A 57,389-nucleotide genomic window follows, 5' to 3' on the forward strand; every position below is an offset into this window, starting at 1 on the left:
GCGGGGAGGTGGGGTGGGCTTCGGCGCTCACGCGGGCATCAGACGGCGCGAGCGACGGCGAACAGGCTCATGCCCACGGGCAGCCGCACCTGTTGCTCGGCCTGGGCGAGCAGGGGCGCCAGCGTGTCGTAGAGCTTGAGCTGGAGCTTGGGCACCGCGCGGCGGCGCAGGAGGCGGCTGTTGACGAACCAGCCCGGCAGGCCGATGAGGTTCATCCACTCCAGCGTGTCCACGCGGAAGCCGTTCTCCTGCAGCACCGCGCGCAGCGTCTCCGGCGTGTAGCGGCGGTAGTGGCCCACGGCCTCGTCGATGGCGCCGAACAGCTGCGGCAGCGCCGGCACGAGGATGAGCACGCGGCCGTCCGGCTGGAGAATCTGGCGGAAGCGGCGCACCGCGGACGCGTCGTCCGGGATGTGCTCCAGCACGTTGGACAGCACGATGGTGTCCAGGTTCTCCGCCTTCAGCGCCTCCCAGTCCGCGAGCGCCACGTCGGACAGGTAGGGGCGCACGTGGGGCTTGCCGCGGAAGAGGTTCTTCAGGCGGTCCACGTAGAAGCGCTCCACCTCCAGCGCGACCAGGTGCTCCGCGCCGGCCTCCAGCTCGCGGGTGATGGTGCCGATGCCGGCGCCAATCTCCAGCACGCGCCGGCCCATGTGTTCGCGGAAGCGGCGGCCCAGCCACTGGTTGTAGTGGGTGGCGCCGTCCATGCGCTCCAGGGTGGAGTAGCCCTCGTGCTGGTTGTCCGCGTCGTCGCGCACGGTGGCGTAGCGCACCAGCGTGCGCAGACGGGCCAGGTGCGCGGAGGCCGGGCGGCGCGGCACGGCCTGCAGCGGCGGCAGGGACACTTCGGTGAGGCGGAAGAGCTGCGCGGCCAGCTTCACCACCAGCTCCGCGTCCACCGCGTCGTCGTCGCTGGTGAGCTGGATGGAGCGCAGCGCCTCCGTGCGGAAGGCGCGCAGGCCGGTGAGCGGATCCGTCAGCGCCACGTCGGTGACGAAGCGGGTGATGCCGCCCAGCGCGCGCTCGGCCACCATCTCCGGCGACATGCCGGGGCGCCGGCCGAAGACGCCGTCCGCGGTGTCGTCACGCAGGGGCTGCACCAGGGCGTCGTAGGTGTCAGGCGAGTAGGCGGCGTCCGGATCCTGGAGCACCGTGTGGGCGCCGGTGACGTGGGGCAGCGCGGCGCGGATGGCCGCTCCCTTGCCGCCCTGGGCCGCGAGGACGTGGACGTAGGGACCGGGCGTGACGTCCACCGGCCCTTCACCCGCGAGCACGACCTGGGCCTGTCCGGCCAGCGCGTGGGCGAACCGGGCGGCGGCGGCGGCGGTGGCGGGGTTGAAGGGCAGGACGACGGAAAGCGCAGGAACCATTGCGCCGCTCACTACCACAGGACCCTCCGGGGCGCGCGTTCGCGGACCGGGGCGGATGGATGGGGGGCATCCAGGCGACGTCGGTTGGATGGACAACCTGCCCCGCCCGTTGCACGCTCCGGACGTTATTCCCCCAGCGCGATGTGGGTGCAGGTCGGGTCCGGACGAATTCGGGCCGGTGGAGACCGCCCGCGGCAGCCACTTCCGGAGAGACGCGACGTGGAAGGAACGGTGTTGGACCCGGCCGGTGGGGCGCCCGGCGCGACGTCCGCGAGCGTGATGCACCGGGTGCGGGGCGTGTGGCGCCGGCGGTGGGTGATGCTCGGGGTGGCGTTGGGGGTCACCGCGCTCACCGCGGCGTGGACGCTGCGGCAGCCGCGCATCTACGCGGCCAGCACCTCGCTCATCATCGACGTCACCGCGCCGCGCATCCTCGACGGCGAGGTGAAGGAGGTGATGGGGGAGGAGCGCAGCAACTACTGGTTCAACAAGGAGTACTACGCCACGCAGAGCGAGATCATCACCTCGCGCGCGGTGGCCAGCCGCGTGGTGGACCGGTTGGGGCTGTCGAAGGACACGTCCTTCCTGGGCCTGCCGGCGAACCAGGATCCGGCGGAGCGCGCGAAGGCGCTGGAGGACGCGGACGCGGTGGGGCTGTTGCGCTCGCGCATCCTGGTGGTGCCCGGCAAGGACTCGCGGGTGATGAACATCGGCGTGGAGGACGTGGACCCCGCGCGCGCGGCGCTGCTCTCCAACGAGGTGGCCGCCGCGTACATGGCGGAGAACCTGGCGCTGAAGCTGCGCACCACGGAGGAGGCGCGCACGTGGCTGGAGGGGCGCCTGGATGAACTGGGCCGCCAGTCCAAGGCCGGCGAGATGGCCGTCTACGACCTGAAGAAGGACGCGGACATGCTGTCCACGTCGCTGGAGTCGCGGCTGTCCATCGTCAGCGAGCGGATCAACTCCTACAACCTGAAGCTCACCGAGGTGCGCACGCGCATCGCGGCGCAGCAGGCGCGCGTGGACGCCATCCACCGGCTGCGCAAGGACGCGGGCAACGACGAGACGTGGGCGGAGGCCGTGCCCGGCGCGAAGGACGGTCCCATCCAGGATCTCAAGTCGCGCTACGGCGAACAGAAGGCCGCGTGCGCGGAGCTGACCGAGCGCTACCTGCCGGAGCACCCGAAGCTGCTGGAGTGCAACCGCAAGCTGGACGTCGTGCGCGCGGACCTGCTCAAGAGCCTGACCAACGTGGTGCGCTCGGCGGAGACGCAGCTGGCGGAGGCGCAGGGCGAGGAGAAGAACCTCAACAAGCTCCTGGACGAGACCAAGGCCGAGGCCTTCCAGGTGAACAAGAAGGCCATCGATTACGGGCGGCTGCAGCGCGAGTCGGACAACAACCAGCGGCTCTATGAGCTGGTGCTCAAGCGGCTGAAGGACATCGAGCTGTCGGGCTTGCTGCGCACGAGCAACGTGCGCGTGCTGGACTCCGCGCGGCCGGAGCTGCTGCCGGTGCGGCCGCACACGCGGCGCAACCTGATGGTCGGCTGGGTGATGGGGCTGCTCCTGGGGCTGGGCGTGGCGCTGTTCCTGGAGATGCTGGAGAACAGCGTCACGTCGCAGGCGGACGTGGAGGACGTGCTGGGCCTGGCGTTCCTGGGCGTGGTGCCGCGCATGGAGGCCACGAAGGCGCCGGGCGACCGCGACCTGTACGTGCACCGCGCGCCGCGCTCCGCGGTGGCGGAGTGCTGCCGCGCGGTGCGCACCAATCTCCTGTTCATGTCGCCGGATCATCCCTGCAAGACGCTGGTGGTGACGTCCAGCGGCCCGCAGGAGGGCAAGTCCACCACGTGCATCAACCTGGGCGTGGCCATGGCCCAGAGCGGCAACCGCGTGCTCCTGTTGGACACGGACATGCGCCGGCCCCGGCTGCACCGCGCGTTCGGCGTGCCCAACGACCTGGGTATCAGCTCACTGGTGGTGGGCGAGGGTTCGCTGGACAAGGCGGTGAAGAGCACGGAGGTGCCCAACCTCTTCGTGCTGCCGTGTGGCCCGTTGCCGCCGAACCCCGCGGAGCTTCTGCACACGCGTGCGTTCAAGGAACTGCTGCGCACAGCGGGGGAGAAGTTCGACCGCATCATCCTGGACAGCCCGCCGCTCAATGCGGTGGTGGACGCGGCGGTGCTGGCCACGCAGGCGGACGGCGTGGTGATGGTGCTCAAGGCGGGCCGGACGGACCGGGGCGCCGCGAAGCGCGCGCTGCGCTCGTTGGCGGACGTGCAGGCGCGGATGTTCGGCGCCATCCTCAACGACGTGGACCTGCGGCAGCCGCGCTACGGCGACACGTACCTGGGCTACCAGGGCTATGGCCCGACGCAGGACGAGCCCAAGGGCGGGGTGGCGCCGTCGTGAGGGGCGCGGGCCTGCGGGTGCTGCACCTGGGGAAGTTCTACCCTCCGGCCTCCGGCGGCATGGAGGCGCACGTGCGAACGCTGGCGCGCGCGCAGGCGTCGCTGGGCGCGCAGGTGGAGGTGCTGTGCGCGAACCATTCCGTGGATGGCTCCGGGACGAGCCACGAGTTCCACGGGCGCAGCCCCACGCGTGAGGAGTGGGATGGACCGGTGCGCGTGATTCGCCTGGGGCGGCTCACATCCGTGGCGCGCATGGACGTGATGCCGTCGCTGCCGTTCGTGCTCAGGCGGGCGCTGGCGCGGGGCGTGGACGTGGTGCACCTGCACGTGCCCAACCCGAGCATGGTGCTGGCGCTGGACGCGGTGCCGCGCTTGCCCGCGGTGGTGGTGACGCACCAGAGCGACATCATCCGGCAGAAGGTCGCGGGCGCGCTGTTCCGTCCCTTCGAGTGGATGCTGTACGCGCGCGCGGCGCGGCTGCTGGCCACGAGCGACGCGTACGTGCGCGGCTCGTCGCTGTTGTCGACGTTCAAGTCGAAGGTGCGGGTGCTGCCGCTGGGCATCGAGCTGGAGTCGTACCTGCGGCCTCCTTCCGCGGAAGCGCGCGAGGCCCAGGCGCGGTGGACGGCGGAGGCGGCGGGCGGGCCGCTGTGGCTGATGGTGGGGCGGCTCGTCTACTACAAGGGGCTGTTCACGGCGCTGGAGGCGCTGGTGCACGCGCCGGGGCGGCTGGTCATCGTGGGCGAGGGGCCGCTGGCGGAAGAAGGCCGCGCGCGGGCGAAGGCGCTGGGCATCGAAGACCGGGTGACGTGGGCGGGCTACCTGTCGCCGGAGGCGCTGACGGGCGCGTACCGGGCCGCGACGGCGCTGTGGTTTCCGAGCAACGCGCGCAGCGAGGCGTATGGCCTGTCGCAGGTGGAGGCGCTGGCGAGTGGATTGCCCGTGCTCAACACCGCCGTGCCGGACTCCGGTGTGGCGTGGGTGAGCCCGCACGAGCGCACTGGCCTTACTGTGCCCGTGGGTGATGCACGAGCGCTGGCGGCGGCGGCGCGCCGGTTGGTGGAGGAGCCGGGTCTGCGCGAGCGGCTGTCGCGTGGGGCGCAGGAGCGTGCGCGGGCGGAGTTCGCCCATGACGTGATGGCGTCGCGCAGCCTGGAGCTGTACGCGGAGGCGCTCGGACGACAGCCGGTGGAGGAGGAGAAGAGCGATGCCTCCGTCCGGCACGTCGCGGGCGGGCGCTGAAGGTCCGCGCATGCACGGAACGCGCGCGTCTCATCGTGACGGTCCCGCGGAGGGCGGAGGTCGCTCCTCGCATGCGTCAGGTGGTGCGCCGCTTCGCGTGCTGCACGTGTCCAGCGGCAACCTCTACGGCGGCGTCGAGACGTTGCTGCGCACTCTGGCGCTCGCGAGCGCGGACCGGGCGGGCGGCGCGGTGCATGCGTTCGCGCTCTGCTTCGAGGGACGCATCTCGGAGGAGCTTCGCGCGGCGGGCGCGCCTCTGACGTTGCTGGGACCGGCGAAGGTGAGCCGACCCTGGCGGGTCTGGGAGGCTCGACGCGCGCTGATGGCGCTGCTCCAGCAGGAGGCGTTCGACGCGGTGGTGTGTCACGCGGCGTGGCCTCAAGCCATCTTCGGGCCGGTGGTGCGCACGGCCGGTGTTCCGCTGCTCTTCTTCCAGCACGACGCCCTGTCGGGTTCGCACTGGGTGGAGCGTTGGGCGCGGGTCACCTCGCCGGACCTGGCGCTGTGCAACAGCCGCTACACCGCGAGCACGCTTCCGAGCGTGTATCCGCGCACGCCGTGGCGCGTGCTCCATCCTCCCGTCCGCGACGGTGGCCCGGACCTCATGGCTTCCGAGCGCACGTCGCTCCGCGGTGAGCTGGGCGCGGATCCGACGGATGTCGTCATCGTCCATGCCAGCCGCATGCAGGAGTGGAAGGGGCAGCGGCTGCTGCTCGAAGCGCTGGGCCGGCTGCGCCAGGTGCCTCGCTGGAAGGCGTGGTTCGCTGGCGGTGCGCAGCGTCCGGAAGAAATTGCCTACGAAGCGGGCTTGAAGGCCCAGGCCTTGGCCCTGGGCCTTGGGGACCGCGTGCGGTTCCTGGGACAGCGCTTGGATGTGCCTCGCTTGCTGCGCGCGGCGGAGGTGCATTGTCAGCCCAACACCGGGCCGGAGCCGTTTGGCCTGGCGTTCGTGGAGGCGCTCTACGCAGGGCTTCCCGTGGTCACCACCGCGTTGGGTGGACCGCTGGAGATCGTCGATGCGTCTTGCGGCGTGCTCGTGCCTCCGAAGCCGGAGGCCCTGGCCCAGGCGCTGCGCGGACTCATCGAAGATGAAGCGGCTCGACGGAAGCTGGGCAGTGGTGGCCCCTCTCGCGCGAAGGCGCTGAGCGCACCGGATGCCTTCCTGACGGCGCTGGAGGATGCAGCGCGCTCCGTGGCCCGGGAGCGTGTTTCGTGAAGGAGGCTCGCTCCGCATCCACTTCGCGCCCCCAGCTCCAGGGCCCCGGTGTGCTGCATCGGCGTTATGTGCGCCGCGCGCCCCAACCCGCGACAACGCAGGCTGTGACGGCTCCGGCGGCGGCGTCTCCGGGGCTGCTCGGTTCGGGTCACGTGGTAGTGGCGTTCATCGTGCTGCTCTTCGTCTGCCAGCTCGCGCTGCTGATGGAGGCGCTGGCGCCGGCGCGCGTGGTGTTCCGCATCCTGTCGTTCGGCACGAGCCTGGCGCTGCTGGTGCTGGTGAAGGGTCCGCGCCTCAAGCACCCGGCGATGCCCTTCCTGCTCGCCTCGGCGGGGCTCAACGCGCTGAACTTCTTCCACCCCGGCACCAACACCCCGCTGGCGGCGGCCGCGCAGCTGGGCATCCAGATCTCCGTGTTCGCGCCGCTCTTCTGGGCGAGCCGCCTGCGCATCGACGCGAAGATGTTCGGACGCGTCGTCCTGCTGCTCTTCCTGTTCAACATGGCGAGCGCCTCGTTGGGCATCCTGCAGGTGACCTTCCCCGGCCGCTTCCAGCCGGCCCTGTCCGCCATGGTCGAAAGCCAGGGCGAGGGCTACGTGCGCAGCCTCCAGTTCGAGACCGCGAGCGGCGCGCGCGTGTTCCGACCCATGGGGCTGACGGACGTCCCGGGCGGAGCCGCCACTGGCGCCTTCTATTCAGTGCTGCTGGGCGGCGCGTTCCTGCTCAGCCGTCAGGGCATGTCCCGGAAGGTGCTGGGCGCAGCGGGTATCGGCATCGGGCTCATCTGCCTCTACCTGGGGCAGGTGCGCGTCGCGGCGGTGACACTGATTGTCTGTATGGCGGCCATGGCGCTGGTGCTCACCGTGAGCGGCCGGTGGGTGCGGCTCGTGGCATTGGCCGCGGTCGTGGGTGGCTTCGCGGTGGTGGCCTTCGGCTGGGCCGTCGCGGTTGGCGGCGACGCGGTGCTCTCACGCTGGAGCACGCTCACGGCCTCCGACCCGTCGCAGGTGTATCAATCCAACCGCGGCCGCTTCCTCGACGAGACCTTCGACCAGGTGCTCCCGGAGTTCCCCCTGGGCGCGGGCCTGGGGCGCTACGGCATGGCCAATGCCTACTTCGGCGACAACCTCGACCGCGAGAGTCCTCCGCTGTGGGCTGAAATCCAGTGGACGGCGTGGGCGTACGACGGAGGATGGCTGGGGCTCGTCTGCTATCCGCTCGCGCTGCTGGTGACGTTGGCGTGGGGCTTCCAGGTGGCGCGGCGCCGCGATGACTCGGCGGGCGAGTTCTGGCTCTGGGGCAGCCTGCTCTTCGCGTATGACCTGGGCGCGCTCGCGCAGACCTTCAGCTATCAGTTCTTCATGAGCCAGATGGGCATGGAGTTCTGGCTGCTCAACGCGGCCTTCTTCAGCGCGTACTGGAACCGGAATGCGGCCCTACACCCTCATCGCAGGTGACTTCGTCTCCACTGGTGGCATGGACCGCGCGAACCTCGCGCTGGCGGACTGGCTCGCGCGCCAGGGCGGGCCCGTGCGGCTGGTGGCGCACCGGGTGGGGGATTCGCTCCTGCGCTACCCCAACGTGCACTTCGTCCGCGTGCCCAAGCCCGCGAACGCGTACCTGCTGGGCGAGCCGTTGCTCGACGCCGTGGGGCGCTACTGGGCCGCGCGCACGCTGGCGCAGGGTGGCCAGGTGGTGGCCAACGGCGGCAACTGCGAGGTGCCCGCCGCCAACTGGGTCCACTACGTCCACGCCGCGCACGCGCCCGAGCCCGTCGGCAGTCCGCTGCGCAGGCTGAAGGGCCACGTAAGCCACCGGATGCACCTGCGCAGCGAGCAACGCGCGTTGCGCCGGGCGCGGATCATCCTGGCGAACTCGGAGCGCACGCGGCAGGACCTGCTGGCCGCCACGGGCGTGGAGGAGTCCCGCGTCCACGTCGTGTACCTGGGCGGTGACCCGACGCGCTTTCCGTCCACGACTCCCGTGCTTCGTCGCAAGGCGCGTGCGTCCCTGGGCTGGCCTAACGAACGGCGGGTGGCGCTGTTCGTGGGCGCGCTGGGGGACCGGCGCAAGGGCTTCGACACGCTCTTCCATGCGTGGGCGCGGCTGTGCGCGCGACGCGGGTGGGACGTGGACCTGTGCGTGGTGGGAGCGGGCGCGCAGCGCGAATCATGGGAGCGCGCGGCGCGTGAGCAGGGTCTGGGCGAGCGGATCCGCTTCCTGGGCTTCCGCGACGACGTGCCCCGCCTGATGGCCGCTGCCGACCTGCTGGTGTCCCCCACGCGCTACGAGTCCTATGGCCTGGGCGTGCACGAAGCGCTGTGCGTGGGCATCCCCTCGCTGGTGAGTCGCTCGGCGGGCGTGGCGGAGCGCTACCCGTCGTCGCTCCAGGGGCTGCTGTTGGATGACCCGGAGGATTCGGGCGAGCTGGTGCGGCGCCTGGAGGAGTGGCGGGCCCGGGGTGGGGACTGGATGCCCGCCGTGGCCGCGCTGTCGTCGGAGCTGCGGGCCTGGACGTGGGACGCGATGGCGGCGGCGGTGGTGGCTCGGCTGGAGGCGTGAGCCTCAGGCTCCGCGCTCGAGCACCTGCTCGAAGAAGTCGAGGTGCGCCTTCGCGACCACCGGCCAGGCGAAGCGGGACACGGCTCGCTCGCGGCCTCGCGCGGACAGCTCCTGGCGTTGAGCGGGGCTCTCCAGCAGTTCCTCTAGCGCGGTGATCCAGGCACCGCCGTACGACTCCGGCAGGATGCGCCCGGCATCGCCCACGGTGTGCGGAATCTCTCCGGAGTCGCTGGCGAACACGGGCACGCCACACGCGAAGGCCTCCGCGAGCATGCGGCCAAACTGCTCCTTCCACGCGGGCGTCGTCTGGCTGGGCGCGCAGAGCACGTCCATGGCGTTGAGCGCGCGGGGCACCTCCGCGTGCTTCACGCCGGTGACGATGCGCACGCGGTCTCCGTGGCGCGCGGCCCATGCGCGCAGGTCCGCCTCCATGGGGCCTCCTCCGACGAAGAGGGCTCGCCAGGGCGTGGTCGTCCGGTTGAGTGCATCCATCAAGAGGCGCAGGCCCTTCTCCGGCACGAAGCGGCCCAGGTAGCCCACCACGGGCGGCCCTTCGGACGTCCAGCCCAGACGCTCGCGGAAGGCGCGGCCCGCCTCCGGATCCGGACGGAAGTGCTCCACGTCCACGCCCACGGGGATGAAGCGCGACGGGCGCTGCTCATAGCCGGGCCGGGCGAGGAGGTTGTCGTGCACCGTCTGGCCCCAGGCGATCCACCCCGCGGCCCGGCGCAGGACGAAGCGCTCGGCCTGCGCGAAGGGTGGGGGATAGCGCTTGGCCAGGTTCTGGAACGTGCAGAAGACGAGCGGCACGTGGGCTGGCGTCATCAGCGCCACCTCCAGGCCGGAGAGCACGTAGGGCTCCTCCCACAAGTGCACCAGGTCCGCGCCTCGCGACAGGTGCGCGTGCACCTCCGGCCCGTAGACGAAGCCGTGCAGCGAGCGGCTGAAGTACGCGGGCACGCCCTCCAGGTTCACGGCCTCGTGAGGGTCGCGCTGGAGCACCAGCGGGCTCAGGTCCCCGTGGAAGGATTTCGGCGCCACGGCGGTGACGTCCCAGCGACCGGCGCCCACGCGGGCCATCTCGTTGGCCAGCCGCCGGTTGAGGGTGACGACGTAGGAGTGGGAGACGGTGACGAGCTTCCGGGGACGCATCATGAATGCCCTCGCGCGGGGACGAGGCTCCGGTACACGGCGAGGATGTCCCGGGCGTAGCGCTCACGGGAGAAGCGGCGCACGGCGGTGTGGCGGGCCGTGCGGGCCAGGGTGTCTCGCAAGGCTTCATCCTCCAGCAGCCGGCGCAGGGCCGCCGTGAGCGTGTTCGCGTCACCGGGTTCGATGGCCAGCACGTCCTCGCCATCCCGCAGCGCTTCGGCCGCGCCGCTCGACTTCGAGATGATGGCGGCCCGGCCACAGGCGAGCGCCTCCGCGATGGTGAGGCCGAAAGGTTCGCGGCGGGTGCTCGCGTGCACGAAGACGTCCAGGGCCCGGTAGACGCGGGCGGGCTCGGGCTGGAAGGGCACGAAGCCCACGCGGCCCGTGAGGCCGTGGCGCTCCACCTGTTCACGCAGCTCCGCGTCGGTGAACTGCGAGCCGGCCGTGCGGTAGAGCGGCGCGCCCACGAGGTAGAAGCGCACGGGCAGGGCCGGTGCCTGACGCGTCAGCAGGGCCGCGGCCTCCAGGAAGACGTCGTGTCCCTTCCATCGCGCGTACGTGGCCACGAGCCCCACGCGCAGCGTGCCCGGAGGCGCGGGCGGCAGACCGGCCAGTGCATCCAGGTGCGCACCGTCACCGGTGGCCGGAGAGAACCGCTCCACGTCCACTCCGTTGGGCACGACGTGCACGGGGACCTTCCCGAGCACCGTGCGCGCGTCGTCGCCGACGGCCTGCGAGTTCGCGATGGCGGCTGAGGCCAGCGGATGCAGTCCGGAGAGCGCGCGGCGCACGAGCGGTCGTTCACCGAGGAAGTCGTGCACGTGCCACACGCGCGGAACTGGCAGTCCGGTGGTGGCCGCGCTCAGCAGGTGGGTCTTGATGCCATTGGAGTGCAGCAGGTCCGGCGCTGCGTCAAGCACCGCGCGCCGCAGGTCGAGTCCGTAGCGGGTCAGCAGCAGGGGCGTAGGGGCGATCTCACGCGCGAAGCGAAAGAGACCCGCGCGACCCTGCTCCCGCAGACCACTGTCCCCGAGCGCGGACAAGCGGTCGGGCAGGGCGAGCACCTGGGTCTCCACGCCGAGCCCTCGGGCTGTCTCCACCAGCGGCCCGTCCGTGCCCGCGATGAGGTGCAGCGACAGGCCAGGCTCCAGCGTGCGCAGGCACGCGAGGAGATCCACGAGCGCGCGCTCGGCACCGCCCAGGATTCCCACGGGGTTGAGGAACAGGATCCGCACGCGGACGCGACCGAATCAGACCCGCCCGGGGCGGTCAAGGCGATGCAGATACGCGTCCAACACGGTGCGCGCATGGGCGCTCCACGTGAAGCGTGCGGCCCGTGCACGCCGCGTCTCCGCGGATGGCGCGGGCACGCGGCCCGTGAGCAGGGCATCCACCGTCTCCGACCATGCGGCCACGTCGCCCACCGGGCAGTACGTGCAGGCGTCGGCGCCCACTTCGCGCAGCACCGGCAGGTCGCTGGCCACCACGGGGACACCACACGCCAGCGCTTCGATGACGGGCAGGCCGAAGCCCTCCGCGTCACTGGGCACCAGCACCCCGCGGGCACCTCGGTACAGGCCCGCGAGCGCGGCCCGCTCCTGCCGGGGCGGTTGCAGCAGCGCGTCCTTCAAGCCGAGCCGCGTAACCTGCTCCTGTTGAGCCGCGTCCAGCTCGCCGCCCTGCTGCACCAGCATGAGGTCCGGATGCCGGGCGCGCAGTGCGGCGAAGACGTCGAAGAGAACGTCCAGCCGCTTTCGGCGGATGGCGCTGCCCACGTGCAGCAGATACGGCCGGCCCTTCAGCGGTGCAAGCACGGCCTTGCTGGCGTCTCCGGGAACGGGGTCGAGCCGGTACTCCGGCGAGACTCCGTAGGGCGCCCACACCAATCGCTCGGGAGGCACCACGCCGTGCGCGAGCAGTTCGTCGCGGACCTGCTGCGTGCTGTGGAAGACGATGGCCGCACGCTCCAGTCCCTTGAGCGTGGCTCTCGCCATCAAGCGGAACCACGTGGGGCGCGGTTCGCGGAGGGGCTCCAGGACGGAGCGGAAGGCATCCAGGTCATGGCAGAAGACGCCAGTGCGCTCCGCGGGCAGCGCGTGGACGAGCTGCGCGTAGGTGTGGTCCACGACGTGGAACGCATCGTGGCCGACTCGCTCACGCAGCAGCCGCGCGGGATAGAGGCCGAAGCGGGTGAGCAGCCGGTCCGCGTTGAAGGCGGCCTTGCGGCTGCCCACGCGGGGCAGGGCGCGCACGGCGTGGGGAATGGATGGGCGCACGCGGGTGACGTCGACCTCGGCGGGAAACGCCGCCAGTCCCTCGACGAGCGCTTCGCCCACCAGGTCCATACTGGGCCAACCCTCCTCGAGCGGATCCATCAGGACCTTCAACTTCAAGGTGCTCACGGGGTGACTCCGCGGCGCAGCAGGTGCGCCACCGTGTGCTCCAGCGCGAAGTGCTCACGGTACACGCGCGCCGCGCGCTCACCCAGGGCCCGGCGCTCTTCCTCGTGCTCCAACAGGTGCTCCGCGAGCGCCAGCAGCGCGGCGGGTGACGCATCATCCGCGAGCGCCACCGGCCGCAGGTCGCGCCACAGCGGTTCGCTCAGGTGCCCGGTGTTGGTGACGATGGGCAGGCCCAGTCCCAATCCTCCCATCGCGCTGCTGCGTCGGGCGCTGACGCCGTCGGGATACGGCTGCACCAGCAGCTCCGCCGCGCGCAGGTGCACGGCCACGGCCTCCGGTGCCAGTCCGTCCCTCGCATGGAGCCTGCGGGCCAGCGCGGGATGCTTTCGTCCCAGGGCCTCACACCAGCCCCGACTGCCCCGGCCCAGCAGCAGCGCCTGCCGTCGCTCATCCCGCTGCAACAACGGCACGAGCACGGCCTCCAGCGGGCCCGAGATGGCTCCGCCATACGTCCCGAAGTGCGCCACCGTGGGGCCGCCAAGCGCATCCCGCACCGCGCGCACTTCGTCCGCCGACACGTCCAGGGGCAGGGGGCTGGGAATGGGACACCACCGGGCCTGGGACCGCAGTGGCTCCGGCAGGTGCTCCGCCCAGGTGGGGATGGACACGTAGGCGCGCTCCACGCCGAGCGCCAGCGTGCGCAGCATCACCCGCGTGACTCCCGCGAGCACCTGATGCTTCCACGGCGCGCCCGGACTCCACGGGTACACCGCCTCATGGAGGAACAGCTCGCGTTCGTCCCGCCGCCTCGCCGCGAACCAGGCGCAGAACGGCACGTTCATCGCCTTCAATCCGAACGCGTGCGGCACGTACTGGAGGAACAGCCGCCGGGGACCTGGCAGCGCATCCAGCTCGCGCGTCAGGCGCACCAGGCCCGGTGGCGTGAAGAGGCCGGGCCACCGGTGCACGGTCACGCCTTGATCATCCGTGACGCTCTCTGCCCCAGGGGTCCAGACGTGCACCGTCTCCCCCGCCTTCAAGAGCGCGTGGGCGATGCTCCGCGAATGGTCGGAGACGCCACCGGGGGCCGGCGGATACTCCCCCGTCAACAGATGCCACGCGCGGCTCACGGAGGCGCCCGCCTCGCGCGCAGGTGCTGGACCAGGGCGCGCAGCTCTCCCAGCAACGACAGGCCTCGCCGCGTGGCCTCACGCGCGAGCACCAGCGCGGTCAGCAGCCCCGCCGCCACCAGCGCCTGTACCAGCAGCCCGTCCTGCCCCATCGCGAGCCGCGAACAGCCCACCGCGAGCGCGAGCAGCGCGCCCACCGTGAGGAACGGCTCCATGACCTCGAACTCAAGCCGCGACAGGTGCGGGTTGCGGCGGGACACCAGCCGCGCCGTGAACCACAGCTCCGTGAGCGTCACGGCCGTCGCGCTCACCCCGACGCCCACGATGCCCCAGTGCATCACCGCCAGCACTCCCAGGCCGAAGCGCAGCAGGCTCCCGGTAATGGCCACGTACATCCGCTCCCGCGCGTGACCGCTGGCGTTCTGCTGCGAGGCCAGCAGGCCCTGCACCGCCAGCATCGACGCCTCGATGGTGAACCACTGCACCAGCGTGGACGCGAGGCTCCAGCGCTCACCGAAGACCACCGGGATGAAGGGCGGCAGCGCGATGACGCCGAACGGGATGGCCAGACACAGGACCGCGCTCACTCGCCGGATGGACGTGCGCAGGTAGTCCGCCAGCGCGGCCGAGTCCTCCTGCATGCGGCTGTACGCCGGATATGCGACGCGCGTGAGGACGCTGCTCACCGCCAGCGGCACGGAGGCCAACGCTGTCGCCCAGTTCACCAGGCCCACCCCGTCCTTGCCCTCCATGCGCCCCACCACGAGCGGAATCCAACCCTGGAGCGCCGCGGGGATGAGGCCCGTGAGCTGGAACCAGATGCCGAAGGACAAGAGCCGCTTGACGATGTCCAAGCGGAACGTGCCCTGGGGTCTCCAGCCCGCCGCCGCCCAGAACAGCACCATGCCCACCGCGCCCCGCACCAGCCCGCCGCCGATGAGCGACCATGCACCACAGTGCATCCAGGCCATGAAGATGGTGGTCGCCGTCTGCGCGATGCCTTCGACGAGCTCGATGCGCGCGAGCGTCGGGAAGCGCAGCTGCCGCTCCAGCATCATGATGGGGATGACGCGCAGCGAGTGGAAGAACAGCCCCAGCCCCATCACGCTCACCATGGCCGCGCCCGAAGGGCCCAGCTCGTAGGCGCGCGACAGCCACGGCGCGAGCAGCAGGATGACGCCCACGATGAGGACCGTGAACGCCTGGTGGCTCCAGAAGGCGGTGCTGATCTCGTCCTGCGTGGGCTCGTGCTGCTGGCGCACCAGCGACGCGCTGAGGCCCAGGTCCCCCAGGAACGCGCCCATCGCCGCGGTGAAGGCCACGATGGCGAACGCGCCGTAGTCCCCCGGAAACAGCAGGTGCGACAGGGCGAGCGAGCTCACCACCCGCAAGCCCAGCGAGCCGAGCGTCCGCAGGCCCAGGGCGATGATGGAGCGCTGCGCGCGGTCCTTCACGTCCGACGTACCCAGGGGCTGGGCGTCGGGGTCGTCCGGCGCGGAAGGGGAACGGCTGCTCATGGGGGAAACGGGGCGCTCCGCGAAAGGAACTTCGACGGAGCCTATATGCGCCCCCGCCTCTGGCGAACAGGGGCACGAGGAGGCAGTGCGTTCGCGAGTCCCGGAAGGAGGGCCCGCATGCATCCCCGTGGAGCGGGCGGGCGGACACGGGCGTGTCTGGCACGGCGGCTCGGGCCGCGACCTCACTGCGCAGATTGTGCCGCGAGCGAACCACGGGGGCATGACATGGCCGACGCGTCAGTGAAGAACGGGCACCGCGCGGGGAACGGGGCGCGCAACGGCAAGGCCGGCATCTGGGGAGGCATCGACCTGGGCGGCACGAAAATCGAAGCCGTCATCGTGGACGCGCGCGGCGAGGTGCTGGGCCGGGCCCGCCACATGACCCCCGCGACGGGCGGCCCGGGCGTGGTGGTGAAGGAGCTCTACGGCACGCTGGGCGAGGCCGCGCGGACCGCGGGTGTCGAACCCGCGAAGCTCGTGGGCGTGGGCGTGGGCGTGCCGGGCTCGGTGGACGCGAACAACGGCACGCTCTCGCACACGGCCAACGTCGCGGGCGGCTGGGACGCGCCGTATCCCGTGGCGTCGAGCCTGGGTGAGCTCGTGGGCGGCAGCAAGGTGGTGCTGGGCAACGACGTCCAGGTGGCGGTCGCGGCCGAGTACAAGCTGGGCGCGGGACGCAACTACCGCTCGGTGCTGGGCGTGTGGTGGGGCACGGGCGTGGGCGGCGGCATGGTGCTCAACGGCGTGCCCTGGCGCGGGCAGGGCTCCGCTGGAGAGATTGGCCACATGGTGGTGAAGCCCAACGGTGCACGCTGTGGCTGCGGCCGGCGCGGCTGCCTGGAGGCCTACGCGGGGCGCGCGTGCATGGAGCGCAAGGCGCGCACGGCGGCGAGGAAGGGCGAGAAGACCGTCCTCTTCGACATCATGCGCGACAAGAAGCGCACCCGCCTGTCCAGCAGCGTCTGGGAGAGCGCCCTGAAGCAGAGGGATCCGCTGGCGACGCGGCTCATCGAGCGGGCCATCGACATGCTCGGCGTGGCCCTCGCCTCCGTCATCAACCTGCTGGACCTGGAGGCCATCGTCATCGGAGGCGGGCTGGGGGCCCGGCTGGGCCCCATCTACATGGGCCACATCCAGGACGCCATGCACCCGCACCTGTTCATCACGGAGCGCAAGCCCGCGATGCGCATCGCGGAGCTGGGTGACCTGTCCGGCGCCATCGGGGCGGCGCTGCTCGCGGGCCCGCGGATGTGAGCTATGAAGCGCGCGCATGCGCGTGCTCCTGGCCATCCACCATCCGCTGTCCCAGGACCTGGGCGCCCCCGGCGTGACGCTCGCGCTGGGTCGTGCGCTCCAGGCGCGGGGCTGCACCGTGGACTTCTACAGCTACGGCGAGGCCTTCCCCGGCGTGGAGCACTTCAGCGCGCTCCACAACCTGCGCTTCCCGTGGGTGCTCTCCGCGCACCTGGCCCGCGTGGCGCGCCGCTATGACGTGCTGGACGTCACCACCGGGGATGCGTGGCCGTGGGCCCAGGCTGGCCGCCCCGGCGCCGCCCGCCGTCACGCGCTGGTGACGCGCAGCCACGGCCTGGAGCACACCGTGTCCGAACAGCTCCGTGCCGACGCGCGCGAGGGCAAGGCGCAGCTGAGCTGGAAGTACCCGCTGTACCACGGCGGCTTCCGCCTCTGGGAGGTGGCGCGGACGCTGCGCCTGGCGGACCGCACCGTGCTGCTCAACGCGGCGGACATGGCCTACGCGCGCGAACGCCTGCGCGTCCCCGTATCGAAGCTGAGCCTCATTCCCCATGGCCTCGCGCAGGCCTTCCACGGACGGCCTCTCCCTGCTCCGCCTCCAGAGGGGCCGCTGCGGCTCGCGACCGTGGGGACCTTCATCCAACGCAAGGGCCGCGAGGACGTCATCGCCGCGGTGAGCGACCTGCACGCGCGGGGGCTCGCCTTCACCCTGACCCTGTACGGCACCGGCACCCCGGAGCCGGAGGTCCGCGCCGCCTTCCCCGCGTCCGTCCAGCCCCACCTGCGCGTGGTGCCGCACTACGCCCACGCCACCCTGCCGGACCTGCTCGCCAACGAGGAGGTCCTCCTCTTTCCCAGTCACGCGGAGGGCTATGGCATGGCGCTGGTGGAGGCCATGGCCTCCGGGCTCGTGCCCGTCTCCACTCCCGTGGGCGTGGCGCCCTCCGTCGTGCAGCCCGGACGCACGGGCCTGATCTTCCCTATTGGAGACGTGGCCGCGCTGGTGGCCGCGGTGCGCGAGCTGGCGGCGGATGCACCCCGGCGGTACGCCCTGCGCCGCGCGGCCCAGCTGGAGGTCCAGGGACTCACCTGGCCCGACATCGCCGCCCGCACCCTTTCGCTTTACGCAGAAGTCCTGCGAATCCGGGCTGACAGCAGGTAGGCAGGCGCGTCGTGACACACCTGCGACGCCAGGACGTTGACGCGCTGCTTCGGTGACCGTCACGATGCAGGTGGAAACTCCTCGCGCATGGTCACCTTCTTCGTCGCCTTCCTCGTGTCGCTCCTCGTGGCGCTGGTGCTCACGTGGCGCGTGCGTGAGCGTGCGCTGGCGTGGGGCTGGTTGGATCAGACGAACTCCAGCCGCAAGGTGCACGTGCGGGCCGTCCCCCGGCTGGGCGGCATTGGCATCGTGGGGGGCTTCTTCGCGCCGCTGTGCGCGCTGTTCATCGTGGACTCGGGCGTGGGAGACCAGTTCCTCGCGCAGACGACGCTCATCATCGGCCTCTTCGTGGGCGGCGCCATCATCGCGGGGCTGGGCTTCTACGACGACCTCAAGGGCGCGGGCGCGAAGCTGAAGTTCTCCGTGCAGTTCGCGGTGGCGCTGGGCCTGTACGCGCTGGGCTTCCGCATCGAGGTGCTGGCCAACCCCTTCGGCGCGGAGCTGACGCTGGGGCTCTTGAGCCTGCCGCTGACGGTGCTGTGGGTGGTGGGCGTCATCAACGCGCTCAACCTCATCGACGGGTTGGACGGGCTGGCGGGCGGCGTGGCGTTCTTCGGCGTGGGCACCCACTTCCTGCTCGCGCTGATGCGCGGGGACGTGCTGCTGTGCCTGCTGATGGTGTCGCTCGCGGGCGCCATCCTCGGGTTCCTGGTGTTCAACTTCAACCCGGCCTCCATCTTCATGGGGGACACGGGCAGCATGTTCCTGGGCTTCGTGCTCGCGGCGGTGTCCATCAAGACGTCGTCGAAGAGCGGCACCGCGGTGGCGCTGCTCGTGCCGGTGATGGCGCTGGGCCTGCCCATCATGGACACGCTGCTGGCCATGGTGCGCCGCTCGCTGCTGGGCAGACCCATGTTCAGCGCGGACAAGGAGCACATCCACCACCGGCTGATGAGCCGCCTGCTGTTGTCCCACCGCACCACCGTGCTGGTGCTCTACGCGCTGTGCACGCTGTTCATGCTCACCGCGCTGGGGCTCAGCTTCGCCAACAGCATCCAGAGTGCGCTGCTTCTCAGCGGCATCGGCGTGGTCATCATGGTGCTGATGCGCAAGCTGGGCTACCTGGACGTGCGCCACATGGACTCCGTCCAGCAGACGCGCCAGCGCAACCTGGAACTGCGCTCGCTGGTGCGCTCCGTCACCGCGGCGGTGCGCGCGGCCGGTTCGTTCCAGGAGGTGTGGAACGCCGTCCGTCCGTTGTCCCAGGGGCTGAGCCTGTCCTCGCTGGAGCTGCGCCTGCGCCGCCCGCACGAGGGCGTGAACGCGGGCGTCGTCTTCGAGTCCCAGCACCCGGACGCCGGCGCCGGGGCCGCGCTGGAGGTGCGCCTGGACGTGAAGGAGGCGGAAGCCCTGCTCGGCGCGCTGCGCCTGGTCTGGCGCGATGGCCGGGCCGCCATCGACCGGGACGAGGAGCTGGCGCTGGAGGTGGTCGCGGACGCGGTGGCCGAACGCGTGGGGCAGCTGGTGGCGCTGGAGGCCGCGGAGCCCGAGCGCATCATCGCGCTGCGGCGGTGAGCCCATGACCGTCTCTCCAGACCTGCTGACCCTGCTCCATGCGTGGCCGGAAGTGCCGGACGCTCCCGGGCCTTCGAACGAAGGCGATGGTGAAGCGCTGGTGAAGGCCGCCGTGCGCCACGGACTGGCGGGCTTCGTCGAGCACGCGCTCGCGAAGGCGGACTGGACGCTGACCCCGGACGCCGCCGCGCTGCTCACCCGCGAGGCCCGGCTGAGCGCGGCGCGGGGCATGCGCGTGCGGTCGCTCTTGTCGCGAAGCCTGACGGCGCTGGCGGCGCTGGGCCTGACGCCGGTGCTGCTCAAGGGCTACGGGCTGGCGCGCAGGCTCTACCCGGAGCCGCTCCAGCGCGCGACGAACGACGTGGACCTGCTGGTGCCGCGCGCCCGGGTGCTGTGCGCCGTGCACGCGCTGGAGGGGATGGGGCTCACCACCCAGGCCGGCGACGTGGACCGGGACGACGCGCACCACGTGGAGCTCACCGGACCGGACGGACTGGTGGAGCTGCACTACCGCGCGCTCACGGGCTACGGCCTGTCGCTGGAAGGCGACGCCATGGTGTCGCGAGCGCTGGACGCGACGCTGGACGGCCACCCCGTGCGCTTCCTGTGCCCGGAGGACGAGGCCGTCTACCTGGCCCTGCACGCGAGCAACCACCTGCTGCAGCGGCTGGCCTGGCTGTTCGACCTGAAGCTGCTGGCGCGGGCGAACCCCCGGCTCGACTGGGACCGGGTGGTGACGCGCGCGCGGCGCACGGAGCTGCCCCACCTGGTCTGGTATGCGTGGGATGCGGCGCACCGGCTGCTGGACGCGCCCGTGCCCGCCTGGGTGCTCAAGGCGCTGGCCCCGCCCCGGTGGCAGCGCGCGCTGGCGACGCGGTTGTTCTCCGGGCCCCGGCTGGTGGGCGCGGAGCTGGCGCGCAACAAGCCCGCGTGGGTCGCCGCGAAGCTGGCCCTGGCCCCCCGGGCCCGGCCCATGGTGCGGTACGCGCTGCGGCGGCTGCGCGGCGCCCGGCCCCCTCCCGGAACGGGAGCGGAGCCAGGGGCACCACGGCCCGTCCGGTCGCCCGCTGGAAGACGGTGATTGCGGCGGGTAGGCCCGGCCCATTAAAGGTGCCGCACCATGGCGCCCAGCCTCCTCGAAACCTTCCGGGTCCTGTCCTCCTTCGAGCCTCCGCGCGGAAAGCTCCGGGGCGCGCCGTGGGAGGCGTACGTCGACTGGGCCATCGCGCAGGGACTGGCGCCGCTCGCGGCGTACAACCTGGAGTACCGGATGGGCGGGGGCGAGGCGCCGGAGTGGGCCCGCGACCGGATGATGTCCATCTACACCGGCTCCGTGAACGACAACGTCATGAAGCTGGTCCACTTCAAGCGCATCGTGGATCAGCTGGAGGGCCGCAAGATCCTGCTCCTGGGCGGCGCGGCCTTCGCGGAGGCGCTCTATCCGCACGTGGGCTTCCGGCCCGTGCTGGACATCCAGGTGCTGGTGCGCCGCATGGACGTGGACGGCTTCGCCGGCTACCTGTCCAACCACGAGTTCGTCCCGGAGGAGGACACGACGAACAGCGGCGCCGCGCGCGTCGTGTCCGACGGCCGCACCCCCATCCACCTCTACGCGGACGTGCTGGGCGCGAACCGACGTGAGCAGTTGGCTGGCATCTTCGAGCGCGCCCGACCCATGAAGGTCTACGGACAGTCCATCTTCCGCCCGGAGCTGGAGGACGCGCTGTTGCTCACCGCGTTGGATCAGGCCCACCACGGGTATGACGTGCCGTGGCTGTCGTTCGTGGACCTGCGCGAGCTCATCACCGGCGCCACCTGGATGGGCGGCGTGTACTCGCGCCCGATGGATGTCCCGGCGCTCTTGTCCCGCGCGGAGGCGTTCGGCCTGGAGCGCGCCCTCTACACGTCGCTGGCCATCGTGGCGCGGCTGTTCCCGGAGGCGGAGGCGCAGGCCACCGCCGCGTTCCCGCCGCTGCGCCGCGCGACCCGTGAGCTTCTGGACCGGGGCGTGGTGGGTCCGGTGAGCACCCCCGGACGGTCCTCCGCCCTACGGGGTGTGGACAGACTGCGTCGCCTCCTCACGGGGCGATAAGGCTGTCTGGTCGCTCGGCGGTCCTGCGTGCCCGGGCTTTCTTTCAGTGCTCCGGTCGGCGTATGAGTTCATGACGCCACCTGTCGAAACCAGGACACTCAAAGAATGCGCATTGCCATTATCGGATCGGGTTACGTCGGACTCGTCGCGGGCACCTGCTTCGCGGACTCGGGCAACGACGTCGCGTGCGTGGACATCGACGAGCGGAAGATCCGCATGCTCCAGGATGGACAGGTCCCCATCTACGAGCCGGGTCTGGAGGAGCTCATCCGCAAGAACGTGAAGGAGAAGCGCCTCACGTTCACCACCAACCTGGCCGAAGGCGTGGCGAACGCGCAGGCCGTGTTCATCGCCGTGGGCACCCCTGAAGGGGAGAGCGGCGAGGCGGATCTCCAGTACGTGCTCGCGGCGGCGCAGGCGGTGGGCCGCGCGATGAAGCAGTACACGGTGGTGGTGGACAAGAGCACCGTGCCGGTGGGCACCGCGGACAAGGTTCGCGAGGCCATCGCCAAGGTGACGGACGTGGAGTTCGACGTCGTCTCCAACCCGGAGTTCCTGAAGGAAGGCGCCGCGCTGGACGACTTCTTCAAGCCGGACCGCGTCGTCATTGGCGCGGACACCGAGCGCGCCCGGACCCTCATGGGGGAGCTGTACGCGCCGTTCGTGCGCACGGAGAACCCCATCCTGTTCATGGACACGCGCTCCGCGGAGCTGACGAAGTACGCGGCCAACGCGATGCTCGCGACGCGCATCTCCTTCATGAACGACGTGGCCGCGCTCTGCGAGAAGGTGGGCGCGGACGTGGACTTCGTGCGCAAGGGCCTGGGCGCGGACAAGCGCATTGGCTACCCGTTCCTCTTCCCGGGCGTGGGCTACGGCGGCTCCTGCTTCCCCAAGGACGTGAAGGCGCTCGTCACGACGGCGCGTGAGTACGGCCTGGAGCTGGACCTGCTGCGCGCGGTGGAGCGCACCAACGAGCGGCAGAAGAAGCTGCTCGTGAACAAGGCCGTGAAGCACTACGGGACGCTGGAGGGCAAGAAGTTCGGCGTCTGGGGCCTGGCGTTCAAGCCGAAGACGGACGACATGCGCGAGGCGCCGTCCATCGAGGTCATCGAGGGCCTCATCGGCAAGGGCGCGACGGTGATTGCGCACGACCCGGTGGCCGCGCACGCGTCCAAGCGCGTCTTCGGCGACCGCATCCGCTACGCGGACCTGCCGTACGACGCGCTGGAGGGCGTGGACGGCCTGTTCGTGGTGACGGAGTGGAACGAGTTCCGCCACCCGGACTTCGCGCGCATGAAGTCGCTGATGAAGTCGCCGGTCATCTTCGACGGCCGCAACATCTTCCAGCCCGCGCGCATGCGTGAGCAGGGCTTCACCTACTTCGGCATCGGTCGCAAGTAGATGAAGCAGCAGTCCGGAGGCTCGCTGGATGCACTGACAGGGCTGCGCTTCCTGGCGGCCCTGCACGTCGTCTTGTTCCACTTCGGCACCCCGTGCATCCAGGGCGTGGCGCCGGAGTGGATGGTGCAGGTGGTGGCCTCCGGCTATGCCTCCGTGGGGGTCTTCTTCCTCCTGTCCGGCTTCGTGCTCGCGTACAACTACGTGGACACGGCCGGCGGGATGCAGACCCCGCCCCGGGCCTTCTGGAGCGCGCGTCTGGCGCGCGTCTACCCGGTGTTCCTCCTGATGTTCCTGCTGTCGGCGGTGCCCACGGCGCAGGGCTCGCTGTCGGCGAATTCGGTGCCGGTGGCCGCGGCGAAGCTGACCACGGCGGGGCTCACCACGCTGCTGCTGCTCCAGTCGTGGGTGCCGAAGCTGGCGCTGTACTGGAACCCGCCGTCCTGGTCCGTGTCGGTGGAGGCGTTCTTCTACGCGGTGTTCCCGGCGCTGGCCGGGCGGCTGGAGCGCTTCCGGGGCGCGCGCATGACGGCGGCCCTGGTGGGCGCGTGGTTGCTGGGGCTCGTGCCGCCAGTGCTCTACCTGGTGCTGCGGCCGGACGGGCCGGGCGTGCTGAACGCGGCGTCTGGCGGCATGTGGCTGGCGGTGGTGAAGCTCAACCCGTTGATGCGCCTGCCGGAGTTCCTGCTGGGCGTGCTGCTGGGGCTCGTCTTCGTGCGGGAGCGGGCGGCGGCGACGGCGGAGTCCCGACGCTCTGGCGCGGTGATGGCGCTGGCGGGCGCGGCGCTGCTGGTCGCGGGCTTCTCGCAGGGCGCGTGGATTCCGTATCCGCTGATGCACAACGCGCTGCTGGCGCCCGCGTCGGCGCTGCTGGTGTACGGGCTGGCGCGCGGCGGCGGCCCGCTGGGGCAGGTGCTGGCGCGGCCGTGGCTGGTGCACCTGGGCGGGGCCAGCTACGCGCTGTACCTGCTGCAGTACCCCGTCAGCGAGCTGGTGCACTGGCTGGAGCGGTTCGTGGGCCCGTCGTCGCCCACGCGCTTCCTGGCGGTGTTGTTGGTGTTGCTGGTGCCCGCGTCGGTGGCGGTGCACCGGTGGGTGGAGACGCCGTGGCGCACGCGGGTGCGGCGTGGGCTTCAGCGGTGGGTGGATGGCTCGCCCGCGCGGCCGGCTCCGACTCCCGTGGTGCCGGGCACCTGAGCTTCGCGACAGCGCGACTTCAGCGGGCGGCGTTCAGCAGGTGATGCCGTGGGCGCTTCCAGGGCGCGGAGGCCCGAGCCTCACGACAGCGCGCCTTCAGCGGGCGATGCTCAGCGACTGAGGCCTGGGCCTCTTCGTGGGCCGCGAAGGTCGAGCCTCGCGACAGCGCGTCCTCAGCGGGCGAGGCCGCAGGCCTTCTTGCCTTCCTCGGTCTCGATGGTGCGGCAGTCGCAGCCTTCGAGCTTCGCCTCGCAGACGATCTCGTCCTCGGCGACGGGCTCCACGCGGCCCTCCTCGTCGGCGGCTCGCTGCTGGCAGGCCTGCTTCTCCACCGAGTTCAAGGCGCACTCACAGAGCTTCTCGGACAGCTCGCGGCACGCGCTCTTGCACGCGGTGAGTCCGGAGAGGGAGGCGCAGAGGATGGCGGCAGTGAGCAGGAAGCGACGCATGGGGTCGGGGGAAGATGCCAGATGGTTCCCCGGATGCAAGCGGTGTCCCGGGCGGGGCGTTCATTCGATGGCCCCGGAAGGCCGCACCGGGGAGGAGGCGTCCAGGCGCCGCGTCCTCTGGCCGAGGGGACGAGCCCCGGAGGTTCGTGAGGAGCGTGACATACTCCCGCGCCGCGCATGGCTCCTGGCTCCCACCGCGTCTCCCGGTACACCGTCTACGCGGAAGTGGCGCTCGCGGCGCTGGTGGTGCTGGGCCCGGTGGCGCTCGGCGGCGCGGCGCACTGGGTGTCCTGGCCGCTGGGCGTGCTGTCAGGGGCCGCGGCGGTGCTGGCGTTCGTGGGAGCCCGGCGTCAGGGAGAGACCCCGCGCGTGCCGCTCCTGTCCGCGCCGCTGGTGGGCGCCGTGGTGCTGTGTGCGTTGCAACTCGTGCCACTGCCACCCGGGCTGCTCGCATGGGTGAGTCCGGAGGCCGCGGCGCTGCGTGAGGACGTGCTCGTTCCGCTGGGGCTCACGGGCTGGCGGCCGGTGTCGCTGGAGCCTTCCGCCACCTGGCGTGAGCTGGCGAAGCACGTGGCCTATCTCCTCACGTTCGTCGCGGCGGTGCAGGTGTGCCGCGCTCGGGCGTCACGGCAGCGGCTGCTCGCGGTGCTGGCGTTCACGGGCGCGGCGGTGGCGACGGTGGGCTTGGGCCACGCGCTGTTCGGCGTGGAGGCGCTGTTCGGGCTGCGGGCGTACGTGCATGCGCGGCCGCCGCTGGTGACGCCGTTTGGAAATCCCAACCACCTGGCGGGCTTCCTGGGGCTGTGCGCGACGGTGGCGGTGGGGCTCGCGCTGTCGAAGCAGCCGCGTTCGCGCGCGTGGCCCTTCGCGATGGCGGCGCTCGTCTCCGGCGCGGGCGTGCTGCTGTCGCTGTCTCGCGCGGGCATCGTGTTCTTCGTCTTCGGGCAGGTGCTGCTCGCCGCGTGGCTGATGAAGCAGCGTCGCGAGGCGCGCACTCCCGCCAGGCCCGCGTGGGGACGGGGCGCTGCGGTGCTGCTGGGGCTGCTGGCGACGCTGTCCGTGGGCGCGTACCTGGCGGCGGATCAGCTGTGGGCGGAGGCGCGCACCGTGGACGGGGTGGAGTCCCTGCGCCGCGGCAAGATGGAGCCCTGGCCGATGATGGCCCGCGCGGCCCGCGCCTTCCCGGTGCTGGGCATGGGGCGCGGCGCGTTCGAAGCCGCCTTCCCGCGCTACCAGACCGAGCCCAATCCCAACACCTTCACGCACCCGGAGAACGCGGTGTTGCAGGTGGCGGCGGAGTGGGGCGTGCCGGGACTGCTGCTGCTCGGGCTGGCTATCTGGGCCTTCGTGAAGCGCGTGCGGCGCGAGGACCACGGGCCCGTGGAATTGGCGGTGCTGTCCGGCGTGGCGGCGCTGGCGCTGCACAACCTCTTCGACTTCAACCTGGAACTGCCCGCGTGCGCGGTGGCGGTCGCGGTGTTGCTGGGCGCGGTGGCCCGGCCCCGTGAGGCCGAGCGCATGGCCGCGCGCCGCACGAAGATGGGCACACTGCCCGCCGGTCCCGCGCTGGCGTTGGCGGCGGGGCTCACGGGCATGATGCTCGTCGCGCTCGTGCCCGGACGGCGGAGGATGGCGGACGCGGAGGCGCTGCTGGCGGAGCGCGTGGCGGCGCGGGCGCCGGTCGCGGAGGTGCGAGCCCTGGGGCTCCAGCTCATCGACGTGCACCCTGCGGACTACCTGCTGTATCGGCTGATGGCGATGGCCTCCGTGTCGAATGGCGCCGAGGGCGCGAAGGACGCGCTGAGCTTCGTCAATCACACGCTGTACCTGCGGCCCCTGGATGCGCCCGCGCACCGCGTGGCCGCGCGGGCCCTGCTGCATCTGAGCCGGCGCGAGCAGGCCTTCCTGGAGTACCGGCTCGCGCACGAGGCCGGGGACACGCGCGTGTTGATCAGCGAGGCGATGCCCCGTGCCCGCACGGTCGAGGAATTGAAGACCCTCACGTCCGAAGCGCCCGGGCAGGTGACGGAACTCGCGGAGACGCTGCTCGCCGGGCCCTCGCGTCGCGCGCTGGGATTCGCATGGCTCACCTGGGCGCGTGAACATTTCGAGGGCCGGCCCGAAGCCACCGCGCTGTGGATGCAGGAAGCGCGCGGACGGCTGGCCCAGGGAGAACTCCCCGCGGCGGAGGCGGCCTGCGCGGAGGTGGAGCGGCGCGCCCCGGACGCACTGGCCACGCACCTGCTGCGCGCGGACGTGTGGCTTGCGCAGGGAAAGCGCGCGGAGGCACTGCAGTCACTGGAGGCGCTCGTGAAGCGCTTCCCCCACGACGTGGAGCTGGCCTTCACGCTGTCCACGCGGCAGCAGGAAGCCGGCCTCACGCGCAGGTCCCGGGACACGCTGGCCGCCATGGCGCCGTACCTGACCGACCTGCGGCAGCGCGCACGCCTGCTGTCGCTGGAGGCGGACAGCTTCGAACAGGAAGGCCTGCTGGCCCGCGCACTGGAGCAGCGCCGCTCGGTCGTGGGGCTGCTGCCCGGTCCGGAGAGCCACTTCGCGGTGGCCCGGTTGCAGGAGTTGCTGTCGCGCTACGACGCGGCGGCGCGCTCGGTGCACGAGGGCCTGCGGCTCATGCCACCTAACGATGCACGGCGCGCGGAGGGTGAAGCCTGGGCGGCGCGGCTGGAAGAACGCGAGCGTGCCCTGCAGGACGCACACAAGGGCGGGCTGCTGGAGGACGCGAAGGGGCGGGAAGTGGAACCGCCGGGTTCACCGGCGGTCAGCGACGCTCCCGCTCCATGAGGACATCAGGCCGACGCGCCTGAGTCCTCCACGGGCGCTCCGTACGACGGTTTCTCCTCTTCTTCACGCGAGAGCGGCTGGATGAAGGACGCGACCAGCGGCCACTCCAGGCGCGCGAAGTCCTGGAAGCGCATCTCCAGGGCCTCCTCGTGCGAACCGGCGCGGAACAGCAGCCGCTCGTTGACGCTCAAGGACTCGTCCATCGCGATGGGCAGGCCATACAGCTCGCCGAAGGGAGGCTCCGCACCCGTCTCGCAGTCGGGAAAGTGGTCGGCGAACTCGGACTCGGCGGCGAGCCGCGCGGTGCGGACGCCCAGCGTGTGGCGGACCTGTCGCAGGTCCACGGTCGCCATCGCGGGCACGACGACGATCCACGGCTGCCGGTCGGCCAGCACGATGATGGATTTGGCCACTCGCCAACCGGGCACGTTGAGGGCATCCACGAGCTCCATCGCGGTCACGGCCCGAGCGTGGGCGTACCGCTCGAAGGGGACGCGATGGCGCCGCAGATAGCTTTGAATGGCACTCGGAATCATGGGGGACATCACCTCCTTCGCTTACAAGGTGTGTCCGGACGACGCGGGCGGCCATTCGCCACTGGAACTAGACGGCCGTGGCTGCCTGCCCTCGTCGGGTGCGCCGGAGGGCAGGCGGGCGGGCTACCTCACGTCACTGCTGGAAGTCGTAGACGCTGCCCAGCTTGAGCAGGCGCGTCAGCTCGTCGAGCGCGCTCATCGTCTCGCGCGCGAGCTGCGGATCGCGCACGTCCTCCGGTTTGAGCACGTCGCGGTAGTGCTTGCGCACCCACGCCGCGAGCCCCTCGTGCAGGGCCGGCGAGTAGAAGACGTCCGCGGTGATGGCGGCGCGCTCCGCGTCCGTGAGCGAGATGCGCTGACGCAGGCACGCCGGGCCGCCGCCGTTGTTCATGGACTGCCGGACGTCCAGGTAGTGCACCGCCTTCACCGGGTTGTCCCCGGCGACCACTCGCTCCAGGAAGGCGTGGGCGGTGGGCGTCTCGCGGCTCTCGATGGGCGCGATGATGGCCATGGTGCCGTCCGGCAGCGACAGCACCTGCGAGTTGAACGGGTAGGCGCGCACGGCGTCCTTCACCGGCAGCTCGGCGTCCGTCGCGACCTCGAAGCGGAAGGCGTCGCCCAGCTTCTCGCGCAGCGTCTGGAGGAGCTTCGGGTGCTCCACGAAGGCCAGCGCGTGCAGCATGAGGAAGCGCTCGTTGCCCACCGCGAGCACGTCCGTGTGGAACGCGCCCGCGTCGATGCCGTCCGGATGCTGCTGCGGCAGCACCACCTGCTCCGGCGCCAGCTGGTGCAGCCGCGCCAGGGCCTGGCTGGACTCCAGCGTCTGGCGCGCGGGGAAGCGCTGGGGCCCCTTCACGTCCTGCCACGCGCTGCGCCCCCAGGCGAGCACGTGCACGGCCTTGTGTCCCGGCGTGAAGAGGCGCGTGTGGTTGGCCGCGCCCTCGTCCGCGAAGTGAGCAGCGCCCGGCAGCGGCGCGTGCACCTGGAAGTGCTTCGCGTCCGCGAAGATGGCGCGCAGCACCGCGTGCGTGGTGTCCGCCTCGATGGCGCGGTGGAACATCTGCGTGAGGTTCGCGGGCGTCAGGTGCACCCGGCCGTCAGCGGTGTCCGCGGACGGCGCCACGGTGGCCGCGTTCGCCGTCCACATGGCGGAGGCGCTGGAGGTGAGGCGCAGCAGGTGCTCCCCGTCGCGCGCGGCGCGGGTGATGACCTCCTCGTCGGAGCCCGTGAAGCCCAGGGCCCGCAGGGTGCGCAGGGAAGGGCGCGGTTGGGGCGGCAGCACCGCCTGGCCTACGCCCAGCTCCGACACGAAGCGCATCTTCTCCAGCCCCTGGAGTGCCGCCTCCCGGGGGTGGCTGGGCTGGCCGCCGTGGTGCTGTGACGCCAGGTTGCCCGGCGAGAGGCCGGCGTAATTGTGGGTCGGACCAATGAGGCCGTCGAAGTTGTATTCGCGCATGGGATATGGAGACGCGTCGTGGAGCGTCCCCCTTTAACAAAGCGCCTCAAGCGTTACCTGCGCTACCTGCTCATCGCCGGGATGTTGCGCCTGCTCCAGTTCCTTTCGCTGGACACGGCCCGCACCCTGGGCATGACCCTGGGCGGCTGGGCCTACGCGTTCGCGGGCGGAGAGCGCAGGAAGGCGCTCAAGTCGCTGGCCCGCGCCTTCCCGGAGAGGACCGGGGCGGAACGTGACGCGCTCGCCCGTGACGCCTTCCGCCATCTGGCCGCCGCGGCCCTGGAGGTCGCCTCCGCGCGGGCGCTGGATGCCGGGCTGGAGTCCCTGGTGTCCTGGCCGGACGCGGACCGCCAGGTGCTGGAGGCCGCGCTGGCGAAGGGGAAGGGCGTCGTCTTCGTGTCTGGCCACGTGGGCAACTGGGAGCTGCTCGCCCGGCGTGTGGCGAGGGCGGGCTACCCCAGCCAGAGCATCGCGAAGGAGACCAGCGACCCTCGTCTCACCGCGCTGGTGGAGGACTTCCGGGCCAAGGGCGGCGTGCGCAGCATCTGGCGCGGCCAGGAGGGCGCGGCCCGGGCCATGCTCCGCGCGCTGCGCAGTGGCGAAATCCTGGGCATCCTCATCGACCAGGACACCAAGGTGCAGTCCGTCTTCGTGCCCTTCTTCGGGGAGCTGGCGGCCACCCCTCGCGCCGCGGCGGACCTGGCGCTGCGCACCGGCGCGGCGGTGGTGGTGGGCTTCTGCCAGCGCGACAGCCAGGGCTACCGGCTCACCATGGAAGAGGTGCCGCACCCGGACGCGACGGAGCGTGAGGCGGCCGTGCAGGCGCTCACCGCCGCGCTGTCGCAGCGCATCGAGGCGGCCATCCGCCGCGCCCCCGAACAGTGGGTGTGGATGCATCAGCGCTGGAAGACGCGTCCTCCCGAGGACGCTCCCCCGGCCCTCGCTGACGCACCGTCCGCCCCGGCGCGGTGATAAGGAGGGCCTTGTGCCGCGCCTGCTTGCCTTGAGCTTCCTGGGACTCCTCGCCACCGCCTGCGCGCCGCGCCGTCCGGCCCCGGGCGCCTCGAACGAGCCGCGCCCGGACGTGGTGCTGGAGGGCGCGCACCTGCGCTCCTACGAGGGCGACACGCTCCAGGTCTCCGGCACCGCCTCGCGCGTCCTCTACCGGCGCGCGGGCGGCGAGGTGCAGGCCACCGAGGTCGTCGTGAGCCTGCCCCCCGGGAAGGGCTCGCCCGCTTCCCAGCAGGCAGGCACCACCATCACCGCGCCGAATATGGACGGCAGCCTCGCGTCCAAGACGTGGGTGGGCACGGGCGGCGTCGTCGTGCAGACGGGCGAGGGCCTGGTGGCCAACACCCCCCGGCTCACCTACGAGTCGGACGCGCGGCGGGCCCATGGTGAGGAGGGCGTGACGATGAGAGGTCCCGACTACCAGATGCGGGCGGACCGCTTCACGCTGTCCGCCGCGGACCAGACGTTCACCTTCGAGGGCACGGTCCAAGCCGTGCTGGGTGGAGCGACGGAGTGATTGAGTTCCTCGTGATGGCGCTGTTCCTGGCCCAGCCCGCGTCCTCCCAGGCCGCCACGCCCGCCGCTCCGGGCGCCCCGGGCGTCGTGCAAACCACTCCAGCCGCGAAGCCCGGTGCCGCCACCGCCCCGGCCACGCCCGCTGCTCCGGCCCCGAGCACCCCGGCCACGCCGCCGCCCGCGCCGGGCACGTCGCTGGCGCCCACGGGACTGCGCAACCCGGTGGACCTGTCCGCGGACCACGTCACCGGCGACCGCAACCAGGCGGTGCTCACCGGCAACGTGGTGGTGAAGCACCAGACCATGGACATCCGCTGCGAGAAGATGACCGGCTACTACAACGCCACCCGCCAGGTGACGCGCGTGGTGTGCGCCGGCAACGTGCGCGCCGTGGACGGCGACCGGCAGGCCCGGGGCGAACGCGCCGACTACGACGTGCCCTCGGGCGTGCTGGTGGTGACGGGCTCCCCGGAGGCCCGCCAGGGCAACACCTACCTCACCGGCACCAAGGTGCGCCTCGTCCTGGGCAGCGAGCGCCTGGAGGTGGAGAACGCCCGCATCCTCGTGGACTCCCCGTCCACCACCGCCGTCCCCGGCACCCGCAAGAAGGCCCCCGCGCCGAAGCCGGCGGGCACGACGCCATGAGCGGCGCGAAGCTGTTCGCCGAAGGGCTCCAGAAGTCCTTCCGCAAACGCCAGGTGGTGCGCGACGTGTCCTTCAACGTCGCCCCCGGTGAAGTCGTGGGCCTCTTGGGACCCAACGGCGCCGGCAAGACGACGAGCTTCAACATGGTGGTGGGCCTGGTGACGCCGGACGCGGGCCGGGTGCGCGTGGGCGACGAGGACCTCACCCACCTGCCCATGCACCGCCGCGCGCGCCGTGGCGTGGGCTACCTGCCGCAGGAAGCCTCGGTCTTCCGCAAGCTCACGGTGCGCGAGAACTTCCTGGCCGTGCTGGAGCTCCAGAAGGGCCTCACCGCCCAGGATCGCAAGCAGCGCGCGGACACCCTCCTGGAGGAGTTCGGCCTCTCCCACGTCGCTGAGTCCTGGGGCGAGACACTCTCCGGTGGCGAGCGGCGGCGCGCTGAAATCGCCCGCAGCCTCATCCCCGCCCCCCGCTTCATCCTCTTCGACGAGCCCTTCGCCGGCGTGGACCCCATCAACGTGGGCGACCTCCAGCGGCAGATCCACCTCCTGAGGGAGCGGGGCCTGGGCATCCTCATCACCGACCACAACGTCCAGGACACCCTGGGCATCTGCGACCGGGCCTACATCATCGCACAGGGTCAGATTCTCGAAGAGGGAACCCCCACGCAGATCGCCGGCTCGGCCCGTGCGAGGGCCGTCTACCTGGGAGACCGGTTCCGTCTCCAGGCTCCGTGAAAAGCCGTCCTCCCCGTATGTCTCCAGATGCTCGCGGTGAAGTTGGCCCCGCTTTTGCGTCGACGTCTGAACATCTGCCAGGCGAGCAGGGGTTACGACAACCTGTCGGATTTCCAGCGGATTTTTGACGATGCAAATCAGAAACCACGCGCTGGGGCACTGGACGTGGCCGGGGGTCCTTGTTAGGTTGGCACGGTCCTTGATTGGAACTTCCAATCAAGTGGCACGCATGCCTTCCGGAGACGCCCCCACATGGCGATGGAACTCAAACAGAGCCTGAAGCTCGCGCAGCAGCTGGTGATGACGCCCCAGCTGCAGCAGGCCATCAAGCTCCTCCAGCTCTCACGCATGGAGCTCCTGGACCAGGTCCGCGAGGAGATGGAGCAGAACCCCCTGCTGGAGCAGCCCGAAGAGGGCATGCCCGGGGAGGTGAGCGAGAAGGAGCCTGGCGAGGCCTCGCTCGAAGCGGACAACGCGGAAATCGCGCGCGACGTGGATCTGCCGTCGGCGACGCCGGAGAACGCCCAGGAGTTCAAGGCGGACGGCGAGGGCCCCCCGGAGATTGACTGGGAGTCCTACCTCAACAGCTACCAGTTCAACGAGCCCACCACCGCCTCCAACAAGGGCAACGTGGCCACGGACGACCTGCCGTCGTTCGAAGCCAACATGGTGAAGAAGGAGGACCTGGTCGACCACCTCCAGGAGCAGCTGGGCACGCTGCGGCTCAACGAGGCCGAGCGCCGCGTGGCGGTGCTGATCCTCGGGAACCTGGACGACGACGGCTACCTCAAGCTGCCCGACATTGAAGGCGACCCGCTCATCCGCCTGTCCAACGAGGCGGACGTGCCCATGCACGTGGCCGAGCGCACCCTGCGCCGCATCCAGAACCTGGAGCCCCGGGGCTGCGGCGCGCGCGACCTGCAGGAGTGCCTGCTCATCCAGCTGCAGGCGATGAAGGACCCGAACGCGGCGCTGCTGGGCCTCATCATCAAGCGGCACATGAAGTACCTGGAGAGCAAGAACCTCCCGGCCATCGCCAAGGACCTCAAGGTCACGCTGGACGAAGTGGTCGCGGCGGCGAGGCTGCTCCCGAAGCTGGACCCGCGGCCGGGCCGCAACTTCAGCGGGGATGACGCGCAGTACATCACCCCCGACGTCTTCGTCTACAAGCTGGGGGACGAGGACTACACCGTGGTCCTCAACGACGACGGCCTGTCCAAGCTGCGCATCTCCGGCATGTACCGGAACGCGCTCAAGAACGGCGCGGTGAGCCCCGGGCAGACGAAGGAGTTCATCCAGGACAAGCTGCGCAGCGCGATGTGGCTCATCCGCTCCATCCACCAGCGGCAGCGGACCATCTACAAGGTCACCGAGAGCATCGTGAAGTTCCAGCGGGACTTCCTGGACAAGGGCATCGCGCACTTGAAGCCGCTCATCCTGCGCGACGTGGCGGAGGACATCGGCATGCACGAGTCCACCGTCAGCCGCGTCACCACGAGCAAGTACGTGCACACGCCGCAGGGCATCTTCGAGCTGAAGTACTTCTTCAACTCATCCATCGCGCGCGTGTCCGGCGAGGACACGGCCAGCGAGGCCGTGAAGCACCACATCAAGCAGCTGGTGTCGCAGGAAGACTCGCGCAACCCGTACTCGGACCAGAAGATCGTCGAGCTGCTGCGCTCGCAGGGCACGGAAATCGCCCGCCGCACGGTGGCCAAGTACCGCGAGGTGCTGGGCATCCTCCCCAGCAGCAAGCGCAAGAAGTACTTCTAAGCCGTTCTCCATCACCGGCCCTGCACGCCAGGGCCGGTTTGGGGCATGAAGCGGTCCATGGACCCCGTGCTCCCCACCGATGTCGGCGTTCCCCGCCGTGACCCCGTGCCGCTCGTCGTCCCGCCCGTCACCCTGGAGGGGAGGGCGGTGCGACTGGAGCCGCTGACGCTGGAGCACGCGCCCGCGCTCGCGGCGGTCTGCGAGCCCGAAATCTTCGCCAATTTCTCGCGCGTGCTGCGCACGGAAGCGGACGTCGCGGACTACATCACCGTCGCGCTGAAGGCGGCCGCCACGTGCATGGAGCGGCCCTTCGCCATCCGCGAGCTGGCGAGCGGCGCCGTGGTGGGCACCACGCGCTACATGGACATCTCCCGCGAGTTCCGCACGCTCGAAATCGGCTCCACGTGGCTGGCGCGGCGGGCGTGGCGCTCGCGGGTGAACACCGAGTGCAAGTACCTGCTCCTCACGCACGCGTTCGAGACGCTGGGCGTGATGCGCGTGCAGCTCAAGACGGACAGCCGCAACGCGCGCTCCAGGGCGGCAATCTTGCGCTTGGGTGCTTCCTTCGAGGGCATCCTGCGCAACCACATGCTGGTGCGCGGCGGCGTGGTGCGGGACAGCGCGTACTTCGGGTTCATCGACACCGAGTGGCCCGGCGTGAAGGCGCGGCTCGAAGGACTGCTGGCGCGGGAGTGATAGGGTGCCGGCCGCCATGACCTTCCCTGCATCGAGCCCGCGTCGAACCGTGTCCTGCTTCACCGTCCTGGGGGCGCTCGTGGCGCTCACCGGCTGTAGCGGCGGCGAGACGAAGGTGATGACGCTGGCGGAGCTGTCGGACCGCTCGCTCATCTTCGCGCTGGCGGACGTGGATGACGCGGAGACGCCGGACGCGCAGGGCGCGCACCGCTTCACCGCCAGCTACACGGTGTCGCCGGACGGCCCGTGCTCGCGCTTCGCCGACGACGTGACGGCCACCTTCAACGGCCAGCCCATGACGCTGGTGCCGGGTGGCGCGTCGGACGTGGGCGGGCGCTCGGAGGCGTGTGAGAACAGCCGCGTCTACTTCAACTTCGATCCGGCCGCCTGGGGCCGCGAGCCGGTGGAGGACATCGTCGTGCAGTTGCAGGACGCCTCCAGCACCGTGCGCCTGGTGGTGAAGAACGCCAAGGCCAAGCGCAAGTTCACGTTCCAGGGCGAAGGCACTCCGGACAAGCTGCGCGTGGGGCAGTCCTATGACTTCCTCTGGGAGCCCTCCACGGAGGTGCCCGGTCCGGTGGAGGCGCTGCTCCTGCGCGAAGGGGGCCGCGCGCCCGGCGTGCTCTCCGTCACGCAGAACGGCAACACGTCCACCGTCGCCATCGCCGCGGGCACCCCGCAGGCGAACCACATCCTGACGCTGGGCGCGGACCTGGAGGGCGTCGTGGGCGAGTGCTCGGGCGTGTCGTCGTGCTCGGGCGCCATCTACCACGCGCAGGACTTCGTGCTCTCCGTGGTGCCCTGAGTTCAGGAGCGATCCGCAGGCATGTTACCGGCGTGAGCGCCACGCACGCGGTGTGGGGGAATGCCGACCGGAAAATGAGGCCCGGGTCGGAATCCCCTCACCGTGCCATGCAGCGGACACCAGACGTGTCCTATTGCGGTCGCTTTCGCGAGCGCGATCCGTGAACGGGATTTCCAACCTGGGGGGCCGGGTTGCTTTCGGCGTGGGCTCCGTTTCTGATCTGTCACGGAGCTTACCTCTCTCCCTAGGAGGCGGCCACGCATGCAGCTCAACATCACCTTCCGTCAGTTCGGAGCGTCGGATTCCCTGAAGGAGTACGCCCGTGAAAAGGTCGATCGGGTGAACCGACTGCTGGACCGGGCTGGTGAAGCCCACGTGGTGCTGTCGTTGGAGCGGCACCTGCATCACGCGGACATCACCATCCACTCCGGCGCCTGGGTCCTCCGAGGGCGTGAGAAGAGCGATGACATGTACGCGTCCATCGACCTGGCGATGGACAAGATCGAACGGCAGCTGCGCCGCTACCGCGACAAGCTCAAGTCGCACCACGGCAAGGAAAAGGTCCATCACCGCCAGGACCTGGTGAGGGTCCGCCACGACGTCTTCGAGGTCCACGAGCCGGAGGCGACCGCGGAGGCTTCCACGCCCGCCGCCCAGGCCGCGCCCGCCGCGCAGGCGCCGGTGGCCGAGTCGGGTGTCGCCCGCCTGGTGCGCACCACGCATCTGGCCATCCAGTCGTTGTCCGTGGACGACGCCGTGATGCAGATGAACCTGATGAACAACGACTTCTACGTGTTCCAGAACCAGCAGTCCCAGGCGCTGTCCATCGTCTACCGGCGCAAGGAGGGCGGGTTCGGGCTCATCGAGCCGCACCTGCCTGACGCGCCGGTGGCCGCCACCGGCACCTGACAGGCAGTCGTATCCGTGCCGGGGAACCGGGTCCGGGACATCCCCGGGCCCGGGTCCGGGGTGGGGGGGAACGGCCCGGGCTGACGCGCAGTGAGCGAAGCGCCTGCCACCGCCCAGGCGACCCTTGCGCGAATCCAGTGTGAGGAGTAATTGCCGGCCGAGGAATCATTGCCGGCCCGGAGCGCCAGTGCGGGAGCGCCATTGAGAATCGCCGATTTCCTCAGCCCCCAGGCGGTCGTCGCGGACATGCAAGCCCGGACGAAACCGGAGGTGCTGCGCGAGCTGAGTGCCACGTTGGCCCGGGCGCATCCGAATCTGCGCGAGGACCGGCTGGTGGCGGTGCTCCAGGAACGCGAGAAGTTGGGCAGCACGGGCATTGGCGAAGGCGTGGCCATCCCCCACGGCAAGCTGGCGGGCATGGACAGTCTCCAGGCGGCCTTCTGCGTGTCGCGCGCGGGGGTGGACTTCGAGTCCATCGACGGCAAGCCCACGCACCTGTTCTTCGCGCTGGTGGCGCCGGAGAACAGCGCGGGGGTGCACCTGAAGGCGCTGGCGCGCATCTCGCGGCTGTTCAAGAACCCGCGCTTCCGGGCGGCCATCCTGGAAGCGCCCTCGGCCGCGGACATCCACGCCCTCATCGTCCAGGAAGACGCGCGGCCCTGAGGGCCTGACAGGAGACGCCCCGCATGGACGTCGTCCTGCGTCCCATCAACGACCGTTTCTTCCACGAGCAGGTGCTGCCCTTCTTCACGCGCGCCATGGGGGATGCCTCCGGCGCGCTGGAGGCCCTCTCCAACCACCTGGGTGACGCGCAGGCGTTCACGCTCTGTCAGCGGCTGGCCTCGTCGGCGCTGCCTGGGGGCGTGGGGTCGGTGGACTCGGACGGGTGGATGGACCTGGTGGACCGGCTGGTGTTCCAGCCCTGGCGCGAGGCGCCCGGCGGCTGGGAGGTGGGCGGGTCCCCCGGCGGCTACGCGGACGAGTGGGACGAGGCGCTGAACCTGGCGCTGATGGTGGAGGACGCGGCCTATCCCTACTGGGACACGAAGGCGGCGCGCGTGGTGCGGGACAACTTCCGCCGGCGTCCCCCGGGCGAGCAGGGGCTGGCGTCGCTCCTGGCCGGGCAGTGGGACCCCTTCCCGGAGTTCCCGCCGGACCGCGTCTTCATCACGCAGGGCCGCGGGGAGTACGCGGTCCGCGAGCGGTTCGCCTTCGCGGACTGGGCCTGGCGGCCGGCGAAGACGGTGTTGCACTGGCAGGTGAACCTGCCGCGCAAGCTGGAGCGGCTGCTGACGCGGGAGCAGGAGCGCCTGAAGCTGCCGGTACTGCCGGAGCGCGACGAGGTGCTGGGCTACTGGACGGGCCGCCTGCCCCAGCCGCCGCCCCTGTCCGTGTTGTTCTCCGGCCTGGGCCCGAACGCGGCCACGTGGATCCGCGAACTGGGCGCGCTCACGCTGCACCTGCGCGGCGCCGCGCAGACGAAGCAGGGTCTGGCCGCGCTGGTGACGCGCGGGACCACCGTGCGGCTGTGAGCTGATGGCCAGGTCCCTGGTGCGGCTCGGCTGAAGCGGACGGCGATTTCCGGGTTTCCTTGTCCTGCTGTTCCCGGTCATGCTCCGGGGCATGCGCCGCTTCCTGTCGCCCGTGGGTTCCATGCTCCTCGCCGCCGCGGTGCTGATGGGCGGCTGTTCTTCCTCGAAGAAGGCGACGGAGGCTCCGCGCACGGACCATGCGTCGCTCTACGGGGCGGACGCGGCCTACGCGGTGGGCGTGACGCAGTCGCTGACGTACGAGGACGCGGTCCGCCGCCGCACGCTGAAGCCGCTGGTCTGGTACCCGGTGGCGCCCGGCACGCCGATGGACAACCGTGCGCCGTCGGACCTGTTCAAGCCCTTCTACGGAGCGAAGGACGCACCGCTCTCGGACGCGCGGGAGCGCTGGCCGGTGGTGCTGCTGTCGCACGGGAGCGGGGGCTCGTTGATGGACCTGTCCTGGTTCGGTTCGAACCTGGCTGCGCATGGCTTCGTCGTGGTGGCGTTGAACCACCCGGGCAACACCTTCGGCGACACGAGCCCGGAAGGCTTCGCGCGCGCCTATGAGCGTCCGCAGGACTTCACGGTCATCCTGGACCACCTGCTGAAGGATCCGAAGTGGGGCTCGCGAGTGGATCCGGAGCGCATCGGCGCGTCGGGGCACTCGATGGGTGGCTACACGGCGTTGGCGCTGGTGGGGCTGAACCTGAACCTGGAGTGGATTGAAAAGCGCTGCAAGACGCCGGGCACCCGGGAGGAGATTGGCTGCGAGGGCCTGCGCGACGTGGACTACAGCCGCATCGACATGAAGCGCTCGCGAGCGTCGTACCTGGACCCGCGAGTGAAGGCCGCGTTCGCGATGGCGCCGGGCATGGCGGCCTCCTTCGAGGCGCGTGACACCGCGGACGTCCAGAAGCCGGTGGAGCTGGTGCTCGCGAAGGGTGACGAGCTGATGCCGCACGAAGGGCACGGCATGCACCTGGCAGGGCTGCTGCCGCCCGCGACCACGACGACGGTGGTCCTGGACGACGCAGGGCACTTCACCTTCCTGCCCGAGTGCTATCCGAAGGGCTTCGACGTCATCGCCATGCTGTGCCGCGACCCGGTGGCGGGGACGCGCCCGGCCTCGCATGCGCGCACCAACGCGGAAGGCGTGGCGTTCTTCCGCCGCACGCTGGACGTGCACTGATGCTTCAGGCCGGAGCCGCGGCCTTCGGTGGGCTCTCCAGGAGGATGGTGACGGGCCCGTCGTTGACGAGCGAGACCTTCATGTCCGCGGCGAAGATGCCGGTGCCCACGGTGAGGCCGCGCTGGCGCAGCGCTTCGCAGGTGCGCTCGTAGAGGGCCTTGGCGGCGACGGGCTCCATCGCGTCGATGAAGCTGGGCCGGCGGCCCTTGCGGGCGTCGCCGTAGAGGGTGAATTGGCTGACGACGATGAGGTGCTTGGAGGTGTCCTCCAGCGACAGGTTCATCTTGCCATCGGCGTCCTCGAAGATGCGCAGCATGGCCAGCTTCTCCACCATCCACGCCATGTCCGCGTCGGTGTCGCCCTTGCCCACGCCCAGCAGCACGAGCAGGCCCGGGCCCATCTCGCTCACACGCTGTCCGTCCACCGTCACCGATGCTTCCAGGACCCGCTGCACCACGGCCTTCATGGATTGACTCCCTTGCGTCCCTGCTTCCTGCCAGGGACGCAGGAGGCCTTCAAGTCAGCGTCCTTCGTGACGTGGATCCATCGCGTCGCGCAGCGCATCGCCCAGCAGGTTGAAGCCCAGCACGGTGACCGCCAGCGCGATGCCGGGGAAGAGGGCCACGTGCGGCGCCACCAGCAGGTACTGCGTCCCCTGGTCCACCAGCGCGCCCCATGACGGCGTGCCCGGCGGGACGCCCAGCCCCAGGAAACTCAGGGATGCCTCCGCGACGATGGCGCCCGGCAGTGCGAACGTCGCCAGCACGAGCAGTGGCCCCGCCGCATTGGGCAGGATGTGCCGCACGAGGATGCGGCCCGGCCCACTGCCCAGCGCCCGAGCAGCCTGCACGTAGTCTCGTTCGCGCAGGGTGAGCACCTGCCCGCGCGTCAGCCGCGCGTAGCCCGTCCATCCAGTGAACGACAGGGCGAACACCACGTTGGCAAGGCTGGGGCCCAGCACCGCGGTGATGAACAGCGCCAGCAGGATGCCGGGGAACGCGAGCAGCACGTCCACCAGCCGCATCAGCGCTTCGTCCACGAGCCCGCCCGCGTAGCCTGCGATGCCGCCCAGCGTGATGCCCACCGCCGCGGACAGCACCACGGCGAAGAAGGACACCTCCAGCGATACGCGCGCGCCGTACAGCACGTGGGTGAGCACGTCGATGCCGTTCTCCCCCGTGCCCAGCAGGTGACCGGGCGTCGGGGGCAACAGCTCGCGAGTGAGGTCGATGGCGTCCGGCGCGTGGGGGCTGAGCCACGGCGCGAACAACGCCGTGAACACCCAGACGCACGCCACGGCGAGCCCGAACCGGGCGCCCCACGAGTGCAGCCGGAAGCGGTGGGCCGCGCTCATGAGCGCCTCCGCACGCGCGGGTCGACCCACGAATACGCGAGGTCGGTGAGCGTGTTGACCGCGACGTAGCAGAACGTGAAGAGGAGCACCGTGGCGCGCACGGTGTTGTAGTCGCGCTTCTCGATGGCGGTGAGCAGCAGCGTGCCCATGCCCGGCCACGCGAACACCTTCTCCGTCACGATGGCGCCGCCCAGCAGCGCGCCGAACTCCAGGCCCAGCACGGTCACCAGTGGCAGCAGCGCGTTGCGGAACGCGTGCTTCCACAGCACCACGCGAGGCGACAGGCCCTTGGCCCGGGCCACCGTGACGTAGTCCTCGCGCAGCGCTTCGAGCATCGTCGCGCGAGTCATCCGCGCGAGGAACGCGGCCAGCGCGGTGCCCAGCGTGAACGCGGGCAGCACCAGGTGCCGCCACGACTCCGCGCCCGACACGGGCAGCCAGTCCAGCTTCAGCGCGAAGAGGATGATGAGCACCGGCCCCAGCCAGAAGCGGGGCAGGGCGACACCCGCCACGGACACGCCCATCGCCGCCGCGTCCACGGGTGTCCCTCGCCGCGCAGCCGCCATCACGCCCAGGGGCAGCGCCAGCGCCAGGGACACGGCCATGGCCGACACCGTGAGCAGCAGCGTGTACGGCAGCGCCGCGCCCAGGGCAGGAAGCACCTTGCGCTGGAACGGAGGCAGCGACGTGCGCAGCTCCCCGGTGGCCAGGTCTCGAGTGAACGTCCAGAGCTGCGCGTACCACGGCAGATCCAACCCCACGGCCTGCCGCAACGCCGCGCGGTCCACCTGCGTCGCCTGCTCCCCCAGCATCACGTCCACCGGGTCCCCAGGCACGAGGTGCAGGAACAGCGACACGAGCAGCAGCGCCCCCACCATCGCGATGAGCGCGGACACGAGCCTCCGGGTCACGGCGTGCCCCCACGCTCGGGCGTCACTTCCCGCGCCTTCGCCAGCGGCAGCAGCAGGCCATGCGCGCTGGGCTCGAAGTCCGCGAGCCGCGAGGACACCACCGCGACACTGGCCTCATGCCACAGCGGGATGACGGGCATGTCCGCGTCCAGCTCCCGCTGCGCCTCCGCGTACAACGTCTTCCGTTCCTCCCGAGACGCCTGCGTCGCCGCGTCCAGCACTCGGTCCAGCTTCGGGTCCTTCAGTGCTCCGCGATTGAACCCGCCCCAGTGGTTCTCCGGGCCGGGGATGTTCGCGGAATGGAACGCGCCCCGGAGCAGGTCCGGCTCCATCACGGCGGCCCACTTCAACGTGAACAGCTCGAAGCGCCCCCGGCGCACGTCCTCGAAGAACGTCCCGAACTCCAGCGCCCGCACCTCCACCGCGATACCGCCCTTCGCCAGCTGCTCCTTGAGCACCAGCGCCACCGCGCGCCGGAAGCGGTCCGTGCTCGTCTTGAAGGTGAAGGACAGGCGCGGCTGTCCTCCGGGCCCGTCCGGATCCGGGTACCCCGCCGCGTCCAGCAGCCGGGCCGCCTCCTCCGGTGCGTAGCCGCAGCCCGGTGTCTCCGTGAAGGCCCAGTGCTCACGGGGCAGCATGCTGGACGCGGGCTCCGCCAGCCCGTGCAGCTTGTGCTCCACCAACGGGCGCACGTCGATGAGGTGACACAGCGCCTGGCGCACGCGCACGTCCGCGAGCGGCCCCTCGCGCAGGTTGATGCCCAGGTACGTGAAGCCCGTGCCCGGCTTCGTTACCACTCGCAGGTGGGGCGACTTGCGCAGCGCGGGCAGCACCGCCGGGGAAACGCCGTTCACCACCAGGTCCGCGCGGCCCTTGAGCAGCTCCAGCACCCGCGTCGTCTCGTCCCGCACCACCCGGAACGTCAGCCTCGACACCGCGGGCTTCCCTCCATGCCAGCCCTCGAAGGGGACCAGCGTCAGGTGCTCCTCGTCTGGCCACGACTCGAACCGGAACGGGCCCGCGCCCACCGGGTGCGTTCCCTGCGCCTCGATGCCTCCGGGTCCCACGCGCTCCGCGGGCAGGATGGCAGCGGACAGCTCCGCGAGCAGCGGCGCATAGGGCCGCTTCAAGTGGAAGCGCACCGTGCGGGCGTCCACCACCTCCACCCGCTCCACCGGCTCGTACCGCTCGCGCTTGGGGCTGCCCAGCTTCGGGTCTCGCAGGGCGTCGAAGGTGGCCTTCACGTCCTCGGCGGTGAGGGCGCTCCCGTCGTGGAAGGTCAGCCCCGGGCGGAGGACGAACTCCACCACCGTGGGCGAGACCTCCCGGAAGGACTCCGCCAGCTGGGGCACGGGCCGGCTCGCGTCATCGAAGGTGAGGAGCCCCGGGCTGACGAGCTGCGCCAGCCGCTGTCCATGGGCCGTGAGGGCGAAGCGATCGTCCAGGCTGTCCGGTGGGGCCTCCAACAGCACCGTGATGCCCGCCGGGGGCGCCGGTTCGCGGCAGCCGGAGTCAAGCACCAGCGTCAGCGCGATGAAGAACACCCGGGCGGCGCGGGAGGGCAGGGGGGGCATGGCGTCTGTCACGAGGTGGATGTCAGGCGGGACGTCCATGCTGCGACAGCCTTCTTCTTGTTTCCAGGAAGCAGGCAGGCGTGCAGGGTAACAGCGACCGTGGATCCGCCCCCCACCCTTGCCGCCCCTTTCGTCCCTTCTTCATAATGGATCGCGACTTCCCTGGAGCGTGCGTGCAGGTTTTTCGAACCAGACCCTTCTGGGCAGCGACCGTCATTGCCTTGTGGCTCCCTTCCGCCACCTTGGCCGCGTCGCCGTCCGCCGACAAAAAGGCTGAACGCGAGGCGCTGAAGAACGCGCTCGTGCAGGTCATGCAGCGCACCGCGCTCAAGAGCAGCCGCGTCGGCGTCCACATGCAGAGCCTGGACGACGGCACCGTGGTGTTCAGCCACAACGCGGACGAACTGCTCAACCCCGCCTCCAACGTGAAGCTCGTCACGTCCTCCGCGGCGCTCGTCGCCCTGGGGCCGGAGTTCCGCTACGAGACGGAGTTCCTCGTCGAGGCGGAGATGCCCGCCGACGGCAAGGTCAAGACGCTCTACGTGCGCGGCAAGGGCGACCCCACCGTCACCACCGAGCGCCTCTACGGCATGACCTCCGAGCTGCTCCACGCGGGCCTCAAGGAGGTGCAGGACATCGTCGTGGACGATTCCTGGTTCGACGCCGAGCGCACTCCTCCGGGCTACGACCAGGAGGACTCCGACCGCGCGTACATGGCGCCCACTGGCGCGGTGAGCCTCAACTGGAACGCGGTCGCCGTCTACGTGCGCGCCGCTCCCGGCGGCAAGGCCGTGGTGGACATGGAGCCGCCCAGCGACTTCTTCGTCGTGGAGAACACCGTCACCAGCGGCCCCGGCCGCGCGCGGCGCGTGTCCGTGAAGTCCGACGCGTACGGCGACAGGCAGAAGATCGTCGTCAAGGGCCAGGTCCCCGACGAGCGCGGCGCCGTCAGCGTCTGGAAGAAGATCGACAGCCCGCCCCTGTACTTCGGCGGGTCGCTCAAGCAGTTGCTCGTGTCGCGCGGCGTGAAGGTGAAGGGCAAGGTGAAGCTGGGCCTGACGCCGTCCCGCGCGAAGGTCGTGCACGTGGCCCAGTCGGACACGTTCGACATCGTCCTCAAGCGCCTCAACAAGCTCTCCAGCAACTTCGTCGCGGAGACGCTCCTCAAGACGATGGGCGCGGAGCTGCGTGGACAGCCGGGCTCGTTCGCCAAGGGCATCGACGTGGTGGAGGAGTTCCTGGACCGCGACGTGGGCATCCCGCGCGGCACCTACGTGATGAAGAACGGCAGCGGTCTCAACGACGCCAACCGCTTCTCCACCGCGCAGGTGGATCGGCTTCTGCGCCACATGTACGAGCGCTTCCCGCTGGCCCCGGAGTACCTGTCCTCGCTGGGCATCGCCGGCAAGGACGGCACGCTCAAGTACCGCTTCGACGGCACGGACGCCGTGGGCCGGCTGCGCGCCAAGACGGGCACCCTGGAGGGCGTCTCCGCGCTCAGCGGCTACGTGCAGTCCGCGGGCGGTGAGAAGTTCTCCTTCTCCATCATGGTCAACGACTACGCGGGCCGCGCCGGTCCCGTCGTCGCGGGCATGGACGCGCTGGGCGCCGCCGTGGCCGCCACCGGCTCCACGCTGGGGCCGGACAACGCGCTGGCCTCCCTCAACGAAGGCCAGAAGCCGCAGGGCGGCCTGCCGGACATCGCCAACCGCGTGAAGACCTACCTGGAGCTGGGCAAGCAGCGCGATCAACGCAACATCGGCTTCCTGCGCACCGCGTGGCGCAGCGAGCGCGACCCCGCCGTGCGCGCCGTGCTGGCGGAGAGCCTCTACCAGTCCAACCCGCACGACTACCTGGGCACCCGCACGCTGCTGGACAGCTACTCCGCCACGGACGACGTCTACGGCCGCCTGCGCCAGGTGGCCCACGCCCTGTCCGTGGGCGTGCCCGGCGTGAGCAGCATGGTGGAGCTGGCCTCTGGCGGAAACACGGAGGCCCTGGCCCGCGTGCTGGAGCTGTGCCGCGCGGCCGGCACCGCCCGTGACGTCGAGGCGCAGGACGAACTCGCGGACGGCCTGGGCGAGGTGGCCCGCACGGCCCCCGAGGAGCTGGTCGTTGCCCTGCGCACCGCCAGCTCCGTGGAGCGCGACGCGACCGTGCCGCTCCTGGCCCAGGGGCTGGTGAAGACCGGGGACACCACCCACCCGTTCTGGAAGTCCCTGCGCAAGCTGGGCTCTGGCGGGACGGATGCCCAGCTCGTCGCCTTCGCCAAGGGGCTGGACTCCACCCTCACCACCAAGACGGCCGAGGCCCGGACCTCCCAGCGCGCCCAGCCCGTCCAGGTGGTCGCCCCCGCTTCCGCCACGCCCAACGTGGTCCCTGCCTCTGGAGTCCTCCGCCCGGGCGGGTAGTCCCTCGCCTCGGCCCCCCTCCGCCCGGACGTCTCCGTCCGGGCGGGCTGTCCCCCCAGCCGGCTCCCGGCACCTCCCAACCTCGCGGAATCCTTGAGGCCTCCCGCCAGGGGAGCAGGCGGACGTGCGTCCCCGGCGCCCCTGGCCGTTTAGTGGCCCGGGGAATGTCAGTGGTGGATGCTATGGGCTGAAGGACCTGTCGGGGCGTGTGGCCTCGCAGGTTTGTTCCTGGCCCTAGAGGGGTCAGGTATCGGGAGGAAACATGGCTGGAGGCGTGAACAAGGTCATTCTCATCGGCAACCTCGGGGCGGACCCCGAAGTGCGCTTCACCCCGGGCGGTCAGGCCGTGGCGAACTTCCGCATCGCGACGAGCGAGAGCTGGAACGACAAGAACGGCCAGAAGCAGGAGCGCACCGAGTGGCACCGCATCGTCGTCTGGGGAAAGCTCGCGGAGCTGTGCGGCGAGTACCTCAAGAAGGGACGGCAGTGCTTCGTCGAAGGCCGTCTGCAGACGCGCGAGTGGATGGATAAGGAAAACAAGAAGAACTACACCACCGAGGTCGTCGCCACCTCCGTCACCTTCCTCGGCGGACGTGACGCCGGTGAGGGCTACAGCGGCGGCAGCGGCGGCAGTGGCGGTGGGCGCCGGCAGCAGCCGCAGGGCAACGGCGGCTACGGGCAGGGGCGTGACGACTTCGGCCAGCCTCCCCCTCCCATGGACGACAGTGGCGGCATGGGCGGCGGCAACCACGGCGGCACGGACGACGACATCCCGTTCTAACGCCCTGGGGCCATTCCCCTGAAAAGCGAACCGGCCGCTCCTGGATGTCAGGGGCGGCCGGTCGTGTTTTCGGGCACCGGGGCTTCAATGCCCCGGCGCTTCTTCAGGACTGCTTCAGCCGACGTCCAGGCCGGCAGGGCCGTACGCCGCGCCCGCCGTGTAGAGCGCGTAGATGGCGCCCCAGGACATGGCCAGCAGGATGAGGAAGATGAGGATGGAGAAGGGCTCGAAGCGGCGCATGGAGCGGTCGCTCGCGAAGATGCCCCAGCCCATGGCGAAGGTCTGCAGGCCGTTGGCCAGGTGGTACGCGGTGCCCAGCGTGCCCAGCAGGTAAACCATCAGCGTGGGGCCGTGGTAGTGCATCTCCCGCGCGATATCCATGAAGGGCTCCGCGTGGCCCTCCACCAGGCGCGGGTGCAGGAAGGCCAGCCAGATGTGGGCGCCCAGGAACGCGAGCACGCCCAGGCCCGCAACTCGCTGCACGATGTACTTGAGGTTGCCGTAGTTGCTGTACGCGAGGTTGTTGGGCTTCATGGTGAAGATGCGCACCAGGCCCCACGCCGTGTGGATGAGCAGGGGCAGCATGACGATGATGAACGTGAACGCCTGGGCGAACGGGTTCGCGTACTCCGTCACCGACTTTTCCCAGGCCGTCGCGCCGTAGAAGGCGGACAGGTTGTCCCACAGATGGTTGATGACCCAGAAGCTCAGGGGCACCACGGCGAGGAACGACCCCAGCCGCGACTTCAAGAGGGGGTTCCGGTCGGTGAGGGCTTCGGCGGTGGCTTGGGTGCTCATCGAGTCTCCAGCGGGGCGCGCGGATGGGTGGGGTGAAGACCCCCGCGAGCCCAAGTCAGGGCCTGGGTGATACGGCCTTCTGGCGGTTTATAGCCGTTCCGTCACGCCGGCTGGATTTCTTCCGCATCCGCCCGTGCCAGCCGGGGAACACCGACTCATAAGCCCTGGCGATGCCAGCCCCCCGCTCTGACTGCTGGCCGCCGGGCAGGCGGCCCTCTTGCGTCCCTCTTCCGTTGGCGGGCGCGAACGGGTGGGGCACGCTAACCAGCCCTATGCCTGATGAGCTTGTCAGTGGATTGTTGAAGGCGACGGACCTGCGCCTGGTGCTGGCCACCACCGGTGACCTGTCCCGCCAGGCCCGCGCCACGCACCAGAGCATGCCGGCCTCCGCCGCGCTCCTGTCCCAGGGCCTCACCGCCGCCGCCCTCATGGGGTCCCTCCGCAAGGGCACGGACTCCCGGATCAACGTGCAACTGGAGTGCGACGGCCCCCTGCGCGGCCTCTTCGTGGACGGCGACGCGAACGGCGTCGTGCGCGGCTACGTGAAGAACACCCTGGTGGAGTACTCCGGCTCGGAGGGGCGCTATCACTGGCGCCCGGTGCTGGGGAACCAGGGCTTCCTGTCCGTGCTGCGCGACCAGGGCGGCGGCGAGTACTACCGCTCGTCCGTGGAGCTGGAGCACTTCGACCTGGTGGCGGACCTGGAGCGCTACTTCCACCAGTCGGATCAGGTGCCCTCGCACCTGCTGATGGCGCAGCTGCCCGGCCTGGTGGACGGCCAGGAGGATCCGCTCGCCACGGTGGTGGGCCTGCTCGTGCAGCCCCTGCCCGACGGGGACCGGGACGCCTTCAAGGCGCTGGGCACCCGGCTCAAGGCGCAGTTCCAGACGGCCGTGCAGGCGCACGCGCAGGATGGGGCGGAGACGCTCCTGCGCTCGCTCGTGCCGGAGGCGGACCTGGAGGTCATGTCGCGCTACCCGCTGCGCTTCACCTGTTCGTGCAGCCGTGACCGCGTGAAGCTCGCGCTGCTCGCCATGGGTCGCGAGGAGCTGAAGGACCTGCTGGAGAAGGAAGGCCAGGCGGAGGCCACCTGCCAGTTCTGCACGACGCGCTATGTCATCCCCGGCGGGGAGATCCAGCAGATGCTCACCGAGGGCAGCGCCTGACCCGGGGGGCCCGTTGTTCTGAAGACAGACATCTGCCTCGTGCTGGGGGGATGATTCAGCGCTTCACACCGTCCGTGGAAGCAGGCGCGGCGGTTGTGGCGGGGTCGCGATGCTCGGGATATGACAGGGCCGCACCTCACCCGGAGCTTTCGCCGTGGCCATCAAGCGGGCAGCGCCGCCGAAGTCCCAGGACCAGCGCAACCCTTCCTCGAAGTCTGCCGTGCCCTCCGCCGCCCAGAAGGACGGGGCGGAGAAGCTCGTCTCCATTCCCAATGACATGGTGCTGGCGCCCCAGGTGGAGGCCCCTCGCCAACCCACCGGCCGCGACCAGTCCCGGCACAAGTCCACCGGCGTGGTGGAGCTGTCGTGGGCGGAGTTCGACCGGAAGGTGCAGCAGCTGGCGCGCACCATCCGTCAAGAGTGGGAGCCCCAGGCGGTGGTGGGCGTGGCCCACGGCGGCGTGTTCGTGGGCGGGGCGCTCGCGGGCGCGCTCGGCTGCGAGTTCTTCCCCGTGCGCATCAGCCGCCGCAGCCGCGACAAGGCCGAGCGCACCCAGGAGCGCGGCCAGCCGCAGGTGAGCGAGGAGATGCCTCCGGAGCTCAAGGGCCGCCGCGTGCTCATCGTGGACGACATCGCGTCCAGCGGGGACACCCTGGGGCTGGCCACGGCGCTCGCGAAGAAGATGGGCGCCAAGGAGATCCGCACCGCGTGTCTCATCGCGCGGCCGGAGGGCTTCACGCCGGACCACGTGGGGCTGTCCACGGACTCGCTCTTCGTCTTCCCGTGGGACTACCAGCCGGTGATGGGCGACGCGCACCTGGACGACGACCCGGACAAGGCCGGGGCCTGAGTCCAGCCGAAGGGCGTTGACGCGGCGATGATCATCGGGACGGCGGGGCACATCGACCACGGTAAGACGTCCCTCGTGAAGGCGCTGACGGGCACCGACACCGACCGGCTCCCGGAGGAGAAGCGGCGGGGCATCACCCTGGAGCTGGGCTTCGCCCACCTGCCGCTGCCGGATGGACAGGTGGCGGGCGTGGTGGACGTGCCCGGCCACGAGCGCTTCGTGAAGGCCATGGCCGCGGGCGCGGGCGGCGTGGACCTGGCCGTGCTGGTGGTCGCGGCGGACGAAGGCGTCATGCCCCAGACGCGCGAGCACCTGGACATCTGCCGCCTGCTCGGCGTGAAGGCGGGCGTCGTCGCGCTCACCAAGGCGGACCTGTTGGAGGGCCTGGGCGATGACTGGCGCGCGCTGGTGGAGGCGGACCTCGCCGCGCTCACCGTCGGCACCTTCCTGGAGACCGCGCCCGTGGTGCCGGTGTCCTCTCGCACGGGGCAGGGCCTGCCGGAGCTGAAGGCGGCGCTCGCGAGCGCGGGCGCTTCACTGCCACGGCGTCCCTCGGAGGGCCCCGTCTTCCTCCCGGTGGACCGGGCCTTCACCATCAAGGGCTTCGGCACGGTGGTGACGGGCACGCTGTTGTCCGGCGCGCTGGCGGTAGACGACGCGGTGGCGCTGCTCCCCTCGGTGGCCGGTGCGCGTCCAGGCCCCTTTCGCGTCCGTGGCGTGCAGGTGCACGGCCAATCGGTGGCGCGCGCGGAGGCGGGGCAGCGCGCGGCGGTGAACGTGGCGGACGTGCAGACGGAGGACGTGCACCGGGGCATGGTGCTCACGCGCGCGGGCGAGCTGCCGGAGACGTCCATGCTGGACGTGGAGCTGACGCTGCTGCCCGCCGCGGAGGTCCCGCTGCCCAAGCGCCGCAAGCTGCTGCTGCACCTGGGCACCGCGCAGGTGGAGGCCACGGTGGCGCTGCTGGACCTGGAGTCGCTCGCGCCGGGGGAGACGGGGCTCGCGCAGCTGCGGCTGGAGTCGCCGGTGGGCGCGCTCGTGGGCCAGCGCTTCATCCTGCGCGGCTCGCGCGCGCTGCCGGGACGGGGCGCCACGGTGGCCGGAGGGCGCGTGCTCTCCATCACGCCGCCGCGCCGGAGGAAGGGGGCGTCCTCGGTGGTGCGGCCGCTCCTGGAGGCGGACGCGGCCGGGCAGGTGGGGTGGCTCCTCAGGCAGGCGGGCTACGCGGGGCTCACGCAGATGGAGCTGTTTGGCCGCTCGGGGCTTTCGCCCAAGGTGCTCACGCGCACGCTGGAGCTGCTGGGCGCGAAGGGCCAGGTGCTGCTGGTGGACCGCGACCGGCGGCTCTACGTGGCGCAGGACGTGTTCGAGGGCCTGCGCCAGCGCTCGCTCGCGCTGCTCGCCGCGTTCCACGAACGCGAGCCCATGCGTGAAGGCCTGTCCCGAGAGGAGCTCCGTCAGCGGCTCTCCGCCCAGCTGGACGCGCGCTTGTTCCAACGCGTGGTGCAGGCGCTGGTGGACTCCGGCGGCGTGGAGGCGGAGAAGGACCTGGTGCGCCTCAAGGGCCGGGGCCGTACGCTCACGCTGGGCGACGAGGCCGCGCGCACGCGCCTGTCCGCGGAGCTGTCCGCGGCGGGGCTCGCGCCGCCCACCGTCACGGAGCTGTCGCGGAAGCTGGGGCTTCCGCCCGCGAAGCTGCAGGAGCTGTTGAAGGTGCTGGTGTCGTCGGGCACGGGCGTGCGGGTGAGCGAGGAGCTGTGCTTCGACGCGAGCGCGCTGGAGGACCTGCGAGGACGACTGGTGACGTACCTGAAGGACCAGAAGGAGATTTCCACGCAGGGCTTCAAGGAACTGGTGGGCCAGAGCCGCAAGTTCACCATCCCCCTGTCGGAGTACTTCGACCGGGAGAAGGTGACGCTGAGGGTGGGGGACAAACGGGTGCTGCGTCGCGGATGAGTGCCAAGGCCTACAGTGAGCAGGACCTGCGCGCCCTCGTGGCGCCCTTCACCCAGCCCATGCTGGTGCTGGAGGGCGAGGGGCGTATCTCGGTGGCCAATGCCGCGTACGCGCGGCTGTTGGGGCTGCCCATGGAGCAGGTGGAGGGCCGCTCCTTCCTGGACTTCGTGCAGCCGGAGGAGCGCAGCCGGATGGGAGACCGCTTCCAGCGGCTGGCCACGGGCGCGCCTCTGGACGGACGTCCGCAGCTCTACCGGGTGGCCAGCGTCCACGGCACGGCGGATGAGGTCTTCGTGCAGGCCAGCACCCTGCGGCTGGAGGGTGGGGCCTTCGGCCTGCTGCTCAGCTGCATGGTGATGGCGGACCGCCCCCGGGAGCTGGTGGTGGCGGAGCGGCTGGTGGACACGTCCGCGGGGCTGGTGTCCGCGCGCTCGGAGGAGGGCGTGCGGCGCGTGGCGCTGGCGGGCCTGGAGGCCGCGGGCTTCCGGGCGCGGCTGTTGCGCTGGGACGGCACGCGGTGGGTGGTGCGCGACGGCGTGTCCCTGCCAGCGGATTCGCACCTGGCGCTGGAGGCGCTGTCGGACGGGCGGCCGGTGTTCGGCGGCGCGGACCATGCGCAGCCCACGCACGCGTACCTGCCGGTGGGCGGGCCGCAGTCGGAGGTGCTCTGGGTGGCGGGCCCGTGGGTGGCGCCCCGGCACGGCTCGGTGCTGACGCTGTTCGCGAAGGTGGTGGGCGCGGCGCTCGCGGATGCCCACCTCCAGGCGGACGGCGCGCGCAGCCGCTGGGAGGTGGAGTCGGTGGCGGAGATGGCGCGCTTCGTGGCGCAGCCCGTGCCCCCGCCGCCGGAGACGTTCCTCGCGCGCGTGGCGGAGCTGCTCCAGGCCCGCGCGGTGGCGCTGCACGTCGTCGCCGAACCGGGGCAGGCCCCCTGTCTCTCCGCCCACGTGGGGCTGGAGGAGGGGAGTGACGCGGATGCCGTGCGTGCCACCGGCGTGCTGCTGGCCGCGTCGCTGCGGGAGGACGGGGGCGTGTTGTCCTCCGAGTCGCAGGGGCGCGCGCTGGAGACGCTGTCCCAGGGCCGCCTGGGCAGCGGGACGGCGGCGCGGCTCACCCGCGGCGGTGAGAGCGTGGGCGTGGTGCAGGCGCTGCGCGCGAAGGAGCGGCCCTTCGACGAGCGAGACGCACGGCTGTTGTCCACGCTCGCGGAGCTGCTGGTGACGCTCCTGGAGCAGCGCCGCCTCCGCGCCGAGTCCGCGCGCCAGCTCACGGAGACGCGCCTCCTGCTGGACCTGGCGCGCACCACGTCCGGCGTGCTGGAGACGGCGAGCATCCTGGACGTCGCGTCCGACTTCCTGGTGCACCTGCTGGATGTGTCCAACTGCTTCATCCTGCTCTACGACGAACAGGCCAAGGTGCTGCGCGGCGCGGCGGCGTCGGCGACCCACCGGGACCTGTTCCGCACGGTGGTGGTGCCGCTCGACAGCGACGACCTGGCCGCGCGCGTGGCGCGGGAGCGCAAGCCCATCGCGGTGGAGGACCTGACGTCCGCGAGCACCTCCGTGAGCGCGGTGCTCATCGACCGGCTGGGGGAGAAGGCGCTGCTGGGCCTGCCGCTGACCTCGCGCGAGGAACTCATCGGCGTGGTGCTGGTGGACGACGTGCGCGGCCCGCGTCCCTTCGGCCCGGAGCTGATTGAACTGGCGGAGGCGACGTGCGGCCAGCTGGCGCTGTCCATCGCCAACGCGCGCCTCTACGAATCGCTGTGGGCCAGCTACGCGGAGCTGGCCGCCACCCGCGCGGAGATGGTGAAGCGCGAGCGCTTCGCCGCGCTGGGGGAGCTGTCCGCCATCGTCGCCCACGAGGTCCGCAATCCCCTGGGCGTCATCTTCAACGCGGTGGCCACGCTCCGGCGCATCATGAATCCCGGGGGGGACACGGCCATGCTGTTGGACATCGTCGCGGAGGAGAGCGACCGCCTCAACCGCATGGTGGCGGACCTGCTGGACTTCACCCGCCCGCGCAACCCGGTGCTCCAGCCGGAGGACCTGCTGCGCGTGCTCCAGGACGCCTTCGAGGCGGCGCGGGCGCAGGCTCCCACGGAGCGTCCGGTGTACATCTCCGTGGAGGTGGATCCCGGCCTCTCCGCGGTGCCCATGGACCGGCGGCAGATCCGCCAGGCCCTGTTCAACGTGGCCGTCAACGCCATCCAGTCCATGCCCCAGGGCGGCGACGTGCGGGTGCGTGGGCGCCGGGACACGCACGGAGGCCGCGAGCAGCTGCGCATCGACGTGATGGACCAGGGGCCGGGCATCCCGGCGGAGCTGCTCCACCGCGTCTTCGAACCCTTCTTCACCACCAAGGCCCAGGGCACCGGCCTGGGGCTGGCGGTGGTGAAGCGCATCCTGGAGGAGCACCGCGGCGAAATCGCCGTGGAGAGCGCCCCCGGACGCGGAACCACCTTCACCTTCTGGCTGCCGCTCACGCAGCCCCAGTCCTTCTCATGACCGACGCGACCACTCCGGTTCCCCGAGGCTACATCCTCGTGGTGGACGACCAGAAAAACATGCGCGCCACCACCGCGCTGCTCCTGAAACAGGAGGGCTACGAGGTCGCCGAAGCCGCCACTGGCGAGGAGGCGCTCCTCCGGCTCGCGAAGGCGCGCGTGGACCTGCTCCTCACGGACCTGAAGATGGAGCCCATGGACGGGCTCACGCTGCTCAAGCGTGCGCTGGAGGCCTCGCCCCGCCTCCAGGTCATCATGATGACGGCCTTCGGCTCCATCGACAGCGCGGTGGAGGCCATGCGCCTGGGGGCCTACGACTACGTCACCAAGCCCTTCAAGGAAGGCGAGCTGCGCTACCGCGTGGAGCGCGCCCTGGAGCGCGCCCGGCTCCAGGCGGCGGTGGACAACCTGGCCACGGAGTTCAACGAACGCCACGGCCTGTCCGCGCTGGTGGGCCGCAGCCAGGCCATGCGCGAGCTCACCACGCGCCTGATGCGCGTCGCCCAGAGCGACGCCACCGTCCTCATCCAGGGCGAGAGCGGCACGGGCAAGGAGCTGGTGGCCCGCGCGCTCCACGTGCACAGCCGCCGCAGCAAGCAGCCCTTCGTGCCCGTCAACTGCGCGGCCATCAGCGAGACGCTGCTGGAGAGCGAGCTCTTCGGTCACGCCAAAGGCGCCTTCACGGGCGCGGTGAAGACGCGCCGCGGCCTCTTCGAGGAGGCGGACAACGGCACGCTCTTCATCGACGAGGTGACGGAGACGAGCCCCACCTTCCAGTCCAAGCTCTTGCGCACGCTCCAGGACGGCGAGGTGCGCCGCGTGGGGGAGTCCACCGCGCTGCGCGTGAACGTGCGAATCGCGGCGGCCACCAACCGCGACATCGAGCTGGAGGTGAAGGAGAAGCGCTTCCGTCAGGACCTCTACTACCGCCTCAACGTGGTGCTCCTGCGCGTGCCCCCGCTGCGCGAGCGCCTGGAGGACGTGCCCGCGCTGGCGCAGCACTTCCTGGACCGGGCCAACAACCGCAGCCCCCGGCCCCGGCGCCTGTCCGCCACCGCCGTGGAGCACCTGATGACGTACGACTTCCCCGGCAACGTGCGCGAGCTGGAGAACCTGGTGGAGCAGGCCGCCGCGCTCGCCGAAGCGGACGAACTGCTCCCCGAGGACTTCCCGCTGCGCCCCCAGGGCCGTGTGCTCTCCGCCGCCGCGCCTCCGACTGAAGCGCCTTTGCCCGAGGCCATGGGCCTGCCCCCCACCGACGTCGTGCGGCCCACCAGCACGGAGGCCACGGGGCCCACGCTGGCGGAGGTGGTGGAGGACGCGGAGCGCCGGGCCATCGTCCTGGCCCTGGAGCGCCACGGCGTGGACCTGGCCCGCGTGGCGGACGAGCTGGGCGTCTCCTCCACCACGCTGTGGCGGAAGATGAAGCGGCTCAACCTGCGGCCTCCCGCCGGTGCCCGCGAATAGCCTGCCAGCGAACTCGCACCTGCCTCCCAGTACGAGTGCAGATCCGAAATCACCTGCGTTCAGGGATGAAAAAACCAACCTCCTGAATTCGTTGATTGTTTTCATCCCTGAAACGCGATTTCAGGGCTGCAATGGGGCGAAACTGTTGCCCGGTCGTCCAAGTGCTTGAGAACTCTAGAGTTTCGTCCCAAACGGGCTCTGGCATGGCACCTGCTAAGGGTTAGGCTCGGGACGCATCGAAGCGAGGTTGAAAGTGGTTCCCCCCCACCCTTTCAGCACTTCCGGTGCGTTACCTTGAGAAGACCCGCGGCCCGACACCCTCACGGGTGCCGGGCCGCCTTCTTTTCCGCTCCCTGCATCATCGCCGCGTTGCGTCCGCCCGCATGACGCGGCGCGGATCCATTTCACTTCTGCAATGCGCGCGGCGTTTGACGCCGTGAGCCACGCCCCGCAACGACAACGCCCGCCAGGGCCAGGGGCCGAGGCGGGCGTCGGGTGCCGAGAGCTGCCGGCGAACGGCTACTGACCGAACAGCGTGCCGGCCTGGGCCAGCCAGTCGGTGACGTGGCCGGGGAGGATGCCCAGCAGCACGACGGCGACGGTGGAGATGACCAGCGCGGCCTCGGTGCCCCAGTTGCGCTCCAGCGGCTGGGCGCCCTCGGGGACGGGGTGCATGAACATGTAGACCACGACGCGCAGGTAGTAATACGCGCCCGCCGCGCTGCTGAGCACCGCGACCACCGTGAGGCCCACCAGGCCCACGTCGATGGCGGCCTGGAAGATGAGCAGCTTGCTCATGAAGCCCACCGTGGGGGGGATGCCGCCCAGGGACAGCATGAAGGCCGCCATGGCGAACGCCCAACCCGGCCGGCGCTGCGCGAGGCCCGCGAAGCGCTCCAGGTCCCACGCGGTTCCCTTCTCCTCGTCCTCGCGGCGCTCCAGCGCGGAGACCATGGCGAAGGCGCCCGTCGCGCTGAAGGTGTACGCCAGCAGGTAGTACAGGATGCCGCGCAGCGCGTCCGAGCGCGCCACGTCCAGCGGCGTGCCACCGGACAGCGAGGACGCGGACAGCAGGCGGAAGTGCTCGCCCGGGGCCACGACGAACAGCGCCGCCACGCCCAGGAGCAGGTAGCCCGCGTGCGCGATGGAGGAGTACGCCAGCATGCGCTTCACGTTGCGCTGCGGAATCGCCATCAGGTTGCCGGCCACCATCGTGAGCAGCGCCAGCGTGGCGAACAGCATCAGCGGCAGCTTGGGGTCCATGTCCTTGCCCACCGTGACGAACACGCGGACCAGCGACGCGAACGCCGCCGCCTTCACGCCCGCGCTCATGAGCGCCGTCACCGGGGTGGGAGCGCCCTCGTACACGTCCGGCGTCCACATGTGGAACGGCACGGCCGCCACCTTGAACGCGAAGCCCGCGGCGATGAGCACCGCGCCCACGTAGACGAGCGCCGGGGACGTGGACAGCGCCTGCTGCAGCGGGCCCGCCATGTCGTTGAGCTTCGTCGTGCCCGTGGCTCCGTACAGCAGCGCCGTTCCGTACAGCAGGACGGCGGAGGAGAAGGCGCCCAGGATGAAGTACTTGAAGCCCGCCTCGCTGGGGCGCGTGCCGCGGCGCAGGTACGCCGTCAGCGCGTACGTCGCGATGGAGAGCACCTCGATGTTGACGAAGATGGTGATGAACTCCGACGACATCGCCAGCAGGCTCATGCCCGCGGAGGCGAAGAGCATCAGCGCGTAGAACTCACCGCGCTCCGCTCCGCGCTTGCGCAGGAAGCCCACCGCGCTCAGCGCCGCCAGCCCCAGGCCCACGCTCACCACCAGGGTGAGGAAGCTGGAGAAGGGGTCCAACACGCCGAAGCCGAGGAACACCTCCTGCGGCGGCTCGAACATCAAGCCCACGGCCACGGCGCCGCTGGCCAGCGCCGCCACGACGGTGAGCACCGCCTGGTAGCCGCGGGACGCCGTCGCGGAGAGGAACACCTCCGACAACAGCAGGACGCAGGCTGCCACCACCATGATGATGGCGGGCAGCATGGGGAGGAAATCCGCCAGGGTGAGATTTGGCAGGTTCATGGAGTCTTTCGGGGCCTACTCGCGAACGGCGAGCGGCGCGGCGGGAACGGAGGGGCGGGCCGCGGCGGCGGTGGAGGGCAGGGACATCACCTCCACGCGCAGCTGGTCGTCCTTCGCCTGGGGGGCGCCCGGAGCGCCCACGCTGGCGCGAGCCACGTAGCGGTCCGTGGACGGAGCGATGCGGTCCAGGAAGGGCTGCGGCATCAGGCCCATCACCGCCACCAGCACGATGAAGGGGGCCGTGGTGAGCATCTCGCGCAGGTTCATGTCGCGCAGGTGCTGGTTCTCCCGGTGCGTGATGCTGCCGAAGAACACCTTCTGCACCATCCACAGCATGTACGCCGCGCCCAGGATGACGCCCAGCGTGGCGAACGCGCCGAAGCCCAGGGGAAGGGTGCTCTTGAACGTGCCCATCAGCACCAGGAACTCGCCGATGAAGCCGTTGGTGCCCGGCACCGCCACCGACGAGAAGGTGATGATGACGAACGCCGCGGTGAACACCGGCATCACCTTGGCGATGCCGCCGTAGTCCGACATCAGGCGCGTGTGGCGACGCTCGTAGAGGAAGCCGAACAGGAGGAACAGCGCGCCCGTGGAGATGCCGTGGTTGAGCATCTGGTACGCGCTGCCCGTGGCGCCCTCACCGGTGACGGCGAGCAGGCCCAGCATGCAGTAGCCCAGGTGGCTGACGGACGAGTACGCGATGAGCTTCTTGATGTCCCGCTGCGCCAGGCACATCAGCGCGCCGTACACGATGCCGATGACAGCCAGCACCGCGAGGAACGGACGGGCCGCGT

The 57,389-nt window shown here is 70.9% G+C and carries 47 protein-coding genes (1 of these 47 running past the window's edge); 31 read left to right on the forward strand and 16 right to left on the reverse strand.

The window, feature by feature from the left end; genetic code table 11:
• Window positions 1–38: 38 nt before the first annotated feature.
• On the reverse strand, window positions 39–1,370 hold the full coding sequence (locus D7X99_RS22295) for a bifunctional glycosyltransferase/class I SAM-dependent methyltransferase (RefSeq protein WP_121779534.1): 1,332 nt from the start codon (window positions 1,368–1,370) through the stop codon (window positions 39–41).
• Window positions 1,371–1,589: 219 nt separating this feature from the next.
• On the opposite strand from D7X99_RS22295, the gene D7X99_RS22300 reads away from it, so the two are divergent.
• From D7X99_RS22300 to D7X99_RS22320, 5 genes are read left to right on the forward strand one after another with little or no spacing between them, the layout of a single operon-like run.
• On the forward strand, window positions 1,590–3,782 hold the full coding sequence (locus tag D7X99_RS22300) for a polysaccharide biosynthesis tyrosine autokinase (protein ID WP_121779535.1): 2,193 nt from the start codon (window positions 1,590–1,592) through the stop codon (window positions 3,780–3,782).
• A gap of 59 nt (window positions 3,783–3,841) precedes the next feature.
• Window positions 3,842–5,023, forward strand: a complete 1,182-nt coding sequence (locus tag D7X99_RS22305) for a glycosyltransferase (RefSeq protein WP_253905943.1) — start codon at window positions 3,842–3,844, stop codon at window positions 5,021–5,023.
• Window positions 5,024–5,033: 10 nt separating this feature from the next.
• The gene (locus D7X99_RS22310; RefSeq protein WP_199756360.1) at window positions 5,034–6,239 is read left to right on the forward strand and encodes a glycosyltransferase family 4 protein; all 1,206 of its coding nucleotides are present in this window, start codon (window positions 5,034–5,036) and stop codon (window positions 6,237–6,239) included.
• Window positions 6,236–7,696 (forward strand): O-antigen ligase, encoded by a 1,461-nt coding sequence (locus D7X99_RS22315; protein ID WP_121779537.1) that lies wholly within the window; start codon window positions 6,236–6,238, stop codon window positions 7,694–7,696. Before D7X99_RS22310 ends, D7X99_RS22315 begins: the two co-directional genes overlap by 4 nt.
• Before the next feature lie 19 nt (window positions 7,697–7,715).
• Complete coding sequence (locus tag D7X99_RS22320; RefSeq protein WP_121779574.1) at window positions 7,716–8,801, forward strand: glycosyltransferase family 4 protein; 1,086 nt, start codon at window positions 7,716–7,718, stop codon at window positions 8,799–8,801.
• Between the two features lie 3 nt (window positions 8,802–8,804).
• On the opposite strand, the gene D7X99_RS22325 is transcribed toward D7X99_RS22320, so the two are convergent.
• Genes D7X99_RS22325 through D7X99_RS22345 form a run of 5 tightly spaced genes read right to left on the reverse strand, consistent with a single transcriptional unit; the run spans window position 8,805 to window position 15,002 of the window.
• Window positions 8,805–9,956 (reverse strand): glycosyltransferase family 4 protein, encoded by a 1,152-nt coding sequence (locus D7X99_RS22325; protein ID WP_121779538.1) that lies wholly within the window; start codon window positions 9,954–9,956, stop codon window positions 8,805–8,807.
• Complete coding sequence (locus D7X99_RS22330; RefSeq protein ID WP_121779539.1) at window positions 9,953–11,188, reverse strand: glycosyltransferase family 4 protein; 1,236 nt, start codon at window positions 11,186–11,188, stop codon at window positions 9,953–9,955. The genes D7X99_RS22325 and D7X99_RS22330 overlap by 4 nt, the downstream gene beginning before the upstream one ends.
• Before the next feature lie 15 nt (window positions 11,189–11,203).
• Window positions 11,204–12,328: a glycosyltransferase gene (locus tag D7X99_RS22335; RefSeq protein ID WP_121779575.1), complete on the reverse strand. Its 1,125-nt coding sequence runs from the start codon at window positions 12,326–12,328 to the stop codon at window positions 11,204–11,206.
• A 23-nt stretch (window positions 12,329–12,351) separates the two neighbouring features.
• Window positions 12,352–13,485: a glycosyltransferase gene (locus D7X99_RS22340; protein ID WP_121779540.1), complete on the reverse strand. Its 1,134-nt coding sequence runs from the start codon at window positions 13,483–13,485 to the stop codon at window positions 12,352–12,354.
• A complete protein-coding gene (locus tag D7X99_RS22345) occupies window positions 13,482–15,002 on the reverse strand; it encodes an oligosaccharide flippase family protein (protein WP_121779541.1) in 1,521 nt (506 codons plus the stop codon). Before D7X99_RS22345 ends, D7X99_RS22340 begins: the two co-directional genes overlap by 4 nt.
• Window positions 15,003–15,227: 225 nt before the next feature.
• On the opposite strand from D7X99_RS22345, the gene D7X99_RS22350 reads away from it, so the two are divergent.
• The 7 genes from D7X99_RS22350 to D7X99_RS22380 all read left to right on the forward strand — a co-directional run bounded on the left by D7X99_RS22350 (window position 15,228) and on the right by D7X99_RS22380 (window position 23,683).
• On the forward strand, window positions 15,228–16,256 hold the full coding sequence (locus tag D7X99_RS22350) for an ROK family protein (RefSeq protein WP_121779542.1): 1,029 nt from the start codon (window positions 15,228–15,230) through the stop codon (window positions 16,254–16,256).
• 16 nt (window positions 16,257–16,272) lie between these two features.
• Window positions 16,273–17,418, forward strand: a complete 1,146-nt coding sequence (locus D7X99_RS22355) for a glycosyltransferase family 4 protein (protein ID WP_121779543.1) — start codon at window positions 16,273–16,275, stop codon at window positions 17,416–17,418.
• Between the two features lie 87 nt (window positions 17,419–17,505).
• Window positions 17,506–18,993 carry an MraY family glycosyltransferase gene (locus tag D7X99_RS22360; protein ID WP_121779544.1) on the forward strand — a complete coding sequence of 496 codons (1,488 nt, stop codon included), beginning with the start codon at window positions 17,506–17,508 and terminating at the stop codon, window positions 18,991–18,993.
• 4 nt (window positions 18,994–18,997) lie between these two features.
• Complete coding sequence (locus D7X99_RS22365) at window positions 18,998–20,074, forward strand: nucleotidyltransferase family protein (RefSeq protein ID WP_171805201.1); 1,077 nt, start codon at window positions 18,998–19,000, stop codon at window positions 20,072–20,074.
• 39 nt (window positions 20,075–20,113) lie between these two features.
• Complete coding sequence (locus tag D7X99_RS22370; protein WP_121779545.1) at window positions 20,114–21,085, forward strand: nucleotidyltransferase family protein; 972 nt, start codon at window positions 20,114–20,116, stop codon at window positions 21,083–21,085.
• 105 nt (window positions 21,086–21,190) lie between these two features.
• Window positions 21,191–22,489, forward strand: a complete 1,299-nt coding sequence (locus tag D7X99_RS22375; RefSeq protein WP_120594092.1) for a UDP-glucose/GDP-mannose dehydrogenase family protein — start codon at window positions 21,191–21,193, stop codon at window positions 22,487–22,489.
• Complete coding sequence (locus D7X99_RS22380; protein WP_121779546.1) at window positions 22,490–23,683, forward strand: acyltransferase; 1,194 nt, start codon at window positions 22,490–22,492, stop codon at window positions 23,681–23,683.
• A gap of 173 nt (window positions 23,684–23,856) precedes the next feature.
• Here the strand turns inward: D7X99_RS22380 and D7X99_RS22385 are convergent, their stop codons facing one another.
• Entirely contained in the window at window positions 23,857–24,132 is a 276-nt protein-coding gene (locus D7X99_RS22385) for a hypothetical protein (protein ID WP_121779547.1), read from the reverse strand.
• Window positions 24,133–24,309: 177 nt separating this feature from the next.
• Between D7X99_RS22385 and D7X99_RS22390 the strand changes: the two genes are divergently transcribed.
• Window positions 24,310–26,934 (forward strand): O-antigen ligase family protein, encoded by a 2,625-nt coding sequence (locus tag D7X99_RS22390; protein ID WP_121779548.1) that lies wholly within the window; start codon window positions 24,310–24,312, stop codon window positions 26,932–26,934.
• Window positions 26,935–26,939: 5 nt separating this feature from the next.
• On the opposite strand, the gene D7X99_RS22395 is transcribed toward D7X99_RS22390, so the two are convergent.
• Both D7X99_RS22395 and astB read right to left on the reverse strand, forming a co-directional pair.
• A complete protein-coding gene (locus D7X99_RS22395) occupies window positions 26,940–27,470 on the reverse strand; it encodes an aminoacyl-tRNA deacylase (protein ID WP_169824771.1) in 531 nt (176 codons plus the stop codon).
• A 133-nt stretch (window positions 27,471–27,603) separates the two neighbouring features.
• Window positions 27,604–28,926: an N-succinylarginine dihydrolase gene (astB, locus tag D7X99_RS22400; protein ID WP_121779550.1), complete on the reverse strand. Its 1,323-nt coding sequence runs from the start codon at window positions 28,924–28,926 to the stop codon at window positions 27,604–27,606.
• Between the two features lie 18 nt (window positions 28,927–28,944).
• Here astB and D7X99_RS22405 point away from each other — a divergent pair, with 18 nt between their 5' ends.
• The 11 genes from D7X99_RS22405 (at window position 28,945) to D7X99_RS22455 (ending at window position 38,739) form a co-directional block, all read left to right on the forward strand.
• The gene (locus D7X99_RS22405) at window positions 28,945–29,898 is read left to right on the forward strand and encodes a lysophospholipid acyltransferase family protein (protein ID WP_121779551.1); all 954 of its coding nucleotides are present in this window, start codon (window positions 28,945–28,947) and stop codon (window positions 29,896–29,898) included.
• A 13-nt stretch (window positions 29,899–29,911) separates the two neighbouring features.
• A complete protein-coding gene (locus tag D7X99_RS22410) occupies window positions 29,912–30,454 on the forward strand; it encodes an LPS export ABC transporter periplasmic protein LptC (RefSeq protein WP_121779552.1) in 543 nt (180 codons plus the stop codon).
• The gene (locus tag D7X99_RS22415) at window positions 30,451–31,098 is read left to right on the forward strand and encodes an LptA/OstA family protein (protein ID WP_121779553.1); all 648 of its coding nucleotides are present in this window, start codon (window positions 30,451–30,453) and stop codon (window positions 31,096–31,098) included. The genes D7X99_RS22410 and D7X99_RS22415 overlap by 4 nt, the downstream gene beginning before the upstream one ends.
• On the forward strand, window positions 31,095–31,835 hold the full coding sequence (gene lptB, locus D7X99_RS22420) for an LPS export ABC transporter ATP-binding protein (protein ID WP_121779554.1): 741 nt from the start codon (window positions 31,095–31,097) through the stop codon (window positions 31,833–31,835). The genes D7X99_RS22415 and lptB overlap by 4 nt, the downstream gene beginning before the upstream one ends.
• 252 nt (window positions 31,836–32,087) lie before the next feature.
• Window positions 32,088–33,608 (forward strand): RNA polymerase factor sigma-54, encoded by a 1,521-nt coding sequence (gene rpoN / locus D7X99_RS22425; protein ID WP_121779555.1) that lies wholly within the window; start codon window positions 32,088–32,090, stop codon window positions 33,606–33,608.
• Window positions 33,609–33,665: 57 nt separating this feature from the next.
• The gene (locus D7X99_RS22430; protein WP_121779556.1) at window positions 33,666–34,304 is read left to right on the forward strand and encodes a GNAT family N-acetyltransferase; all 639 of its coding nucleotides are present in this window, start codon (window positions 33,666–33,668) and stop codon (window positions 34,302–34,304) included.
• A gap of 16 nt (window positions 34,305–34,320) precedes the next feature.
• On the forward strand, window positions 34,321–35,109 hold the full coding sequence (locus D7X99_RS22435) for a hypothetical protein (RefSeq protein ID WP_147476217.1): 789 nt from the start codon (window positions 34,321–34,323) through the stop codon (window positions 35,107–35,109).
• Between the two features lie 261 nt (window positions 35,110–35,370).
• Window positions 35,371–36,018, forward strand: a complete 648-nt coding sequence (gene raiA, locus D7X99_RS22440) for a ribosome-associated translation inhibitor RaiA (RefSeq protein WP_120576834.1) — start codon at window positions 35,371–35,373, stop codon at window positions 36,016–36,018.
• 201 nt (window positions 36,019–36,219) lie between these two features.
• Window positions 36,220–36,681 (forward strand): PTS sugar transporter subunit IIA, encoded by a 462-nt coding sequence (locus tag D7X99_RS22445; protein WP_120576835.1) that lies wholly within the window; start codon window positions 36,220–36,222, stop codon window positions 36,679–36,681.
• Window positions 36,682–36,704: 23 nt separating this feature from the next.
• Window positions 36,705–37,550: a hypothetical protein gene (locus tag D7X99_RS22450; protein WP_121779558.1), complete on the forward strand. Its 846-nt coding sequence runs from the start codon at window positions 36,705–36,707 to the stop codon at window positions 37,548–37,550.
• Between the two features lie 91 nt (window positions 37,551–37,641).
• Window positions 37,642–38,739 (forward strand): alpha/beta fold hydrolase, encoded by a 1,098-nt coding sequence (locus D7X99_RS22455; RefSeq protein ID WP_233613620.1) that lies wholly within the window; start codon window positions 37,642–37,644, stop codon window positions 38,737–38,739.
• Window positions 38,740–38,743: 4 nt separating this feature from the next.
• Here the strand turns inward: D7X99_RS22455 and dtd are convergent, their stop codons facing one another.
• Genes dtd through D7X99_RS22475 form a run of 4 tightly spaced genes read right to left on the reverse strand, consistent with a single transcriptional unit; the run spans window position 38,744 to window position 42,617 of the window.
• Window positions 38,744–39,205 carry a D-aminoacyl-tRNA deacylase gene (dtd, locus tag D7X99_RS22460; protein ID WP_121779560.1) on the reverse strand — a complete coding sequence of 154 codons (462 nt, stop codon included), beginning with the start codon at window positions 39,203–39,205 and terminating at the stop codon, window positions 38,744–38,746.
• 54 nt (window positions 39,206–39,259) lie between these two features.
• Window positions 39,260–40,093, reverse strand: a complete 834-nt coding sequence (locus D7X99_RS22465; protein WP_121779561.1) for an ABC transporter permease — start codon at window positions 40,091–40,093, stop codon at window positions 39,260–39,262.
• Window positions 40,090–41,004, reverse strand: coding sequence for an ABC transporter permease (locus tag D7X99_RS22470; RefSeq protein ID WP_199756361.1), 915 nt, complete (start codon window positions 41,002–41,004; stop codon window positions 40,090–40,092). The genes D7X99_RS22465 and D7X99_RS22470 overlap by 4 nt, the downstream gene beginning before the upstream one ends.
• Entirely contained in the window at window positions 41,001–42,617 is a 1,617-nt protein-coding gene (locus D7X99_RS22475; protein WP_121779562.1) for an ABC transporter substrate-binding protein, read from the reverse strand. Before D7X99_RS22475 ends, D7X99_RS22470 begins: the two co-directional genes overlap by 4 nt.
• Before the next feature lie 107 nt (window positions 42,618–42,724).
• On the opposite strand from D7X99_RS22475, the gene dacB reads away from it, so the two are divergent.
• Both dacB and D7X99_RS22485 read left to right on the forward strand, forming a co-directional pair.
• On the forward strand, window positions 42,725–44,989 hold the full coding sequence (dacB, locus tag D7X99_RS22480; protein ID WP_121779563.1) for a D-alanyl-D-alanine carboxypeptidase/D-alanyl-D-alanine-endopeptidase: 2,265 nt from the start codon (window positions 42,725–42,727) through the stop codon (window positions 44,987–44,989).
• A gap of 262 nt (window positions 44,990–45,251) precedes the next feature.
• A complete protein-coding gene (locus D7X99_RS22485) occupies window positions 45,252–45,770 on the forward strand; it encodes a single-stranded DNA-binding protein (protein ID WP_121779564.1) in 519 nt (172 codons plus the stop codon).
• 114 nt (window positions 45,771–45,884) lie between these two features.
• On the opposite strand, the gene D7X99_RS22490 is transcribed toward D7X99_RS22485, so the two are convergent.
• On the reverse strand, window positions 45,885–46,568 hold the full coding sequence (locus D7X99_RS22490; RefSeq protein WP_120579132.1) for a succinate dehydrogenase: 684 nt from the start codon (window positions 46,566–46,568) through the stop codon (window positions 45,885–45,887).
• Window positions 46,569–46,840: 272 nt separating this feature from the next.
• On the opposite strand from D7X99_RS22490, the gene D7X99_RS22495 reads away from it, so the two are divergent.
• The 5 genes from D7X99_RS22495 to D7X99_RS22515 all read left to right on the forward strand — a co-directional run bounded on the left by D7X99_RS22495 (window position 46,841) and on the right by D7X99_RS22515 (window position 54,513).
• Complete coding sequence (locus D7X99_RS22495; RefSeq protein WP_121779565.1) at window positions 46,841–47,734, forward strand: Hsp33 family molecular chaperone HslO; 894 nt, start codon at window positions 46,841–46,843, stop codon at window positions 47,732–47,734.
• Window positions 47,735–47,888: 154 nt separating this feature from the next.
• Window positions 47,889–48,584, forward strand: coding sequence for a phosphoribosyltransferase (locus tag D7X99_RS22500; RefSeq protein ID WP_121779566.1), 696 nt, complete (start codon window positions 47,889–47,891; stop codon window positions 48,582–48,584).
• A 27-nt stretch (window positions 48,585–48,611) separates the two neighbouring features.
• Complete coding sequence (selB, locus tag D7X99_RS22505) at window positions 48,612–50,540, forward strand: selenocysteine-specific translation elongation factor (RefSeq protein WP_121779567.1); 1,929 nt, start codon at window positions 48,612–48,614, stop codon at window positions 50,538–50,540.
• Complete coding sequence (locus D7X99_RS22510; protein WP_121779568.1) at window positions 50,537–53,047, forward strand: ATP-binding protein; 2,511 nt, start codon at window positions 50,537–50,539, stop codon at window positions 53,045–53,047. Before selB ends, D7X99_RS22510 begins: the two co-directional genes overlap by 4 nt.
• Entirely contained in the window at window positions 53,044–54,513 is a 1,470-nt protein-coding gene (locus D7X99_RS22515; RefSeq protein WP_121779569.1) for a sigma-54 dependent transcriptional regulator, read from the forward strand. Before D7X99_RS22510 ends, D7X99_RS22515 begins: the two co-directional genes overlap by 4 nt.
• A 519-nt stretch (window positions 54,514–55,032) precedes the next feature.
• On the opposite strand, the gene D7X99_RS22520 is transcribed toward D7X99_RS22515, so the two are convergent.
• Window positions 55,033–56,592: an NADH-quinone oxidoreductase subunit N gene (locus tag D7X99_RS22520; protein ID WP_120579126.1), complete on the reverse strand. Its 1,560-nt coding sequence runs from the start codon at window positions 56,590–56,592 to the stop codon at window positions 55,033–55,035.
• A gap of 15 nt (window positions 56,593–56,607) precedes the next feature.
• On the reverse strand, window positions 56,608–57,389 hold the 3' portion of the coding sequence (locus D7X99_RS22525; protein WP_121779570.1) for a NuoM family protein. Its footprint extends 910 nt past the window's final position; the window shows 782 of its 1,692 coding nt (coding positions 911–1,692); the start codon falls outside the window, past its right edge; its stop codon occupies window positions 56,608–56,610.

It is taken from the genome of Corallococcus sp. AB032C (assembly GCF_003668935.1).
GTDB lineage: Bacteria > Myxococcota > Myxococcia > Myxococcales > Myxococcaceae > Corallococcus > Corallococcus exiguus.

Excerpts from the sequence above, each read along its gene's own strand:
- D7X99_RS22295 (WP_121779534.1), bottom strand. The coding sequence starts at position 1,370 with ATGGTTCCTGCGCTTTCCGTCGTCCTGCCCTTCAACCCCGCCACCGCC.
- D7X99_RS22305 (WP_253905943.1), top strand. The coding sequence starts at position 3,842 with ATGGAGGCGCACGTGCGAACGCTGGCGCGCGCGCAGGCGTCGCTGGGC.
- D7X99_RS22310 (WP_199756360.1), top strand. The coding sequence starts at position 5,034 with ATGCACGGAACGCGCGCGTCTCATCGTGACGGTCCCGCGGAGGGCGGA.
- D7X99_RS22320 (WP_121779574.1), top strand. The coding sequence starts at position 7,716 with ATGGACCGCGCGAACCTCGCGCTGGCGGACTGGCTCGCGCGCCAGGGC.
- D7X99_RS22325 (WP_121779538.1), bottom strand. The coding sequence starts at position 9,956 with ATGATGCGTCCCCGGAAGCTCGTCACCGTCTCCCACTCCTACGTCGTC.
- D7X99_RS22335 (WP_121779575.1), bottom strand. The coding sequence starts at position 12,328 with ATGGATCCGCTCGAGGAGGGTTGGCCCAGTATGGACCTGGTGGGCGAA.
- D7X99_RS22345 (WP_121779541.1), bottom strand. The coding sequence starts at position 15,002 with ATGAGCAGCCGTTCCCCTTCCGCGCCGGACGACCCCGACGCCCAGCCC.
- D7X99_RS22350 (WP_121779542.1), top strand. The coding sequence starts at position 15,228 with ATGGCCGACGCGTCAGTGAAGAACGGGCACCGCGCGGGGAACGGGGCG.
- D7X99_RS22355 (WP_121779543.1), top strand. The coding sequence starts at position 16,273 with ATGCGCGTGCTCCTGGCCATCCACCATCCGCTGTCCCAGGACCTGGGC.
- D7X99_RS22360 (WP_121779544.1), top strand. The coding sequence starts at position 17,506 with ATGGTCACCTTCTTCGTCGCCTTCCTCGTGTCGCTCCTCGTGGCGCTG.
- D7X99_RS22365 (WP_171805201.1), top strand. The coding sequence starts at position 18,998 with ATGACCGTCTCTCCAGACCTGCTGACCCTGCTCCATGCGTGGCCGGAA.
- D7X99_RS22370 (WP_121779545.1), top strand. The coding sequence starts at position 20,114 with ATGGCGCCCAGCCTCCTCGAAACCTTCCGGGTCCTGTCCTCCTTCGAG.
- D7X99_RS22375 (WP_120594092.1), top strand. The coding sequence starts at position 21,191 with ATGCGCATTGCCATTATCGGATCGGGTTACGTCGGACTCGTCGCGGGC.
- D7X99_RS22380 (WP_121779546.1), top strand. The coding sequence starts at position 22,490 with ATGAAGCAGCAGTCCGGAGGCTCGCTGGATGCACTGACAGGGCTGCGC.
- D7X99_RS22385 (WP_121779547.1), bottom strand. The coding sequence starts at position 24,132 with ATGCGTCGCTTCCTGCTCACTGCCGCCATCCTCTGCGCCTCCCTCTCC.
- D7X99_RS22390 (WP_121779548.1), top strand. The coding sequence starts at position 24,310 with ATGGCTCCTGGCTCCCACCGCGTCTCCCGGTACACCGTCTACGCGGAA.
- D7X99_RS22395 (WP_169824771.1), bottom strand. The coding sequence starts at position 27,470 with ATGATTCCGAGTGCCATTCAAAGCTATCTGCGGCGCCATCGCGTCCCC.
- astB (WP_121779550.1), bottom strand. The coding sequence starts at position 28,926 with ATGCGCGAATACAACTTCGACGGCCTCATTGGTCCGACCCACAATTAC.
- lptB (WP_121779554.1), top strand. The coding sequence starts at position 31,095 with ATGAGCGGCGCGAAGCTGTTCGCCGAAGGGCTCCAGAAGTCCTTCCGC.
- rpoN (WP_121779555.1), top strand. The coding sequence starts at position 32,088 with ATGGCGATGGAACTCAAACAGAGCCTGAAGCTCGCGCAGCAGCTGGTG.
- D7X99_RS22430 (WP_121779556.1), top strand. The coding sequence starts at position 33,666 with ATGGACCCCGTGCTCCCCACCGATGTCGGCGTTCCCCGCCGTGACCCC.
- D7X99_RS22435 (WP_147476217.1), top strand. The coding sequence starts at position 34,321 with ATGACCTTCCCTGCATCGAGCCCGCGTCGAACCGTGTCCTGCTTCACC.
- raiA (WP_120576834.1), top strand. The coding sequence starts at position 35,371 with ATGCAGCTCAACATCACCTTCCGTCAGTTCGGAGCGTCGGATTCCCTG.
- D7X99_RS22450 (WP_121779558.1), top strand. The coding sequence starts at position 36,705 with ATGGACGTCGTCCTGCGTCCCATCAACGACCGTTTCTTCCACGAGCAG.
- D7X99_RS22455 (WP_233613620.1), top strand. The coding sequence starts at position 37,642 with ATGCGCCGCTTCCTGTCGCCCGTGGGTTCCATGCTCCTCGCCGCCGCG.
- dtd (WP_121779560.1), bottom strand. The coding sequence starts at position 39,205 with ATGAAGGCCGTGGTGCAGCGGGTCCTGGAAGCATCGGTGACGGTGGAC.
- D7X99_RS22465 (WP_121779561.1), bottom strand. The coding sequence starts at position 40,093 with ATGAGCGCGGCCCACCGCTTCCGGCTGCACTCGTGGGGCGCCCGGTTC.
- D7X99_RS22475 (WP_121779562.1), bottom strand. The coding sequence starts at position 42,617 with ATGGACGTCCCGCCTGACATCCACCTCGTGACAGACGCCATGCCCCCC.
- dacB (WP_121779563.1), top strand. The coding sequence starts at position 42,725 with ATGGATCGCGACTTCCCTGGAGCGTGCGTGCAGGTTTTTCGAACCAGA.
- D7X99_RS22485 (WP_121779564.1), top strand. The coding sequence starts at position 45,252 with ATGGCTGGAGGCGTGAACAAGGTCATTCTCATCGGCAACCTCGGGGCG.
- D7X99_RS22490 (WP_120579132.1), bottom strand. The coding sequence starts at position 46,568 with ATGAGCACCCAAGCCACCGCCGAAGCCCTCACCGACCGGAACCCCCTC.
- D7X99_RS22495 (WP_121779565.1), top strand. The coding sequence starts at position 46,841 with ATGCCTGATGAGCTTGTCAGTGGATTGTTGAAGGCGACGGACCTGCGC.
- selB (WP_121779567.1), top strand. The coding sequence starts at position 48,612 with ATGATCATCGGGACGGCGGGGCACATCGACCACGGTAAGACGTCCCTC.
- D7X99_RS22510 (WP_121779568.1), top strand. The coding sequence starts at position 50,537 with ATGAGTGCCAAGGCCTACAGTGAGCAGGACCTGCGCGCCCTCGTGGCG.
- D7X99_RS22515 (WP_121779569.1), top strand. The coding sequence starts at position 53,044 with ATGACCGACGCGACCACTCCGGTTCCCCGAGGCTACATCCTCGTGGTG.
- D7X99_RS22520 (WP_120579126.1), bottom strand. The coding sequence starts at position 56,592 with ATGAACCTGCCAAATCTCACCCTGGCGGATTTCCTCCCCATGCTGCCC.